Here is a 54409-nt window from a genome sequence, read left to right on the forward strand (position 1 = left end):
GGGGCTGACGGTGAAGATAGGCTGGGAGCAAGGCGGGCATTTCCTGCGCGACGCCGACGGCAATTTCGTCATGCGCAATGGCGACAAGGTGTTTATCGATGGGCGCTGGAAATTCCGCACCGTGCCGGTTCCGGAATACACCGCCAAGCAAAGGCAACACTTCGACATCCATTTTCTGCCGGGCGATCAGGTGATGGTGAAGCTGAGCGATATTTTTCCCGAACACAAGGACTACCGCCCTGCCTACCCGGAAGAGAAAAAGGAGGCAGCGCGATGAGCACGAACAATCCGGCACCCTACCCGACGGGACAACGCGCCCTGAGCGCCCGCGAACAACTGCAGCGGGCGCAGGCGCTGTCCTGCGTCAACGGCGCGCAGCAGGCCAAGTGCCAGGGGCAGGTCCACCTGGCGCTGTTCTTCGACGGCACCGGCAACAACATTAATCTGGATTATTACCAGGCGCCGGCGGGCAAGCAGAAGCCCAGCAATATCGCCCGTCTGTTTCTAGCGGCGCGAGACAAGCCGCAAGATGGTTATTTCGCCTCCTATATGCCTGGCGTCGGCACGCCTTTCCCGGAGATCGGCGATACCGGCGGTCTTGCCGGACTGGCTGGCGGCCAGGGGGGCGAGGCTCGCATCCTGTGGGCTTTGACCCGCCTGCTCAATGCCCCACATCGTTACGCCACCGGGGGCGCGCTACTGCTGGATGACGGCATGGCCAAAAATGTGTGCGACACCGCAAGCGGAGGGTTTGGCGGAGTGGTGCGCAAGCTGATCATGCGCAACTGGCAGCAAAAGCTGCAAGCGGCGCTGAAAGGCCGCAAGCCGGAAGTGACGCAGATCAATCTGTCCGTGTTTGGTTTCTCCCGAGGCGCAACCGAGGCGCGCGCCTTTGTCAACTGGCTGTATCAGTTATGCAAAGAGGAAAATGGCGGCTGGACATTCGCCGGCATTCCGCTGCGCACCCAGTTTCTGGGCATCTTCGATACCGTGGCGTCCGTCGGCAATGCGCAAGCCCTTCCTGGTCGCCTGCCATTCACCGGCCATATGGCTTGGGCGGACGGCAACCTGGCCATCCACCCGGCGGTGGAGCAATGTGTCCATTTTGTCGCCGGCCATGAGGTGCGCGCCTGCTTCCCGCTGGATTCTGTGCGCCACGGCAATGCCTACCCTGGCAATGCGCTGGAAGTGATGTATCCCGGTTCGCACTCGGACGTGGGCGGCGGCTACGCCGCGGGCGAGCTGGGCGTGTCCCTGGCGCAGGATAGCCAGATGTGCGTGATTCCAGGCCGGCGCATGTATGACGCGGCACGTCAGGCTGGCGTGCCTTTGAGAACCTGGGACCAATTGACGGACAACGTGCAAAAGTTGCTGACTCCGTCGCCGCAGGCGATCAAGGATTTCAACGCCTATCTGCGCGACGCCAAGGTAGCGCCCGGACCGGTGGAGAAAATGCATGAACAGCATATGGCGCTATATCTGAGCCATCGTTTCAAATATCGTCGCACTTTCTCGCAGCACCAACCTTACCGCACGGCCAACGCCACAGATAAGGCCGGCTTGAAAGCCACCCAGGATTCGCTGCTTAAGAGTTTAGGACGTTTATATGCTGGCGATCCAATGGCGGCTGATTTTGACCCCCAACGCGCTGCTGTCAGAAAAGATCAAAACTATGGCCGTGTGTTGTTGCCTGCCGAAGGCGGCACGAGGGAGACCACGCCAAGAATAGTGGCGGCACAATTGGACCTGCGCCGTTTGACGCCTGCCATAGAACATTTTCTGGAAAACTATATCCATGACTCAATGGCGGGGTTCATGGGGGGAGCGGAGGCCTATCTCAACTCGGGCCTGCTGAAGTTCCGCACCGTATTCAAAGGCGAGGAGTAAGCCTTATGAGGAACTGGACGAAATTGAACTCGCGCCCTTACAAACTTTTGCTTGCCTTGCCGCTATTTCTGGCTGCCTGCGGAGAAGAAAACACCGCCGTCAGCTACCTGGCGGTCAATCACACCGATAAACCCATAGATTCGATCACCATCAACGATCAGGGCGGCATTCTGAATGTGGATGCGATGGGAGGGGGAGGGGCGGACGTTTGCTGCGTCACCGTGCCAAAAACCTGGCGTCCGGGGCTGACGGTGAAGATAGGCTGGGAGCAAGGCGGGCATTTCCTGCGCGACGCCGGCGGCAATTTCGTCATGCGCAATGGCGACAAGGTGTTTATCGATGGGAGCTGGAAATTCAGCACCGTGCCGGTTCCAGAATACACCGCCAAGCAAAGGCAGCATTTCGACATCCATTTCCTGCCGGGCGATCAGGTGATGGTGAAGCTGAGCGATATTCTGCCTTGGCATCCTGACTACAGGCCGATCTACCCGATAGAAAAGAAAGCGGCTTCGCAGTGATGATTGCGCATCCACTCAAGCCGAAGCGCCATTAAGGAAGGTCTGAACAACCTGCCACGCAAACAGAAATGCAATTTCTCGCGGGGGCTTCGGTTGCATTAGACCTACGGAAGGTCTGAACAAGTCTCCAATCTTCCCGTAAACTGACTCCCCCTCAGTCAGATCCAGGACGCCAGCATGCGACAGCAGATGACCTTCACCGATCTCGAACTCGCCGCTAAGAAGAAGCGCACCCGCCGCGAAATCTTTCTGACAGAGATGGATCAGGTCATGCCTTGGGCGCAGCTCGAAGCCGTCATCGATCCAGTGTATCCCAAGCCTGGCAACGGTCGCCGCCCCTACCCGTTGTCCGCCATGCTGCGCGTCTACTGCCTGCAGCACTGGTACAGCCTGTCCGATCCCGCCATGGAAGAAAGCCTGTACGAGATCGCCTCCATGCGCCAGTTCGCCGGCCTCTCCCTGGACGCCGTCCCGGACGAAACCACCCTGCTGAACTTCCGCCATCTGCTGGAAAAGCACCAGCTGACCCACGCTCTGTTTACCGCCATCCACCAGCATCTCTGCGACAAAGGGCTGATGTTGAAGCAAGGCACCATCGTCGATGCCACCCTGATCCACGCGCCCAGCTCCACCAAAAACGCTCAGGGCGAGCGCGATCCGGACATGCATCAAACCAAGAAGGGCAATCAGTGGTACTTCGGCATGAAGGCCCATATCGGCGTCGACGCCCAGTCCGGCTTGGTGCATCACGTGGCCGGCACCCCCGCCAATGTGGCGGATGTCACGATGGTCGATCAGTTGTTGCACGGCGAGGAAATCGATGTGTTTGGCGACGCCGGCTTTGCTGGCGTGCACAAGCGAGCCGAACACCAATCGCGAGCGGTGCGTTGGTGGATTGCGATGAGGCCCGGCCAGCGCAAAGCGCTGACCGATTCAGCCGACGACCGGCAGATCCAGCTGGGCGAAATGGTCAAAGCCAAGATTCGGGCCAAAGTGGAGCATCCGTTTCGGGTCATCAAGCAGCAGTTTGGCTACCTGAAAACACGCTACCGCGGCTTGAAGAAGAATACCGCGCAACTGATGACGCTGTTTGGGCTGGCCAACATCTGGCTGGCGCGAAAGGCCTTGCTGGCGGCGAGTTGAAAGGGCGGATGGCCGGAAGCATCCGGTCATCCTCATGGCGCGCGATCTAGAATTGGTAGGTCTAATGCAACCGAAGCCCCCGCGAGAAATTGCATTTCTGTTTGCGTGGCAGGTTGTTCAGACCTTCCCTACCAATTCTAGATCGCGCGCCATGAGGATGACCGGATGCTTCCGGCCATCCGCCCTTTCAACTCGCCGCCAGCAAGGCCTTTCGCGCCAGCCAGATGTTGGCCAGCCCAAACAGCGTCATCAGTTGCGCGGTATTCTTCTTCAAGCCGCGGTAGCGTGTTTTCAGGTAGCCAAACTGCTGCTTGATGACCCGAAACGGATGCTCCACTTTGGCCCGAATCTTGGCTTTGACCATTTCGCCCAGCTGGATCTGCCGGTCGTCGGCTGAATCGGTCAGCGCTTTGCGCTGGCCGGGCCTCATCGCAATCCACCAACGCACCGCTCGCGATTGGTGTTCGGCTCGCTTGTGCACGCCAGCAAAGCCGGCGTCGCCAAACACATCGATTTCCTCGCCGTGCAACAACTGATCGACCATCGTGACATCCGCCACATTGGCGGGGGTGCCGGCCACGTGATGCACCAAGCCGGACTGGGCGTCGACGCCGATATGGGCCTTCATGCCGAAGTACCACTGATTGCCCTTCTTGGTTTGATGCATGTCCGGATCGCGCTCGCCCTGAGCGTTTTTGGTGGAGCTGGGCGCGTGGATCAGGGTGGCATCGACGATGGTGCCTTGCTTCAACATCAGCCCTTTGTCGCAGAGATGCTGGTGGATGGCGGTAAACAGAGCGTGGGTCAGCTGGTGCTTTTCCAGCAGATGGCGGAAGTTCAGCAGGGTGGTTTCGTCCGGGACGGCGTCCAGGGAGAGGCCGGCGAACTGGCGCATGGAGGCGATCTCGTACAGGCTTTCTTCCATGGCGGGATCGGACAGGCTGTACCAGTGCTGCAGGCAGTAGACGCGCAGCATGGCGGACAACGGGTAGGGGCGGCGACCGTTGCCAGGCTTGGGATACACTGGATCGATGACGGCTTCGAGCTGCGCCCAAGGCATGACCTGATCCATCTCTGTCAGAAAGATTTCGCGGCGGGTGCGCTTCTTCTTAGCGGCGAGTTCGAGATCGGTGAAGGTCATCTGCTGTCGCATGCTGGCGTCCTGGATCTGACTGAGGGGGAGTCAGTTTACGGGAAGATTGGAGACTTGTTCAGACCTTCCCTAGGTTTGCATGGTGGTGGAACCTGCTGATCTTTGGCTTGCTAATTGTGCCTGGCGATGGCGTGCCGCAAATTCCGCTGGCGGTATCCGGCCAATCGATCCATGGGGACGGACTTGATTGTAATCGTCCCGCCACGCGGAGATGATCTGCCTGGCCTCCGCCAGCGAATCAAAGACATGCTCGTTCAGGCATTCGTCGCGGAGTCTGGCATTGAAGCTTTCGATGTAACCATTCTGCATCGGCCGGCCTGGTTGAATCAGGATGTGGCGGATGCCGCGGCTTTGCGCCCAGCCCATGAATGCCCGACTGGTGAACTCCGGCCCATTGTCCGTCCGGATCGCTGACGGATAGCCGCGAAATTGCGCCGCCTGATCCAACATCCGCGTGACGTATTGACCGGACATCGAGAAATCCACCGCAATCTGCACCGCTTCGTGGCTGAAGTCATCGGCGACCGTCAGGCATTTCAAGCGCCGACCACTGGCTAACTGGTCGCTGACAAAATCCATGCTCCACACCTCATTCCACTGTGTAGCGGCTTGCAGCGGCGTGCGCACGCCGGTCAGCTTACGCCGACGGTTACGTCGTCTAACCGCCAGACCTTGTTCGCGATACAAGCGGTACACCCGCTTGTGGTTGATGCCCGGAAACTCTGCGCGCAACAGGTCATACACTCGCCGATAGCCAAAGCGGCGGCGCGTGTGGGCGATATCGATGATGCGGGCGGTCAGCCGATGCGTGAATGCATCGGTTTGCGGCGGATGTCGCCAGGCGTCTCGAGAAAGCCCCACAAGCCGGCAAGCGCGGCGTTCCGACAATGCCAGTCCGCTGCTTAGCATGATGCGGATGGCCTGCCGCTTGGCTTGCGGGGCTAGCGCTTTATCCCGAAGGCGACCTTGAGAGCTTCGATATCGAGGTGGGCTTCGGCCAGCAGCTTCTTGAGCCGGGCATTCTCGGCTTCCAGATCGCGAGCGCGCTGCAATTCCGCGACGTTCATGCCGCCGTATTTGCTTCGCCATTTGTAGAAGGTGGCTTCAGAGAAGCCTCCCTGGCGGCAGACCTCCTTGATGGCCATGCCGAGTTCGGCCTGCTTGAGAAAGCCGATGATCTGCTCTTCGGTGTATCTGCTCTTCTTCATATCCGTCATTTTCCTTCAAGTGACAGACTTCTCTCTACTTTTGATTGGTAGGAGCTGAGGGGAGCAGATCAGCAGACCTATAGCGATGCCGCCATTCAATTCTGCCTGACCATCAAAAACCTGTTTGGACTGGCGTTGCGGCAGACCATCGGTTTCATGCAAAGCCTGCTCAAGTTGGCGGGTCTGGACTGGAGCGTCCCAGATTACAGCACGCTATCCAGGCGGCAGCAGACGCTGCAGGTCAAAATTCCCTACCAGAAAAGTGCTGGCGCGCTGCATCTGCTGGTCGATAGCACAGGCATCAAAATGCTGGGCGAAGGTGAATGGAAAACCAAGAAACATGGCGCGGAATATCGCCGGCAATGGCGCAAGGTGCATCTGGGCATCGATGCGGAAACCCTGCAAATCCGCGCCATCGAGGTAACCGACAACCGCCAGAGCGATGCGCAAATGCTACCTTCGCTATTGACGCAAATCCCGGCTGATGAGCCGATAGGCTGCGTGAGCGGCGATGGGGCTTTTGATACCAAGGCGTGCCATGAGGCGATTGCCGCGCGGGGCGCGATCGGGTGCATTCCGAGCCGCAAGAATGCGAGACCGTGGAAAGGAAGTGTGCTGGGAGTGCTGGCGCGGAATGAGATTCTGCGGACCACCAAGCGACTAGGCCGGGCGATCTGGAAGCGTTGGAGCGGCTACCATCGCCGCAGCTTGGTGGAAACCAAGATGTATTGCTTTAAACGGCTTGGCGAGAGGGTGATGGCCCGGCGTTTCGATGGTCAAGTGGCAGAGCTGCAAGTACGTGCTGCCATCTTGAACCGCTTCAGCATGCTGGGCCGGCCGTGCACGGTGCCGGTGGCGTAAATCCGTTTGGGGAAAGGGGAAACTCGTCCTGTTCAGGATCTGTGCAACAGCGCCGTCTTAAGGTCAAGCGCCCAAGCGGCCCAGAAGCTGGCGCGAAACCCATCCTTCACAGCAGCAGACGCCCGGCCGTGCTTACCCGACACCCCAACCCAGGCCCGCTTCGGCGCATAAGCGCTTGATCAGACGAGGAGTTATCTTACTTACAGCAAGGCAAAATGTCTCCCGCCTTATTCGATCAAGCGCATGTGGGCGCGCACCCAGTTGCGATCTTCCGCCTCGAAATGCCACCACTCGGTGGCGATGGCGCGAAAACCCGCCGTCTCCATGCAGTTTCGCAGCAGCAGGCGGTTGGCCAGTTGCGCCGCGCTCAAGCTCCCGGCGGCGCGCATCGCGGCTTCGTGCCGCGGCTGCGCCAGCTCGGTGAAGTCGTCGAAGCCGGTGCCCATGTCGAGTTCGCGTCCGGCTTCGTCTTCCAGGGTCAGGTCCACCGCCATGCCGAAGCTGTGAATGGAGCCGCGCGCCGGATCGGCCACGTACACCCGCTGCGGCGTATCCTTGACGATGTCCCACAGCACGCGCTGCACCCGCCCGGGACGCAGCGCGTCGAAAATCCGCAGACGGTGTCCTGCCTGCCGCCGCGCCAGCTCCGCGGCGGCCTGCGCCAGCTTGGCAGCGGCATCGCGGTGCAGCCGCGCTGGCTGCGCCGCGCCATACAGATTGCGTCCGACGAAGTTGTCGGCGCTTGCATAGCGCAGATCGAGGCGGACGCCGGGCAGCCCGTCTATCGGGACGTATTCCGGGTAGCTATCCAGCGCTTCCAGCTTGGTGGTCGCCGACATGGCGTCTCCTCTCTCCGATGATCCATCGCAAACCTGCAGTTGGACGCGATATGCGATACTCGAATGACAATCCGATACCGGCTTGAACTGACATGATAGCCCGGACCGATAAAACCAGAACAGGAAAGCGGACATGCTTCTTCCCCGCCCTTTGCGCCCATTCTTGCTTGCCGCGCTGCTGGGCAGCGCCTTGCCTGGCTCCGCCCTGGCAGCCAAACCGCTGGTCTTCTGCGCCGAGGCCTCGCCCGAGGGGTTCGACCCCGCGCTATGGGACAGCGCCACCACCTACAACATCACCAAGCCGGTGTTCCAGGGGCTGGTGGAGTTCCAGCGCGGCGGCGTGACGCTGCGCCCCGGCCTCGCCGAACGCTGGGCCGTATCGGCCGACGGCCTGGAATACACCTTCAAGCTGCGCCGCGGCGTGCATTTCCACCAGACCGACTATTTCACGCCGCAGCGCGATTTCTCCGCCGATGACGTGGTGTTCACCGTCAACCGCTGGATTCGGCCGGAGCTGCCGTTCAACCAGGCTTTCAAAACGCCGCTGACCGGCCCGGATGGTTATGGGCTGGCCAAGATGATCGAATCGGTGCAAAAGCTGGACCAGCATACGGTGAAAATCCGGCTGAGGGAGCGCAACGCCACCTTCCTCACCTTCTTCGCCATGGGCTTCGCCGGCATGCAGTCGGCCGAATACGCTGAGCAATTGCTGCAAGGCGGCAAGCCGCAGCAGATCAACCAGCTGCCCATCGGCACCGGCCCTTACCGCTTCAAGAGCTATGCCAAAGATTCGACCATACGCTATGAGGCCCATCCGCAATACTGGGGCCATGCGCAGAAAACCCGCAGCCTGGTGTTCGCCATCGTCGCCGACCCGCAAGTGCGCCTGCAGAAGCTGAAGGCAGGCGAATGCCAGGTGGCGGCCGCGGTGCGCGAGTCGGACCTCGACACGCTGGCGGCGGACAAGCGCATCAAGATCGCCTCCACCGGCGCCAGCAATATTTCCTATCTCGCCTACAACCTGAAGCGGCCACAGTTCGCCAAACGCGAGGTGCGGGTGGCGCTGGACATGGCCATCAACCGCGACGCGCTGTTCAAGGCCATGTTCCCCAAGGGCGGAGCGATCCAGGCTATCAATCCGTATCCGCCATCGATCTGGAGCTGGAACCCGAAAACGCGCAACGAATACAACCCGGCCAAAGCCAAGGCCTTGCTGGCCCAGGCCGGCTATCCCAACGGCTTCACGGTGAATCTGTGGGCGCTGCCGGTGCAGCGTCCCACCAATCCCAACGGCAAGCTGATGGCGCAGATGATCCAGCAGGACTGGGCCAAGATAGGCGTCAAAGCCAATATCCAGAGCTACGAATGGGGCGAGTACCTGAAGCGCGCCGCCGCCGGCGAACACGATGTCTATATGTCCGGCCTGACCAGCAATTCCGGCGACCCGGACGACTTCCTGTGGAACAGCCTGTCCTGCAGCGTCAGCAAGGGCGGCCAGCGCTTTTGCGACGCCGAATTCGACAACTTGCTGCAGCTGGGCCGCCAGACCACCGATCAAAAGCAGCGCACGCGCTACTATCTGAAGGCGCAGGAAATCTTCAAGTACCAGCGGCCATGGATCACCATCGCCCATTCGCGCATCTATATTCCGCTGCGCAACAATGTGCAGGGCTTCATCATGAATCCGAATGGCTCTTTTGATTTCGAGGACGTATGGCTCAAATGAATCCCGCCTGGCCCTCCAGCTTCAGCAGCCATCGCTACCAGGCGCTGACGGACGGCCCGCGCTTGATCGTCACCGGCGCGGTGCACGGCAATGAAGTGTGCGGCGCCGTCGCCATCCGCCGCCTCATGGCGGAGCTGGAACAAGGCGCGCGATCACTCGTCCGCGGCATGCTGACTCTGGTGCCGGTGGCCAATCCGCTGGCCTACCAGCTGGGCCAACGCGGCGGCGAGCGCAATCTGAACCGCAACCTCGCGCCCCAGCCCAGCCCGCAAGACTACGAAGACCATGTCGCCAACTGGCTATGTCCGCTGCTGGCCGAACATGAAGCGCTGCTCGATCTGCATTCGTTCCAGTCGCCGGGCCAGCCCTTCGTTTTTCTGGGGCCGCAAGATAACGCAGGCACGCTGGAGCCGTTTTCGCATGCGGCAAAAGAGGAAGCGCTGGCGCGATGTTTGGGGGTGAGCCGCGCCATGGATGGCTGGCTCAGCACCTATGCCTTGGGTGTGGAGAGACGTCAATCGGCAGCGCTGGGCGACGCGCGGCAACGCGCGCTGAACAGCGACGTCCGCTACGGCGTGGGCACCACCGAATACATGCGCAGCCAAGGCGGCTGGGCGCTGACCCTGGAGTGCGGCCAGCACGACGATCCGGCCGCGCCGGAAGTGGCTTATCGCGCCGTCGTCAACACGCTGGCGCATCTGGGCATGATCCGCTCGCCGGCCCCGGCGCCGCAAACGCTGCAAGGATTGAGCCTGTATGAGGTAGTGGACAAACAGCACGACGCCGACCGTTTCGTGCGCGACTGGGCCAGCTTCGATCCCGTGCGGCGCGGCGAAACCATCGCCGTGCGCGCCGATGGCAAAACCTTGCTGGCGCCGGAAGACGGCTGCATCGTGTTTCCCAGCCCAGGCGCGCCGCCAGGGCAAGAGTGGTTCTACCTGGCTCGGCCTTCGGCCAGATGGTAAGCGCCAAGGGCGCGAGACTTACGCGACAAACAAGCTGCCTCGCTCCGCAACAATGGTGTGCACCTCTGCGCCGGCGCAGCGGAAGCGGACTCGAAAAGGCCGCATGCGGCCCAACAGCCCGCTTTTCCCAGTCGGCGCCAGCGTCAAGCAGCCGGCTTGCCAGTCCAGCGCCTGCACCTCGAATTCGGTGAAATCGACAAAACGGCCCAACAAGGGGTGAATCGCTTTATAGCCGGCTTCCTTCGCCGAGAAAATCAGCGTCTCCGCCAAGGTATCGTCGCGCTGTCCCAGCCAGGCCTGTATTTCTCGCTCCGTGCAGCAAAGCGACCTTATGCTCCGCGCCGCGCTAGGCCTGGCCAGTTGCTCGCTATCCATGCCCAAGGCCGCATAGTCGCTGGAAAATGCCGCCACCGCATAAGCCGCCTCGCCGTGATGGGTGATGGAGCCGACCAAGCCATCAGGCCACAGCGGCACGCCCGACTCCGCGCGCCCGACCGCGCCATTTGGATAGCCCAATTCCACCAAAGCCCGCTCTGCGCACAGCCGCCCGCCCAGGAAGGACAACTGCCGCTTGCGCACGGCGCGGGCCAGCGCGGCCGGCAAGATCGCCGCCAAATCCAGCTCCGCCAGCGCCCGATCCAGCGCGGCCAGCGAGATGCCGCAACCCGCGCTCCCGGCCAGCTCATGCGGCGCGTCCAGCCAGCAACCAGCCAGCTTGTGCTGGGCATCCGGCAGCCCGCGTTGCAAACTTTGCGTGATGCTAAAATCATGTCGATCCGTCAACGCAATACCCATTGGCTCCTTATCCTTGCAAAATCCGACAAGACCGCTGTCAACGTAAATTTGTCCCCATCATCGCTGCAGCGTACCACTGTCGCCAGCGATGGCGGCGCTTCACCCCCCTCGTCGCCATGACAAAACGGGGAGCCGCTTGCGCGACTCCCCGTTTGCGAAGATCAGACTCGAACCAGACTTAACGGTACGCGCTGGCATCCGCTGTCAGCATAGGCCGATGGCCATCGGCCGGCGTTTTGCCATCCACCGCCATCATCACCGACAAAGCGGTGATGGTGATGATAGAGAAGAAAAACACCTGGCGCGCCCAGGCCCGGTCGTCGGTTTCCCGCTTGTAGCCGGACAGCGCCATCTTCAGCCACCACAGGCTGGTGGCACAGGCCACCGCCAGATAGCCGTAGCCGGCGTAGCCGCCGAATACCAGCATCACGGTCGCCGCGGCGAAGGCCAGTATGTACAGGACAATCTGCTGCTTGGCGCTGGAAATGCCGCGCACCACCGGCAACACCGGAATGCCGGCCGCCTCGTAGTCCTTGAAGCGGAAGATGGCAATCGCGTAGGAGTGCGGCATCTGCCACAGGCTGAACATCAACAGCAGGATAGCCGCGCCCATGTCGAAGCGGCCGGTGACGGCGCAGTAGCCGGCCACCGGCGGCACCGCGCCGGACAGGCTGCCCACTACGGTGCCGTACACCGAGTTGCGCTTCATGTACAGGCTGTACACGCCGACATAGATCACGAAGCCGAACAGCACCCAGCCGAAGGCCAGCGGATTGGTCCAGCGCCACAAGATGGCGAAACCGGCCAGCCCCAGCACGATGCCGTGGGCCAGCGCCGCCTTGGTGCTCATCGCGCCGGTGACCAGCACCCGTTTCTGGGTGCGGGTCATCTTGGCGTCGATGTCCTGGTCGATGCAGTTGTTGATGGCGCAGCCGGAGGCCACGACCAGCACCAGACCGCTCACCGTGGCCAGCAGCAGCCACCAGTCAACCGGCCCCTGCGCCGCCAGCAGAAAACCGCCGACGGCCGAGATCAGGTTGCCGAAGATGATGCCCGGCTTGGTGACTTGGAGATAGCGTTTGAGCTTCAAATCGGCTTTCCTCAACCCCGCCTCAGCGCATCATCAGCGCGTCGGCGGAGTAGATGATCCAGATCGACAGGCCGACCAGCAGCACGATCACCATGCCGGTGAACAGGAAGGAGAAGGTATTGAGCTTGCCTTCCTTGCTGAAGTCCAGGTGCAGGAAATACTTCAGCTGCACCACGATCTGCACCACCGCCAGGGCGAAGATGCCGATCAGCGTGGCCTGCTTGGTGAAGGCGCCGCCCATCACCATCCAGAACGGGATGACGGTCAGGATCACGGACAGAACGAAGCCGACCAGATAGCCCTTTACGCTGATATGGCTAGCGTTGTCATGAGAATGGCTGTGGCTCATCACATGGCTCCTTTCAGGTAGACGACGGTGAACACGCAGATCCACACGATGTCGAGGAAGTGCCAGAACAGAGACAAGCAGTTCAGGCGGGTCATGGCGCGGCTGGTCAGGCCAGTCTTCACCACTTCCAGCATCATCACGCCCATCCAGATCAGGCCGGCGGTCACGTGCAGGCCGTGCAGGCCCACCAAGCCGAAGAAGGCCGACAGGAAGGCGCTCTTCTGCGGGCCGTGGCCCTCGGCGATCAGGTGATGGAACTCATTGATTTCCAGACCGATAAACGCCGCGCCGAACAGGAAGGTCACCGCCAGCCAGCCCAGCACCGCGGATTTGTTGCCCTTGTGGCCGGCGATCATGGCAAAGCCGTAGGTGATGGAGGACAGCAGCAGGGCCGCGGTTTCCACCAGCACGTATTGCAGATCGAAGATTTCCTTGCCGGTCACGCCTTCCGCCACATTGCGGAACAACACCGCATAGCCCGCGAACGCCGTCGCGAACAAGATGCAGTCGGTCATCAGGTAGAACCAGAAGCCCAGGACAGTCTGCTCGCTGCTGTCGTGGTGGCCGTGGTCCTCATGCGCGCCATGCGCTTGGTTTACATAAGTCGTCATGTCAGATCCAGCCTGTTACGCGATCGTGGTCGGACGGGCAGCCTTTTTCGGCTTGGCCTGATCACGCTCGGTATAGTTGTCCACATCGATGCCCAGCTGTTCGAAGCGGGCGCGCTCGATGGCTTCCACTTCGTCCGGCTGCACGTAGTAGTCCAGGTCGTTGTCGTAAGCGCGGGCCAGCATGCTGCCGAGGATGCCCACCAGGCCAACGATGGCCAGCCACCAGATGTGCCAGATCATCGCAAAACCGAACACGGTGGCGAAGGCGCCGATGAAAACGCCGACCGAGGTGTTCTTCGGCATGTGGATAGGCTCGTACGACTTCGGCACAGCGTAGGCCACGCCCTTTTCCTTCATGTCGGTGAAGGCGTCGATGTCATGCACCTGCGGCAGCTTGGCGAAGTTGTAGAACGGCGCCGGGGAGGAAGTGGACCACTCCAGGGTGTGGCCGTTCCATGGGTCGCCGGTTTCGTCCTTCAGTTCCTTGCGCTTGATGACGCTGACCACGATCTGCAGCAGCTGGCAGCCGATGCCGCAAGCGATCAGCAGCGCGCCGAACAGGGCGATGTTCAGCCACGGCTCAAACGCCGGGTTGGTGGTGTAGTTCAGGCGACGGGTCATGCCCATGAAGCCCAGCACGTACAGCGGCATGAAGGCGAAGAAGAAGCCGATCTGCCAGAACCAGAACGATGCCTTGCCCAGCTTAGGCTCCAACTTGAAGCCGAACACCTTGGGGAACCAGAAGGTCAGGCCGGCCAGGTAGCCGAACACGGCGCCGCCGATGATGGTGTTGTGGAAGTGGGCGATCAGGAACAGGCTGTTATGCAGCACGAAATCCGCGCCCGGCACCGCCAGCAGCACGCCGGTCATGCCGCCGATGGAGAAGGTCACCATGAAGCCCAGTGTCCACAGGATCGGGGTTTCAAAGCGCAGGCGGCCCTTGTAGATGGTGAACAGCCAGTTGAACAGCTTCACGCCGGTCGGGATCGAGATGATCATGGTCGCGATGCCGAAGAAGGCGTTCACGTTGGCGCCGGAGCCCATCGTGAAAAAGTGGTGCAGCCAGACCATGAAGCCCAGGATGGAGATCGCGCCGCTGGCGTAGATCATGGACTTGTGGCCGAACAGGCGCTTGCCGGCAAAGGTGGACACCACTTCGGAGAAGATGCCGAAGGCCGGCAGAACCAGAATGTAAACCTCGGGGTGGCCCCAGGCCCAGAACAGGTTCAGGTACATCATGGCGTTGCCGCCCGCTTCCGCGGTGAAGAAGTGGAAGTCCAGGTAGCGGTCCAGCGTCAGCATGGCCAGCGCGCCGGTCAGGATCGGGAAGGAGGTGGCGATCAGCACGTTGGCCCAGGTGCAGGTCCAGGTGAAGATCGGCATTTCCATCAGCTTCATGCCCGGAGCGCGCATCTTGATCACGGTCACCAGGAAGTTGATGGCCGTCAGCGTCGTCCCCAAGCCTGACAGCTGCAAGGCCCAGATGTAGTAATCCACCCCCACGTCAGGGCTGAATCCCAGCTCGGCCAGCGGAGGATAGGCCACCCAGCCGGTGCGGGCGAAGTTGCCCACGCCCAGCGACAGGTTGACCAGGATCACGGCGGACACCAGCAGCCAGAAGCTCAGCGAGTTCAGGAAGGGGAAGGCTACGTCGCGCGCGCCGATTTGCAGCGGTACCACGATGTTCATCAGGCCGGTCATGAACGGCATCGCCATGAAGATGATCATGATCACGCCGTGGGCGGTGAAGATCTGATCGTAGTGTTCCGGCGGGAAGATGCCGTGGCTGCCGCCGGTGGCGACGGCCAGCTGGGTACGCATCATCAGCGCGTCGGCGAAGCCGCGCAGCAGCATGATCATGGCGACGATGATGTACATCACGCCGATTTTCTTGTGATCGACCGAGGTCAGCCACTCATTCCAGAGATAGCCCCACTTGCCGAACTTGGTGATGAGCGCGAACAGCATCAGCCCGATCAGGCCGGCGCCGCCCAGCGCCCCCATGATGATGGGCTCATGGTACGGAATCGCGTCCAGAGTCAGTTTACCTAACCACATTAATCGTTACTCCTTGACGACCGGCGGGGTGATCGCGGCGCACAGTTCTTTGGTCATCCTGGCCAGCTTGATAGCGTCGTCGCTATCGGCCAGCGAGGGGCGTGCAGCCATGTACTTGTGCTGCACGGCTTCGAACAGATACGGCGTGCTGGACGAGTAGTAAGCCACCGGATTGTTCTCGCTCGGCTTCAACAGCTGCAGGTAGGCCTGGGGATCCAGCGCCTTGCCGGAAGCCTTGACCTTGGCGACCCAGGCGTCGAACTCGGCCGGCGTCTTGGTGGCGATCGCGTTGAACTTCATGCCGGTGAAGCCCGCCCCGCTGTAGTTGGCGGAGAAGCCCTTGTAGATGCCCGGCTCGTTCGCCAACAGATGCAGTTGGGTCTGCATGCCGGCCATGGCGTAGATCTGGCCGCCCAGCTGCGGGATGAAGAAGGAGTTCATCGTTGCGTCGGAAGTGATCCGGAAGCTCACCGGCACATTGGCCGGGAACGCCAGTTCATTGACGGTAGCGATTTGCTGCTCGGGATAGATGAACAACCACTTCCAGTTCAGCGCCACCACCTGCACCTGGATCGGCTTCTGGTCGGAATCCAGCGGACGGTAAGGGTCCAGCTTATGGGTGGTGTGCCAAGTCAGCGTCGCCAGGAAGGCGATGATGATGCAGGGGATCAGCCAGACTACCAGCTCGATCTTGGTCGAGTGCGACCACTTCGGCTCGTAAGCGGCGTCCTTATTGCTGGCGCGATATTTCCAGGCAAAAACCAGGGTCATCACGATCACCGGAATGACGACCAGCAGCATCAGCGCGGTTGCCGTGATGATCAGGGACTTCTGCTCGGCAGCGACCGGGCCCTTGGGGTCAAGGATACCGCCTTGACATCCCGAGAGCAGCAGAGCGACGAGCGGAGAAAGCCCCCACAACAGGCGGGAGGGTCTATGGTTTCTCATCTTACGACTTTACGGGTTAAAAATCCTTCAACGCGCCGATGCGCAACAGGCGTTGCGAGCCATGCTCCAACGCCAGCGAAATGTCCAGCAGGCGGGTTCCGCCCTCCTCTCGGGGATCGGCAACGCCGCCAAGCGAAACAACAGACTTTCAGGGCTCGCGGATTCCGCGAATCACCGGCGCGCATCCGTTTCCACGGCGGAAGCGGGCCGGAGGAAGCCGCTCAAGAAGCGCTTCCCGTGATGAGGTGACAGCTGAAAACCCACTGTCCGGGTGAACGCCGGGATACGGCGCGGGAAGACAGGCATTCGGCAAACACAAACATCGATTCCGACCCGGCCCTGCTGCGGCAAATCGTCGCAGGACACGCGTCGAGCGGCCGTATTAGAAACAGTTTTGCCTGATATTTCAAGGGGATTGACCCAGATCAATGACAGCTGCCGGCAAAATATGCAATTCGATTGATTACTATCAATGTCGCCCGTCGGCAAAATCTATAATGCAGACAATGATTTAGGACATCGTCCTTGACAAAGCCAGACGACGCTTGGCGTTGCAATCTGTTACAAAATTATTTTGCCGAATATAGCGCACTGCAGCTGCGCACAGGCTGTGCGCCTGCATGATGACGCCATGGGCCGTGAAAAATGCAAAAAGCCGAATCAAAATGATTCGGCTTTTCCGTATTTGGTTGCGGGGGCAGGATTCGAACCTACGACCTTCGGGTTATGAGCCCGACGAGCTACCAGACTGCTCCACCCCGCGTCAGGAGAGAACGCATCATAATCCGCCTGCAGATTGGCGTCAAGACATTTTTATCTCAATGTATAAAATCAGCGGCGGAGCTCAATGAAACAACAGGGCGGCAAAAGCCGCCCTGTCGAGCACCACCGCTGGCAAGCCCCTGTGCGCCTTGGATCAAGCTTTCGGCGGGGCTTTGTCGTCCGAATTACTTCTTCTCTGCGCGCGCCTTGGCGATCAGCTCATTCAACACCTGGGTCATGCGCTCGGGCGTGCTGGTCACCAGCACGTACTTGCCGTTGACGATGATCGTGGGCGTGCCCTGGATCTGGTAATCGCGGGTGATCTTGGCCGCGCGCGCCACTTGGGCGTTGATGCCGAAAGAGTTGTAGGTCTGCAGCAACTTGGCACTATCGATGCCCTTTTGCTGCTTGACCCACTTGGTGAACTCGGCCGGGTCGGCCAGATTGATGCGCTGCTTGATCTGCGCGTCGAAAGCCGGGCGATGCAGCTTGTCGAACGTACCGGTTGCCTTGAAGGTGGCGAACATGCGGGCGAAGCCTTCCATGGACTTCTGCCACACGATCTGCTCCTTGCGGAAACTCACATCGGCCGGCTGCGTCTTGGCCCAGGCGTTCATCGCTGGATCATCGTCGTAGCAATGGATGCAGTGATAGGAGAAGAACTCGATCACTTCGACTTTCTTCGGATCCGCCACCGGCTGAGGCGTGCTCAGCATGGTGTAGTCCTTCCCCAGTTCGATCGCCGCATTGGCCAAGCTGCTGGCCGCCAGCAGCATTAACAACAACCATTTCTTCATCTTGTTTTCCCGTGTATGGATTGTTCGACTACTCGGCCTTCACCACGCTGGCGGCGATGCCGTTTTGCTTCAATTGCGCGCGCAGGCGGTCCACCTCGTCCTGACGGCTCAGCGGCCCGACGCGCACTCGATGCACCATCCCCTTGTCCGGCACGCTGACCGACTGGATCTTGGCCTCTACGCCCAGCAGCGCCAGCTTGGCCTTCAAGTTGTCGGCCTCGTCCTGATTCTGGAAGGCGCCGAGCTGCAGATAGACCTTTTTGGCCTGCGCCGATGACGAAGGTTCCCCCGCCTTGGCGTCTGAGGTCACCGCATCCACCTGGCCTGGCAGAATCTTGTAGAAATCGAAGCGCTGGTCGTTGCCGTCATGCTTGGCCTGGGCCGGCGGCGCGGCAGGCTTGGGCTTGTTCTCATGCGTGGCCGCGCCCGGCGGCGGCAAGGGGACCGCTTCGGTCGAATCCAGCGTGGCCTGCGCGCTGGACTGCGCGGGATGCGGCGGCGGCGCGGACGCCGTGGCGGAAGCGGCCTCGGAGATGCGCGTGCCCGGCGCCAGTAGTTCGGTCGGCGGCTGGGAGGTTTCGGCCTTGGCCTGGTTCTTGGTCTGGAACGACGCCGGGGAGCGGTTGAGATACATCGCCAGACCCACGGCCACCGCCACGCCGATGATCAGGCCGATGATCATGCCCGCCATCATGCCGCCCCCGCCGCTGCGCGAAGAGGAAGACGAATTGCCGCGCCCGCGCGACGGACGAGGGGAATTTTTCAGATCTCGATTAGCCATTCACCACTACCGCTATTGTTGTCGAACGGATTGCCATCATGCCATCCGGTTGATTGATCAAATATCTTCACGCGCCAGGCGCCGCAGCTGAATCGCCTGCAAAACATGATTGCGGCTTATGCGCTCCGCGTCCTGCAAATCGGCGATGCTGCGCGAAACCCGCAGTATCCGATGATAAGCGCGTGCCGACAAGCCGAGCTGCTGCAGGGCCTTGGCCAGAATCGCCAGCGCGTCGGCATCCGCGCCGCAGTGCCGCTCCAATTGCTCGCCCTGCAGCGCCGCATTCAGCACGCCCTGCCGGCGCCACTGCCTCTCGCGGGCCTGCAGCACCCGTCGCCGCACCGACTCGCTGCTCTCGCCGGCCGATGCGCTCAACAACTCCTCAGCAGTCAGCGCCGGCACCTCCACATGCAGGTCGATGCGGTCCAGCAAAGGCCCGGAAATTTTACCGCGATATCGCGCAACCTGCTCCGGCGTGCAGTGGCAGCGTCCGGAGGGATGGCCGTGATAACCGCAAGGACAGGGATTCATCGCCGCCACCAGCTGAAAGCGCGCCGGGAAGCTCGCTTGTCGCGCCGCCCGCGAAATATGGATGACGCCGCTCTCCAATGGCTCGCGCAACACTTCCAGCACCTTGCGGTCGAATTCCGGCAACTCGTCCAGAAACAGCACGCCGTGATGCGCCAGGCTGATTTCGCCAGGCCTGGGGTCGCTGCCCCCGCCGACCAGCGCCACCGCGGAAGCCGTGTGATGCGGCGCGCGAAAAGGCCGGGCGCGCCAGCTGGCGGCGCGGAAGCCCTGCGACGCCAGCGACTGCACCGCGGCGCTTTCCAGCGCCTCCTCCGCCGACAAGGGCGGCAACAGGCCCGGCAGGCGCGACGCCAGCATGGACTTGCCGGTGCCGGGCGGCCCCATCAGCAACAGGCTGTGGCCGCCGGCCGCGGCGATTTCCAAAGCGCCGCGCGCAACGGACTGGCCTTTGACATCGGCCAGATCGGGATAGTTCGGCAACATGCCGAAGGCGGGAGCGGCAACCGGCTCCAAAGGCTGCAGGCCATTCAGATAGGCGCAGGCCTGCAGCAGCGACGCCACGCCGTAAATCCGCGCGCCCTCGGCCACTGCGGCTTCCGCTGCGCTGTCCGCCGGCAAAACGAAAGCGCGGCCCGCGGCGTGGCATTGGCAGGCCATGGCCAGCGCGCCGCGCACCGGCCGCAATTCGCCGCCCAGCGCCAGCTCGCCGGCGAACTCGTAGCGGGTGATGTCGTCGCACTTGATCTGCCCAGACGCCTGCAGGATGCCGATGGCGATGGGCAGATCGAACCGGCCGGAATCCTTGGGCAAGTCGGCCGGCGCCAGATTGACCGTGATGCGGCGCGCCGGAAATTCGAAGCCGGAAGTCTGGATGGCGGCGCGCACGCGCTCCCGGCTTTCCTTCACTTCCGCTTCCGGCAAACCAACGATGTTGAAGGCAGGCAAACCGTTGGCCAGATGCACTTCCACCGCCACCTCCGGCGCCTGCATGCCCTGCAAGGCTCTGCAATGCAACACGGCCAGCGTCATGTACAGGTTCCCCCTTGGCGGCGGGTATGGCATCCGCCGCGTTTGAAGCGCACATGCGGCAGCCTCCCGGCAAGCCGCCGTCCAATCCGGCCTTCACCGCGGAGGATGACAGCCGTGCCTATTCTGCCCCTCTCAGGAGTGGCCGAGTTCCGACTGCGCTTCGGCCTTGGCGGCTGACTCCTCCGGAAACACCTGGCTCTCCAGGCGGCCAAGACGGGACTCCAGCGCCGCCAGCTGCTCGCGGGTGCGGGCCAACACGGCCTGCTGCACATCGAACTCCTCGCGCGTCACCAGATCCATTTTGGAAAAAGTGGAGGCCATCATGGCGCGGATGTTTTTTTCCAAATCCTTGGCCGGGCTGGCGGCGATGGTTTCGCTGATCTTGGCGCTGATTTCGTCAAACAGTTTCTGGCTCAACATGCTCGCGGCTCCTGCGGTTGCTTGATATCAAGCGGAGTGTAGCAAAAAGCGCCGCGGCGCTCCCGCTTTCCTGTCCGCTCGGCCCATCTACGTCCCTTGCGGCTAGACGCGCACAGCCGCCAGACACCGCTTGCGATGCGACGCACCATAACGGTGCAGGCAAGTCCGCTGCAGCGCACAAATACAGTGCCATAATGCGAGCCTGCCTCCCCCGCCGCTACGCATTCTTGCGGCAAGCGCCCTCGCCTAAGGCTGGCACGATTCCTGCGTTAGCGTTGTCAGCAGAACCTGATCTGTCAATCGCCCGAGTAAGGAGCAGCCATGAAACTCGTCACTGCAGTAATCAAGCCGTTCAAGCTTGACGAAGTCCGCGAAGCCCTGTCCGCCATCGGCGTGCAAGGCGTGACCGTATCGGAGGTCAAGGGTTTCGGCCGCCAGAAAGGCCATACCGAACTGTACCGCGGCGCCGAATACGTCGTCGATTTTCTGCCCAAGGTGAAGCTGGAAATCGCCATCGACGACGCGCTGCTGGACCAGGTGGTGGAAGCCATCGAGAAGTCCGCCCGCACCGGCAAGATCGGCGACGGCAAGATCTTCGTCTACGACCTGGAGCAGGTGATCCGCATCCGCACCGGCGAAACCGGCGCCGACGCCGTCTGACGTATCCGCGAAACTGGGGAAACCATAATGAAAAAGATACTCGCTGCAATGGCTGCCGGCCTGTCCACCGTTGCCCTGCCCGCGCTGGCCGACGCGCCGGCCGGCCCCGCGGTGGCGGCCGCGAAGGTGATCAACTCCGGCGATACCGCCTGGATGCTGACCTCAACCGCTCTGGTGCTGTTCATGACCATTCCCGGCCTGGCGCTGTTTTACGGCGGCATGGTGCGCAAGAAAAACGTGCTGGCCACGCTGATGCAAAGCTTCGCCATCACCGCCCTGGTGACGGTGCTGTGGGCCGTCGTCGGCTACAGCCTGGCCTTCACCGTCGGCAACCCGTATATCGGCGATCTGTCGCGCTTCATGCTGGACGGCATGGTGTACATGAAGGATGCCGGCAAACTGGCGGTGCATCCGCTGGCCGGCACCATTCCGGAATCGGTGTTCATGACCTTCCAGATGACCTTCGCCATCATCACGCCGGCGCTGATCACCGGCGCCTTCGCCGAACGCATGAAGTTCTCGGCCATGCTGGTCTTCATGGCGCTGTGGTCGCTGCTGGTCTACGTGCCGGTGGCGCACTGGGTATGGGCGCCGGGCGGCTGGATGGGCGACAAGGGCGTTCTGGACTTCGCCGGCGGCACCGTAGTGCACATCAACGCCGGCGTGGCCGGCCTGGTGACGGCGCTGGTACTGGGCAAGCGCGTCGGCTACGGCAAGGAAGTCATGGCGCCGCATAACCTTATCCTGACGCTGGTGGGCGCCTCCATGCTGTGGGTGGGCTGGTTCGGCTTCAACGCCGGCTCGGCGGGCGCCGCCGACGGCCGCGCCGGCATGGCCATGGTCACCACCCAGGTCGCCACTGCGATGGCCGCCCTGGCCTGGATGTTCGCCGAATGGGCCACCAAGAAGAAGCCGTCGGTGCTGGGCATCGCCTCCGGCGCCGTCGCAGGGCTGGTCGCCATCACGCCGGCCGCGGGCTTCGTCGACGTCAAGGGCGCGCTGATCATCGGGCTGGCCGCCGGCGTGGTGTGCTTCTGGGGCGCCACCGGTCTGAAGCACATGATGGGCTACGACGATTCTCTGGACGCGTTTGGCGTGCACGGCGTCGGCGGCATCCTGGGTGCGCTGCTGACCGGCATCTTTGCAGTGAAGGACATCGGCGGCGCCGATGGCAGCCTGGCCACCCAAGCGCTGGGCGTGGGCGTCACCATCGTCTACTGCGGCATCGTCACCTTCATCCTGCTGAAGCTGGTGAATCTGGCGATCGGCCTGCGCGTGGCGGAAGACGAGGAACGCGAAGGACTGGACGTGGTGCTGCACGGCGAGCGCGTGGAATAAGGCCGGCAGAGCGAAGTTTGTTGTGTAAGGGACTTGGCGGGGCCTCTGGCCCCGTTTTTTTTCGCCCCGGATATGTAAAAAAACCGGCCAGAAGGCCGGTTTGCGATGCTGAACTATTTAACGATGCGCAGGCTGGGACGACCGCCGCTCGGCCGATTCGGCCCTGGGTCGTCGTCATCGCCCTTAGGCTGATCGACCGAAGGCGCAGGCTTGAGCGCGGCGTCTTCCGGCATCGGCTCCACCTCGAAACCCATGCCTTCGCCCGTCTCGCGGGCGAAGATGGACATCACATTCCCCACCGGCACCCAGATGTCGCGAGACATGCCGCCAAAGCGCGCCGAAAACGAGATCCAATCGTTGTCGATCTGCAGATTCTTGGTGGCGCTATACGAGACATTGAGCACGATTTCGTTGTTCTTCACGTATTCGCGCGGCACATCAGTACGGTCATTGACCCACACCACGATATAGGGGGTGTGGTCATTGTCGCAGCACCACTGGTGCAAGGCGCGAATCATGTAGGGCTTGGTGCTGGAGCTCATCGCTTTTCCTTACTTGCGCATCGCCTTTTCGGACGGCGTCAGCGAATCGATGAAGGACTGGCGCTGGAAAATGCGTTCGGCGTACTTCAGGATAGGCGCTGCGCTCTTGCCCAGATCGATGTTGTAGTGCTCCAAGCGCCACATCAGCGGCGCGATGGCCACGTCGATCATGGAGAAATCATCGCCAAGCATGAACTTCTGCTTGGAGAAAATCGGGGCGATAGTGGTCAGACCGTCGCGGATCGCTTCGCGCGCCTTGGCGGCTTCCTTGCCGGTGGCGCCGGCTTCCAGCGTCTTGACGTGGATGAACAGCTCGTTTTCAAAACGGTGCAGGAACAGGCGCGCGCGGGCGCGCATCACCGGATCGGCCGGCATCAGCTGCGGATGCGGGAAGCGCTCGTCGATGTATTCGTTGATGATGTTGGACTCGTGGAGGATCAGGTCGCGCTCCACCAGCACCGGCACTTCGTTGTACGGATTCATCACGGCCAGGTCTTCCGGCTTGTTATGGATGTCCACATCGATAATTTCGAAATCCATCCCCTTCTCGAAGAGCACGATACGGCAGCGCTGACTGAATGGGCAGGTGATTCCGGAGTAGAGGGTCATCATGGCGGAGAAAATCCTTGACTAACAATGAATTGGTGTAGCAGGCCATTCTAGCACCTTAACTGCACGCATTTCCAGCATTTCAATACAACATCATGATTTAAAAAGAAAAAAGGCGGAAATCATTCCGCCTTTTCCAGACTGCCCCCAGCGCGAAATCAGTGCACGTCGCGCCAGTATTCCTTCTTCAGCAAGTACACCAGCGGGAACAGCAACAAGCCCAAGAACATCAGCACCACGTAGCCGATCTGCTGGCGCTTCACCGCGGCCGGTTCGCCCATATAGACCAGGAAATTGGTCAGGTCCGCCATCCGGCGATCGTACTCGACGGTATTGGCCTTGCCGTTTTCCAGCTTGGTCAGGCTGCCTGCCTTAACGAGCTGCAGAGAGTGCTCCTCATGGCCCTCGGCATCCTTCTCGGTCTTCAGCACCTGCTCGCCCTGCCACTCCCAGAACACATGCGGCATGCCGACTTTGTCGAATACCAGGTTGTTCCAGCCGGTAGGACGCGTCGGGTCGCGATAGAAGCCGCGCAGATAGCCATACAGGTAATCCGCGCCCCGCGAGCGGGCAATCAGCGACAAGTCGGGCGGCACGGCACCGAACCAGGCCTTGGCATCCTTCTTGTCCATCGCGATATTCATCTGATCGCCGATCTTGGCGCCTTCCGGCAGCAGGTTGGCCTTGATCTGCTCTTCAGACAGGCCGATGTCTTCCAGCCGGTTGTAGCGCATCATGCTGGCCGAATGGCAGGACAGGCAGTAGTTGACGAAGATCTGCGCGCCGCGCTGCAGGCTTTCCGTGTCCTGGATGTCGATCGGCGCTTTCTCGAGCTTGGGACCGCCCTCGTTGGCCAGCGCCGGCGCGGAGAACGGCAGCAGCAGCGCCATGGCGGCGATCAGCTTGCGCATCTTGTTTTTCATTTTCCTTATCCCCTTGCTTACACGTTCATGGCGAACAGCGCGGCCAGGAACACGGTCAGAGCCACCATGACCAGGAACTGGATCTGGCGCTTGGCATTGGTGTCCGTCACCCGCTCCGGCACCGGCACGCTGCCGACATCGTTCTTGGTGTAGAACGGCATGCCCAGGAAGAAGGCGAAGTAGACCACCGAGAATATCTGCGACAACGCCGTGCGCAAGCCATCCGGCGGCAGCGCGCCCAAGATGCCCAGGCCGATGAAGGCGGCGATGAACAGCACCAGCGCGATCTTGAACTTGGGACCGCGGTAACGGATGGATTTGATCGGAGAGCGATCCAGCCACGGCAGGAAGGCGATCAGCACCACGGCGGCGCCCATGGCCAGCACGCCCCACACCTGGGTGCCGGCAAACGACGGCACGGCGCGCAGAATGGCGTAGAACGGCGTGAAGTACCAGACCGGCGCGATGTGCGGCGGCGTCTTCAGCGGATCCGCCTGATCGAAGTTCGGATGCTCGAGGAAGTAGCCGCCCATTTCCGGCAGGAAGAACACGATGGCCGAGAACACGATCATGAACACCACCACGCCGAGGATGTCCTTGATGGTGTAGTAAGGATGCGAATAGATGCCGTCGAGGTAGAGGCCGGTTGCCGGGTCCTTGGGCTGCTGTTTGATTTCCACGCCGTCCGGGTTGTTGGAGCCGACTTCGTGCAGCGCCATCAGGTGCGCCACCACCAGCGCCAGCAGCACCAGCGGCACGGCGATCACATGCAAGGCGAAGAAGCGGTTCAGCGTGGCGTCGGACACCACGTAGTCGCCGCGGATCCACACCGACAAGTCAGGGCCGATCACCGGGATGGAGCCGAACAGGTTGACGATCACCTGAGCGCCCCAGAACGACATCTGCCCCCACGGCAGCAGATAACCCATGAAGGCCTCGGCCATCAGACACAGGAAGATCAGCGTGCCGAACACCCACACCAGCTCGCGCGGCTGTTTGTACGAACCGTAGATCAGGCCGCGGAACATATGCAGATAGACCACCACGAAGAACATCGAGGCGCCGGTGGAGTGCATGTAGCGGATGATCCAGCCGCCCGCCACGTCGCGCATGATGTATTCGACCGAGGCGAAGGCCACCGGCACGCCGGCGGCGTTCAGGGTGCCATCCGGCTTGTAGTTCATGGTCAGGAAAATGCCGGTGACGATCTGCAGCACCAGCACCAGCATGGCCAGCGAGCCGAAGAAGTACCAGAAGTTGAAATTCTTGGGAGCGACATACTTCCCCCATTGGCTTTCCCACAGGGCGGTCAGCGGAAAACGTTCGTCCACCCAGTTCAGCAGCTTTTGCGCTTTGCTCATTTTTCGCCCTCAGCTTATTTGTCGTCGCCGATCAGCAGACGGGTGTCGGACAGATACTTGTGCGGGGGAATCTCCAGATTCTTCGGCGCCGGTACCCCCTTGAACACGCGGGCAGCCAGGTCGAACTTGGAGCCGTGGCATGGGCAGTAGAAGCCGCCCAGCCAGTCCGGCCCCAGGTCGGCGGGCGCCAGATCGGGCCGGAAGGTCGGCGAACAGCCCAAGTGGGTGCAAATCCCGACCGCCACCAGATACTGCGGCTTGATCGAGCGGTGCTCGTTCTTGCAATAAGCTGGCTGTTGTTCGGCATCGGATGTCGGATCGACCAGCTTGGGATCGTTCTTCGGCAGATTCTTCAGTTGCTCCGGCGTGCGGCTGAGAATCCATACCGGCTTGCCGCGCCATTCAACGTTGATTTTCTGCCCCAGTTCAATCTTGCCGATATCGACTTCAACCGGCGCCCCCGCTGCCTTCGCCCGTTCCGACGGGAAAAAGCTCATCAAAAACGGCGTGGCCGCGCCAACCACCGCAACCCCTCCAACAGCGCTGGAAGCGACCGTCAGAAAACGACGGCGCCCCGTATCGACTTGCTGTTCACTCATTACAGTCATCCTCAATCGTGGAAATCGAGCCCTAAACTGCCAGATTTTACCCGATTACTAGTAGGGACTTGAAGCATCCATGCAAATAAATTGTCATTTACGCGCCAAAGCATCTCAAACAGGGTTATTTATATCAATAAATTCCACTTTTATGCCTGTTGATTTCATTAAATGCTCACCGAGCGATTGAATGCCATAGCGCTCTGTTGCATGATGGCCTGCAGCGATGAATGCGACATCGCTTTCCATCGCCATGTGATAATTCTGTTCCGATGCCTCGCCGGTGATGAAAGCGTCCACGCCCAGCGAGATGGCGTCGGCGAAAAAACCCTGGGCGCCGCCGGTGCACCAGGCGACCCGCCGCACCGGCTTGTCGGCCCGCCCCAGCAACAGAGCGCTTCTGCCCAGAATAGACGAAATATGCGCATTCAGCGCAGCGGCATCGTCGCCTGCCGCCCAACAGCCGTGCCACAGCAGGTCTTGCTCGCCGGCCTGCCCTTGCGCCTCGAAGCCCAGCACGCTGCCCAGGCTGGCGTTATTACCCAACTGAGGGTGGCCATCCAGCGGCAGATGATAGGCAAGCAGGCTGATGTCATGCTGCAGCAAGCTGCGAATGCGCTGTCTTTTCATGCCGCAGATGCCGGCATCCTCGCCTTTCCAGAAATAGCCGTGATGCACCAGGATGGCACCGGCGCCGCGTTCGATCGCCGCCTCGATCAAGGCTTGCGAAGCCGTCACGCCGGTTACAATCTTGCCGACCTCGGCCCGGCCTTCCACTTGCAGGCCATTCGGCGCGTAGTCCTTGTAACGCCGGGGTTCCAGCAGCACATCCAGTGCGGACATCAATTCTTTTAATTGCATTGACTTCATTCCCGTAATATTGGCGATCGTAATGGATTTGTCAGCACTCCGTCGCAATATGCAAGCTTTGCCGAAGCATCGACAAAACCGCTAAAATTAACAGCAGTAGATGGTACTCTCAATTCAGCCCTGCCTTAGCGCCCCTGTCTTCAGATACCATGCGGCTGCAAAATTTTTGCTTACAAAATTTCTCTTCTCGACAGAATGCCCTTCTGCTCAGCCAAGGCCGCGGCCGCTCACAATGATGCACCGCCAGCCAGAGCAAGCGGATGAAGCATGCTTGACATTAGCAACCTAGAGATTAGGTATATTGCATGACTATTCTCGTAACCGGCGGCGCCGGCTTTATCGGCGGCAATTTCGTACTCGACTGGCTGGCCAGCCAGGACGAAACCGTGGTCAATATTGATGCGCTGACCTATGCCGGCAATCTCGATACGCTGGCTTCGCTGAAAGATAACGCCAAACATGTGTTTGTTCACGGCAGCATCGGCGACCGCGGGCTTGTCGAAAAACTGCTGGCGCAACACCAGCCGCGCGCCGTGATCAATTTCGCGGCGGAAAGCCATGTCGACCGCTCCATCCACGGACCCGGCGACTTCATCCAAACCAATATCGTCGGCACCTTCAATCTGCTGGAAAGCGTGCGCGGCTATTGGAATGGCTTAGACGCCGAGCGCCAGGCCGCCTTCCGTTTCCTGCACGTCTCCACCGACGAAGTCTACGGCGCATTGTCGCCGGAAGACCCGCCATTCGCAGAAACCAACCGATATGAGCCGAACAGTCCCTACTCTGCCTCCAAGGCGGCGTCGGACCATCTGGTGCGCGCCTGGCACCACACTTATGGCTTGCCGGTGCTCACCACCAACTGCAGCAATAACTATGGCCCCTACCATTTCCCGGAAAAACTGATCCCGCTGGTGATTCTCAACGCCCTGGCCGGCAAGCCGCTGCCGATTTACGGCGACGGCCAACAGGTGCGCGACTGGCTGTACGTGAAAGATCATTGCAGCGCCATCCGCCGCGTGCTGGAAGCCGGCACGCTTGGCGAAACCTATAATGTCGGCGGCTGGAACGAAAAGGCCAATCTGGAGGTGGTCAACACCATCTGCGCCATTCTGGACGAGCTGAAGCCGCGCGCCGATGGCGCCCGCTACGCTACGCAGATCACGTTCGTGCAAGACCGCCCCGGCCACGACCGCCGCTACGCCATCGATGCGCGCAAGCTGGAACGCGAGCTGGGCTGGAAACCGGCGGAGACCTTTGACAGCGGCATCCGCAAAACGGTGGAATGGTATCTGGCCAACGACCAATGGGTGGACAACGTCAGCAGCGGCCACTATCGCGACTGGATAGACCAACACTACGGCCAACCGGCATGACGCGCATCCTGATTACCGGCAAGAATGGGCAGGTCGGCCACGAGCTGATGCGCGCGCTGGCGCCGCTGGGCGAGCTGGTTGCATTGGACCGCGAAGGAATGGACCTGACGAAGGCCAACGCCGTCCCAGTACTTCTGGATGAACTGCGCCCCGACATCATCGTCAATCCTGCCGCCTATACCGCTGTCGACAAGGCCGAGTCCGAACCCGAACTGGCTCATGCCATCAACGCTGTTGCGCCGGGCATTCTCGCGCGATGGGCTGAGCAACACGGTGCCTTGCTGGTGCATTACTCCACCGACTACGTATTCAACGGCAGCGGCACGGCGCCTTGGCGCGAAGACGACGCCGCCGATCCGCAATCAGTATATGGCCTCAGCAAATGGCAAGGCGAACAGGCGGTGCGGGCGGCGACGCCGCGCCATCTGATCCTGCGCACCAGTTGGGTATTCGGCGCGCATGGCACCAACTTCCTCAAGACCATGCTGCGTTTGGCTGGCGAACGATCGGAATTGAAAATAGTCGCCGACCAGATCGGCGCGCCGACCTCGGCCGCTCTGATCGCCGACACCACCGCGCTGATGATCCAACGCTACCTCGCCGATGGTGAGCACAGCCCCTTCGGTACTTATCATCTGGCGGCGGCCGGCGAAACCAGCTGGCATGGCTATGCCCAATATCTGATCGGCCAAGCAGGCAAGCTCGGCTTTCCGCTAACGCTCACTGCAGACGCTGTATATGGCATCCCGACGGAAGCGTACCCGCTGCCGGCCAAGCGCCCGGCCAATTCGCGCCTTGATTGCGGCAAGCTGCAGCGCGGCTTCGGCATCAACTTGCAGACATGGCAATACGGCGTCGACATGGCGCTCGCCACCCTGTGGCAACAACGGCAGACACAACAGAATTAAAAGGATTCCAAGATGAGCAAGGCTCGCAAAGGCATCATCCTCGCCGGCGGCTCCGGCACCCGTCTGTACCCGGCCACCATTGCGGTCAGCAAACAGCTGCTGCCGATCTACGACAAGCCGATGATTTACTATCCGCTGACCACGCTAATGCTGGCCGGAATCCAGGACATCCTGATCATCTCCACGCCGCAAGACACCCCTCGCTTCCAACAGTTGCTGGGCGATGGCAATCAGTGGGGCATCAACCTAGGATATGCCGTGCAAGCGAGTCCGGATGGCTTGGCGCAAGCCTTTTTGATCGGCGAACGCTTCCTAGACGGAGCGCCCTCTACCCTAGTGTTGGGCGACAACATCTTTTATGGCCACGATTTCTCCGGTTTACTGCAAAAAGCCAACGAAAAGTGCAGCGGCGCCAGCGTGTTCGCTTACCGCGTAAACGATCCCGAGCGTTATGGCGTCGTCGAATTCGATGTCGATGGCAAAGCCCTGTCTATCGAAGAAAAACCCAAACAGCCCAAATCGCACTATGCGGTAACCGGCCTGTATTTCTACGATGAACAGGTCGTCGACATCGCCAAAACCATCCAGCCCTCGGCACGGGGCGAACTGGAAATCACCGACGTCAACAACGTTTATCTGCAACAAGGCTCGCTCGACGTGCAAACCATGGGCCGCGGCTATGCCTGGCTCGATACCGGCACCCATGAATCGATGCTGGAAGCCAGCCAATTCATCGCCACCATTGAAAGCCGCCAAGGGCTCAAAGTAGCTTGCCCGGAAGAAATCGCTTACCGCAGCGGCTGGATAAACGGCGAACAAGTCAAAAAACTGGCGCAGCCCTTGCAAAAAACCGGCTATGGCCGCTACCTGCTCGCCATGTTGGAACACACCACTTACTAACTCAAGCGCGCGCTGCGGCAAAAATAACCTGCAGCATCAGGACTGTTTTCCATGAATGTGATCGATACCGCCATCCCAGATGTCAAAATCATCGAGCCTGCCGTATTTGGCGACGCGCGCGGCTTCTTTTTTGAGAGCTTCAATCAAAAGAAATTTGAAGAGGCCGTCGGCTATTCCGTAGAGTTCGTGCAAGACAACCACAGCCGCTCAGCCAAGGGCGTGCTGCGCGGCTTGCACTACCAGCTGGATCCGCATGCCCAAGGCAAGCTGGTGCGCGTGGCAGCCGGCGCGGTGTTTGACGTCGCCGTTGACATCCGACTGCAATCGCCGACCTACGGCCGATGGGTTGGCGTCGAGCTTAGCGCTGACAATAAACGCCAATTATGGATTCCGCCTGGCTTTGCCCATGGCTTTGTCACTCTGCTCGATGACACCGAATTCTTGTACAAAACTACCGATTACTGGTTCAAGGATCTTGAACGCGCCATCGCCTGGAACGACCCAACGCTGGCGATAGACTGGCCGCTACAGCAACCACCTGTACTGTCAGCCAAAGATCAGGAGGCTCCATTGTTTACTTCGCTTGGCGCCTAAAATCGTTTGATAAAAGAAAACGGCCCGGACAGCAACGCTATCCAGGCCGTTTTCCTAATGATGCCAGCAGCACTAAGGCTGCCGGCTCATCAGCAGCTGATTACATCATGCCGCCCATGCCACCCATGCCGCCCATGTCCGGCATGCCGCCAGCAGCCGGCTTGTCTTCCGGCAGTTCAGCGATCATGCAGTCGGTGGTCAGCATCAGGCCAGCTACGGAAGCGGCGTGCTGCAGAGCGGAGCGGGTGACCTTGGCCGGATCCAGCACGCCCATTTCCAGCATGTCGCCGTATTCGCCGCTGGCGGCGTTGTAACCGAAGTTGCCCTTGCCTTCCAGCACCTTGTTCACCACAACGGACGGCTCGTCGCCAGCGTTCTTGACGATCTGGCGCAGCGGGGCTTCGATGGCGCGCAGCACGATCTTCACGCCCGCTTCTTGTTCGGCGTTGTCGGTCTTCAGGCTGTCCAGCGAAGCGCGGGCGCGCAGCAGGGCCACGCCGCCGCCGGCAACCACGCCTTCTTCAACCGCAGCGCGGGTAGCGTGCAGCGCATCTTCCACGCGAGCCTTCTTCTCTTTCATTTCCACTTCGGTAGCAGCGCCAACCTTGATCACGGCAACGCCGCCGGCCAGCTTGGCCACGCGCTCTTGCAGCTTCTCGCGGTCGTAGTCGGAGGTGGCTTCTTCGATCTGCTTGCGGATTTCACCCACGCGAGCCTGGATGGTGGCAGCTTCGCCGGCGCCATCGATGATGGTGGTGTTTTCCTTGCCCACTTCCACGCGCTTGGCTTGGCCCAGCATGTCCAGGGAAGCTTTTTCGAGGGTCAGGCCCACTTCTTCGGCGATCACGGTGCCGCCAGTCAGCACAGCGATGTCTTGCAGCATGGCCTTGCGACGGTCGCCAAAACCCGGGGCCTTGACGGCAACGACCTTCAGGATGCCGCGAATGGTGTTCACCACCAGGGTAGCCAGGGCCTCGCCTTCCACATCTTCCGCGATGATCAGCAGCGGACGGCCGGATTTGGCTACTTGCTCCAGTACCGGCAGCAGGTCGCGGATGTTGGAGATCTTCTTGTCGAACAGCAGGATGAACGGATTGTCCAGCGCAGCGATCTGCTTGTCTTGATTGTTGATGAAGTACGGGGACAGGTAGCCGCGATCGAACTGCATGCCTTCCACCACATCCAGCTCGTTGTTCAGGCTCTTGCCGTCTTCGACGGTGATTACGCCTTCCTTGCCCACTTTTTCCATGGCGCTGGCGATGATTTCACCGATGTCGGAATCGGAGTTGGCGGAGATGGAGCCAACTTGAGCGATTTCCTTGGTGGTGGCGCACGGCTTGGCGATCTTGGCGATCTCACCCACCAGGGAGATAACAGCCTTGTCGATGCCGCGCTTCAGGTCCATCGGGTTCATGCCGGCGGCGACATACTTCATGCCTTCCTGCACGATGGCTTGCGCCAGCACAGTGGCGGTGGTGGTGCCGTCGCCAGCCACGTCGGAAGTCTTGGAAGCCACTTCCTTCACCATCTGCGCGCCCATGTTCTCGAACTTGTCTTTCAGTTCGATTTCCTTGGCCACGGACACGCCATCCTTGGTGATGGTCGGCGCGCCGAAGGAGCGGTCCAGCACCACGTTGCGGCCTTTCGGACCCAGGGTAACCTTGACGGCATCAGCCAGGATGTTGACGCCGTTTACCATCTTGGTGCGAGCGGAGTCGCCAAACTTTACGTCTTTAGCAGCCATTCTTAATCTCCAGAATTCGGTGTTTGAAGTGCGGGATGGGTCGGAGACTTACTCAACGATGCCCATGATGTCTTCCTCGCGCATCACGAGGACTTCTTCGCCGTCTACCTTGACGGTCTGCCCGGAATACTTGCCGAAGATGACCTTGTCGCCCTTCTTCAGCTCCAGCGGGCGGCGCTCGCCATTTTCCAGGATCTTGCCGTTACCGACGGCCAGAACCTCGCCCATGTCCGGCTTCTCAGCCGCGGCACCCGGCAGAACGATGCCGGAAGCGGTCTTTTCTTCAGCCTCGAGGCGCTTGATAACAACACGGTCGTGCAAAGGACGAATTGCCATGGATCTCTCCTGTAACATTGGCTGTTGAGAGTTGAACATCAGGATGTGTTGGTTGTCAGCCGAGAGCTTAGCACTCGGCTGTTGCGAGTGCTAATAATAGGGACGCCCCCCGCCGTTTTCAAGAGGCAGAAATGCAAAGAGCGCTCAAGGCGCTCTTTGACAGATCAGCTTTCCCGGCGAACCCGCCGCAGCACCAACCAGCGTGGCGTACGGAAGCGGACGATCATGCGGTAAAGGTAGACATAGCACATTGCGAACAAGGCGCAAAAAGTCATCAGTACCCCGGTGTCCTGCCAGAACAACATCGCCGGTGCCACCGACACCGAAGACAGTGCCCATAGATAGGGGGAAGTCAGACTGTTGCGCATGGTCATGTGGCCAGAGTCCTTAGACCCTACCATCCAACGAACCAGCCGCTTGTAGATCAGCATGTGCAAATGCAGTCCATCCGGCATGCCGGGGGACATCCCACGCAGGAACTTCTTCCGATAAATCGAGTACAAAGTTTCAAACACAGGATAGATCACACACAGCAACGGAAACCAAGGTGAAACCTGCGGATGACGAGCCACCAACAGCACCGAAACCTCTGCAATCATGAAACCGACCAAGTAAGCGCCGCCGTCACCGGCGAAGATCAGACCGCGCGGGAAATTCCAGAACAAGAAACCGGCAATCGCCCCCACCATGGCAAAACAAACTCCCATCAAGGCCGCATCCTGTACCTTGAAAGCGACATACGCCATCGCCAGGAAGATGAAGATGGACACCACGCCAGACAAGCCGTTGTAGCCATCGATAATATTGACCGCATGCGCCACACCGCCCACCGCCACAACCGTCAGCAGCAGGGATAGCACCCAGAACTGTGACAACAAACCATCCAACAATGGGATATCCAAGCGCTGCAAGCTTGCGCCAAGAACAAAATAACCAAGTGCAGCCGCCACAAACGTGGCCAACAGACGGGGCAAGGGCCCCACCTTCTTGGTTACATCCTCGCATATCCCCGCACCAAAAGCCGGCAAGGCCACAACCAGCAACAGTAAGGTCCAAGCATCCTGCAGCAACCAAGCCAACAAACTACAACCCGCCACCAAACCCGCAGCCATCGGCACCCCACCGATGCGCGGCACGGGATGGGCATGGAACTTCTGCACCCCTCCCAGATCATGATCCGCCGAGAAGCGTTCATGCAGATGGGAGAAGTGGATCAGAAACACCCCCACGAGCAGAGATAGGAACGTGGCCAACAATAATATTTGTAACATACGATGCCTTTTTTATTTTCCACAGGCGGCAGAGATGCCCATGCCATCCAACAGCGTCCTAGATTGAGTTTCACATTGTAGGCGGTGCAGCATTTTCAAGCCATCGCTTTCATGTAACAATAACCAACCAACATGATCTTGAAATGCTGCCTAGCTTCACATGCAGCGCAGTTACTGCTTACCGATTTCGGACACTAAAGAATGACAATCCTAGTTACTGGCGGCGCCGGTTACATCGGCTCCCACACCTGCCTGGAGCTGCTTGAAGCGGGCTACGACGTGGTTGTGCTAGACAACCTCTGCAACAGCAAGGCAGAGTCGCTCAAGCGCGTGCAGGCGCTAACTGGCAGGCAACTGACCTTCATCCAAGGCGACATCCGCGACCACGCTGCGCTATCCGGTGCGTTCTCTCACCCGATCCAAGCTGTCATTCACTTCGCGGGGCTCAAAGCTGTCGGCGAATCGGTGGAAAAACCGCTGGAATACTACGACAACAATGTGAACGGCACCTTGCGCCTGCTTCAGGCTATGCGCAAGCACCATGTCAAGACCTTGGTATTCAGCTCATCTGCAACCGTTTACGGCAACCCCGCATCCGTCCCGATCCGCGAGGATTTCCCACTCTCCGCAACAAATCCCTACGGTCGCAGCAAGCTGATGGTAGAAGACATGCTGCGGGATTTCAGCAAATCGGAGCCTGATTGGAACATCGCCTTGCTACGCTATTTCAACCCAGTCGGCGCGCATGAAAGTGGCCAGATCGGCGAAGACCCCAATGGTATCCCCAATAATCTGATGCCGTTCATCAGCCAAGTGGCTATTGGCAAGCGCAAAGCACTGCAAATATTTGGCAACGATTACCCCACCCACGATGGCACAGGGGTGCGGGATTACATCCACGTCGTGGATCTGGCCAAGGGACATCTCAAAGCGCTTGATGCCCTGCAAACCAAGGGCAGCTTGCTCACTGTCAACCTGGGTACCGGTCAAGGCTATTCCGTACTCGATATGGTGCGCGCCTTCAAAACCCACAGCGGCCGCCCCATCCCCTACAATATCGCGCCGCGCCGCGCCGGCGACATCGCCGAATGCTGGGCCTCTCCTTGCGAGGCAGAGCGCCTACTCGGCTGGAAAGCAGAAAAAGGGCTGGATGCCATGTGCCGAGACAGCTGGCGCTGGCAAAGCCAAAACCCCAACGGCTATTGATTTGGAAATCACAATATGATTCTTGTAACCAGTGGTGCCGACTTCATCAGCGACAACTTCGTCCTCGACTGGTTGGAGGGTCGCGATGAAACCATCGTCAACCTGGACACGCTAACCTACGCCGGCAATCTCGAAACCTTGCGATCGGTGATGTACGACCCGCGCCACATTTTCGCACACGGCAGCATCGACAACCGGGCTCCAGTGGGCCGGCTACCTACCGAAGTAATATATAAAATAAACAATTATTACGCCCCCCCCTTAATTAACTCCGAGTTCTTGCAATAAAATGATTATTTTAACAGTTTTTGGCACACGCCCGGAAGCCATAAAAATGGCTCCCATTATTAAAGAATTAAAAAAGTACAATAATATCTCAACGAAAGTTTGTGTTACAGCACAGCACCGGGAGATGCTCGACCAGGTTTTAGATCTATTTAAAATCAAGCCAGACTATGATTTAAATCTGATGCAACCAGGTCAAGATTTAACTGACATTACCACTAGATGCCTGACCGGTCTAAAAGAAATTATTAAAAATTTAAAGCCTGATCTAATTTTAGTTCACGGAGACACAACAACAACCTTAGCAACCAGCTTAGCAGCCTATTATGCAAAAATTAGGGTTGCTCATATCGAAGCGGGTTTAAGAAGCCACAACATTTACTCTCCCTGGCCTGAAGAAATAAATAGAAAACTAACGAGCTCCCTCGCTCATTATCACTTCGCACCAACATTGACCGCAAAAAATAATTTACTTTCAGAAGGAGTCAATCCCAATCGCATTGAAGTTACTGGGAATACAGTAATTGATTCACTTAAAATGGCAATCGACATTATTGCTCAAAATGAATCTCTTACACATGCTCTTGACAAAACACTACCCACACTTGACCCCTTAAAGAAAATTGTTCTCGTGACAGGGCATCGCAGAGAAAATTTTGGGGAGGGCTTTGAAAATATTTGCCACTCACTAAAAATAATTAGCAAAAATAATAATGTGCAAATTGTCTACCCAGTCCATTTAAATCCAAATGTACAAGAGCCTGTCAATAGAATTATTGGGGATATTGAAAATATTTTCTTGACCCCCCCGCTGGACTATCTTCCATTCGTTCACCTAATGAACAAATCATATATAATTCTAACAGACTCAGGAGGAATACAAGAAGAAGCACCTACACTTGGGAAGCCAGTTTTAGTATTAAGAGACACGACTGAAAGGCCGGAAGCAATTGAAGCAGGCACGGTAAAACTAGTTGGGACCAGCGTTGATAGTATCGTGAGAAATACGATTGATCTTCTTGAGAATGAAAATTCGTATCTTCTGATGAGTCAGTCCCACAATCCATATGGAGATGGTTTTTCCGCAAGAAAAATTGTTAACTGGATTATTAGAGAGAAATGATGCAACGAATTATCTCTCAAGCACAAAAACTAGAAAAATTAATGCGAGCCCCACTTTTAAATAGCGCCTTTTGGTGTGGCGTCGGCTCAATAGCAACAAATGGCGTAAACATCCTATCCCAAATTATTGCTGCTCGAATAATTGGTAAAGAAGCGTACGGGCAACTTGTCTTACTTCAAAGCACAACTTCCACCATTGGTATTTTTGCAGGACTGGGTATTGGCATCACCGCCACAAGATATGTGGCCGCTCTCAAAGACAGTTCGCCCGAGCGATTAATTAATATTCTTACCCTAGCTGAAATAGCATTATTAGTGATTGGCGTGTTTTTATCCATGATAATAGGATTCCAACATGATTTTATTGCAGTTAATATTTTGAAATCCCCAGAAATTTCATCACCATTGTTCATTTCCGCATTTGCCATACCCATTATCTCTATTGACAACTACAAAAAAAGCATTTTAATTGGTTTGTCAAAATATAGAGACTTTGCTTATAGCTCATTATTGGGATGCATACCAAGCATCCCAATAATAGCCATCCTCGCCATTAAATTTGGAATTCTGGGCGTTGCCATATCAATGTTAGTCTCCGCAATCATTCAATTATCTATCAGTAGTTTATTTTGCAAGAAGAGCATTAAATATAGAGCACCGTTTAGATTTATAAAAAAATCCCTTCAAGAATGGAAAGTTTTACGCGATTTTGCATTACCAGCATTACTGTCCTCAGTACTTGTTACGCCTACGCACTGGGTTTGCCAAACACTGCTTGTACACTTTGACAGCAATAGTTATTCAGATGTTGCCACATTGGGAATTGCGATGCAATGGTTTAATATTGCCATATTTCTTCCCAATATTATAGGTAGAGCATTATTGCCAATTTTGGTTAAAGATAAAGCATCAAGAAATTTTAAAGCATCATTGCTAATAAATATACTATCTGCTCTCTCAGTTTCACTTCCGATAGCTACCTTAAGCTCAATAGTAATGAGTTGGTATGGCAGAGACTTTTCCAATTCTACACCATTAGAAATATCATCCTTTACAGCAGTTATTTACGCCATATCCATACCAGTAGCTCAAGCTTTAGCAGCCCAGGAAAAAATGTGGATCGGCTTTATAATGAATCTTGGTTGGGCTATTGCATACATTTCCCTTTCTTTCCTCATGGTTCATCATGGGGCGACTGGTATTATGTTTGCAATGGCCATTGCCTACATAATGCATGTTTTTTGGAGCCTTTTTGCTTACAATATGCTTAAAAAAAGAACAGCCAAGTTAGCCCACTATTATTAATTTTTGCATGGACAAACAATTATATTAAGATAAATGCTATGAACTGATTGTTTTGTGCATAGTAGCTTTGCACACGTTCAACGCTGCCGCATGTGTATTATTGATGATGGACATGAAGGCACTATTAACTTAAACACGTAAAATCTTACAAGAAGATATGGACAAATTTTACAGAAACAAAGCCGACATTAATCCAGCAACAAAAGAATATATAGAGGCCATATTGGAAGCTGGTAGAAATAATACCAACTCAATTCTTACAATAGAAGCCCTTGCATTTCTGTTTGCCAAGGTAAAGAACTTCAAAAAAAAGCACATTGTCTGGTTTCAAGGCATTCGACCTGAGGAAGCTAGAATGATTGGAAGTAATTTTGTAACATGCTTGATATGGAATATACTTGAATATTTTGCATTAAAAACAGCCGATATCAAGATATTTGTATCACAAAGCATGCTTGATCATTACAAAAAGAAGTATAACATTTCTCCTAATAACTATATTATTCAAGCCTGCTTCAATAAAAACATTTTAAATTTTGACAAATGGAACATTTCAAAGTATAGCACCCCTAGTTTTGTATATGCCGGTAGCATGTCAAAATGGCAATGCATTGATGATATGTTAGCATTATTCATACGGATCCAGAAAAATATGCCAAATGCATCATTGGCAATATTTACGGCTGATATTGCTACGGCTCATAAAAAGCTCGAAGCATATGGTGTGGAAAATGCTTTGGTTAGCTCGGTTCCATTAGAAGAGATTGATTACGAAATTTCAAAATACAAATATGGGTTTGTTGTAAGAGATGATTCCATCGTCAATATAGTATCAACTCCAACTAAAATTAACTCTTATTTGTCAGTAGGCACCATTCCTATCGTGAGTAAATCAATCGGCTTCACCAATGACATTCATACCGAATATTTCTTGAAAATATCCTCTGATTTAGACGAAGCAGCTTCTGAAGTTTTACTATTTAACGAAAAAATCCTTGATGCCAGAGATTTGTACAAAGCATACTCTGCTCTATTTTCAGAGCTGTATTCTATCGAAAATTTTAAAAAAAAGATAACCGATTTAATTAACTCTTAATAATTTTATTAAAAATCCAACCCGCCACTTGTAATGACCCACTAAAAGCCTGCTCAGATCATAATTCACACAGGAGCATGTGATGAGTATAACCATGTGAAGAAGAAATCAAACGTTGGACCGCCAAGCGCAAAGCCGCTCTGGTGATGGAAATCATTCAGGGCAAGACCACCGTGGCCGAGGCTTCTCGGTCCTTTGACCTGACGCCATCAGAAGTCGAAGAATGGGTCGATGAGGCCAAGCGCGGCATGGAGAATGCGCTGCGGGCCAAACCGATGGGGATCCGCGAGCAGTACGAGAAACAGATCAAGGACCTCCAAGAGGCGTATGGCGAAGTCATGCTGGAGTTACGTGCCAGAAAAAAATTACAGTCCCTGTTGGGCGAGGACGACAAGTAATCGAGTCCGTTCGGCAGGGACTGGCTGAAGATGGCATCCGGGTTCCGGTCAGCTCCTTGTGCCGTTGGTTTGGCATCCCGCGGCGCACGGTGTATTACCGTGAGCAGAAGGCTGAGCCCAAACTCCAGCAGCGCTTCGTCGCGCCGATCAAGGCGATGCTCGAGGAAAATCCTTCATTCGGCTATCGAACGGTCGCGGGCCTTCTGGGTTTGAACAAGAACACGGTGCGACGGCTCTTTCAGCTCAAGGGCTGGCAGGTGAAAAAACGCGCGGTGGGCTTCCGCCCGCGTGTGCAAGCATTGCCTTCGGTAGCGAAGCGGCCAAATGAGCGTTGGGCCACCGATCTGTGCCGTATCTGGTCGGGAAAGGATGGCTGGAGTCACCTGGCGCTGGTGATTGACTGTTGTACCCGGGAGTTGCTTGGCTGGCATTTGTCACGCAGCGGCAAGTCGAAGACAGCCGAATCGGCACTTGAGCATGCGCTCATCAGTCGATTTGGCTGCCTAGGGCGTGTGCCGGAGAAGTTCTTGCTGAGAAGCGATAACGGTTTGGTCTTTACCAGTCGGAACTACACGGCATTGGTGAGGAGCTACGGCTTGCAGCAAGAGTTCATCACGCCATATACGCCAGAACAGAACGGCATGGTAGAGCGGGTGATCCGGACGTTGAAAGAGCAATGCGTTCACCGTCATCGGTTTGAAAGCCTGACGCACGCTAGCCGTGTCATTGCAGACTGGATCGGGTTCTACAACCACCGGCGTCCCCACCAGACCTTAGGGATGAAAACGCCGGCGATGGCATATCAATTAGCAGCCTGGCCTGAGCAGAAAGTGCTGGGTCATTACACACTCACCAAATTTAAGAACCTATTTATGAGGCTTTGTTGCACAAATCCACCAAGGGCCAGACTGATAGAATGAATGTATGAGCAAGCCCGCCTCGCCAAAGTACAAGACCACGCACAGGAAACGCCTACGATGCAGCGATCAAGGCGCGCAGATCGCTGATGATCTGGCTAGGCCGCGACATTGAGTTGGAGCGCCACGCCATGTGGCAAGCTCGAGCGGCAGGACTTCCGCGATGCTCCATTCAGCTCTGCCTGATGATCAAATGCCTGTTCAACCTTGCGCTCCGCCAAACCGCTGGCATGGTGCAAAGCCTACTCAGCGTGGCAGGGCTGGTTTGGCCTACGCCGGATTACAGCACGGTCTGCCGGCGCCAGAAATCTCTACAGGTGGCGATTCCATACACTCCGGCCACAACAGGCTGCATCTGCTAATCGACAGCACCGGCATTAAGATACCGGGTGAGGGTGAGTGGAAAACAAAGAAGCATGTGCGGAATACCACCGCCAGTGGCACACTGGTACAATTGAGCATTGATGCTGAGACGCTGGAAATCTGGGCGATTGAAGTGATCGACAACTCGGTGGGCGACGCGCCGATGCTACCTGAGCTACTGGGCCAGATTCCAGTGGAAGAACCGATTGCCTCTGTCGGTGGTGATGGGGCCTACAACACCAAGAGTTGCCGCGATAGCTAAACGGCAAGCGGAAGCGGTGATCCCCACTCGCAAGAATGCCAAGCCTTGGAAAAAGAACCGCCTGGGCGCGCGGAATGAGATTCTACGTGCGACGCGCCATCTGGGCCGGGCTATCTGTAAAAAATGGAGCAGCTATCATCGGCGCAGCCTAGTGGCAACTAAGATGCGTTGCTTCAAATTGCTGGGCGAGCGCGTCATTGCAAGAGACTTTGACCGGCAAGTTGCCGAGTTGCTGATTCGGGCAGCAATGCTGAATCGCTTCAAAGGTCAGGGGACACCGGTGATGGTGCGCATGCATAAATCCGCTTGGGGAAAGGGACTTTGCCTGTTGAATCCTATTTATAGCCGCGCATAATACTCCTCCACGGTTAAACATCGGCCCTATTAGTGTCTAAATTATCTGAATTTTTTCTTTTATGGTGATAAATGATATGAACCACCAGGTTTAAAAATAGCTTTTATTAACAGCAAGATATTTATCCAGGTAAATAATGGCACTTACAATTATCGCACTAGGCATCACCATTTTAATAACTGCTATTTTTTGTAGTTACGCCAAAACGAACACACCCTCAAATCTTGTTATTAATTGGTTACTTTCTATTTCTTTAATAACATTATTATCACTAAGAGGAACAAGCTTTGATTTTGACTCAATGACTTATGAGAACATTTTCAATTCAATTCTTCAGGACGATTTTATTTTTGACCCCTCATCCTACATAACCTCCATTGAACCAGGATTTTTAGCTATTTCATACATTGTTATTGCATTGGGATTTGGATTTTCTACTGTTCAATTATTTTTTGCAGCCGCATCTATATTGATATATAAAAAAATACTATCAGAAACTTCAGTAAAATTATTTCCAATTGCTCTTTTTATATATTATTGCACCGGATTTCTTGTTCGGGAATTTACGCAAATTCGATTTGGCCTTTCAGTTGCCATTGGTTCATTATCAATGATTCTTTACTTTAAAGAACAAAAGACAAAATCTTTTATTGCCTTAATTATTAGTTCGTTATTTCATGCGTCCGCCCTATTAGTGCCATGCTTTATTATATCAATGAGACTCTCTAACACAATAAAATATTCAAAAATAAAATATACGTACGCCTTTATATTATTACTTTCCGTCCTCATCTCCGCCTCCTTGAACTACTGCACAGATTTTTTTTCGTTTTTCTCCATAGGGCGATTTGATAGATATACTGGAACTGATGAACTTGGAGATAGCCTCCCCTGGCTTATTCAATGCGTGATATTCTTAGCATCAACACTTATTATTAAACCATCCAGTATTAAACATCATCTACTCCTTCCTATTGCAGTAACAACACTAGCACTATGTATCGTGTTTTACAATTTTCAAATCCTACAACGCTTTTCCATATATGGATTTATATTTATATCCATCACTGCCACTCAACTCGTTAGTGAGTTGGGATGGAAGAGAAATTTTGTTGTTTTTTTCATGTTCCCTTTATTTTCTACGTCATTGATTTTTAAAATATCCTCTTTGATTGCAAATTAGAACATTTTTTTAAACTCCTTACATTGGTAAACTAGATGAAGACCTTGCTAATTATCACTGACGGCCTATGGCGTCCCGCAGGGACCGAAAGAGCCGTAGCAACATTAATTAATATGCTTGGCGGCGATTTTAAAATTATCGTTGCAGTTCCAAACTCTACTGAAATTTTCTTTGATATAAATGAACAATTTGAAATAAGAAGCTTAGAAATAGGTGATGTCCCGCCTGGGATGAAAAAAATCAACTGGTTAATCAATGCCATACAAAAGCTAAGCTATATGAATCAGACAATAAAACCCGATTTTGTATTAAGTACTGTTTATGTTTTCAACATAATAACATCTTTAATATTCAAGAATAGTAAAAACCTTCTGTGCGAACACATCAACTATCACTATCACGGAAAAATTAGAAGCATTATACGTAAGTTTTTTTACGCTAAAAATAATAATGCAGTTATTTGCCTGACCGAAAAGGATAAATTGCTTCATGAAAATAATGGCTGCCGTGCAATTGTTATCACAAATGCAGCGCCAATGATAACGGACGTACCTCCCTCAGAAAGCAGAGATAAGACTATCCTTGCAGTCGGGCGGTTTGAGTATCAAAAAGGATTTGATCGACTTATTGATGCTTTTCATCTATCAGGCGTCTACAATCATGGATGGCGGCTAAAAATTGTTGGTGAAGGCTCTTTGAAGGAAAACATAAAAACAAGAGCACAAGATATTGGAGTTAAAGATTTTATAGACTTTGTAGGCAATACAAAAGATATGGCTTCAATATACTCCAAGAGCTCGTTTTTCGTTATGAGCAGCCATTTTGAAGCTTTTCCAATGGTGCTCTTAGAAGCCGCTTCATATGCCTTGCCATTAATTTCATTTGATTGTGAGACTGGCCCCAAGGAAATAATTGGAGACAGCGGTGCCGGGATTTTAATACCTCAAAACGATATTAAAGGACTGGCTGAAGCCATTAAATTAACATCACTTGACAATGCATTTAGGGCTGAAATGTCTTTAAAATCTGAATTTATCGTAAACAGATACACCCCAGCAAGCATCAAGAAAAAATGGCTGAAAGTATTAAGATAAAATCATGAAAATAAGTATTTTAGTCACAAAAGGCAATACTGGTGGCGCTCAGCAATATGTTGCAATGCTTGCAAATGGATTAGCTAAGCACGTGGCATCAGTTGAAGTCATATCCGGGCATGGCATTGGCTTAGACGGATTATTAAAAAACAAATCAATAAAGTACAGCAAATTTGAAAAATTGACAAACAAGAGCTTTATTCAAGATGTCAAGCTATCTATTAATTTAATTTTAAAAATTCATCGCGGTGATACAGACATACTGCATTTCAATAGTTCAAAAATGCTATTCACCGCCTTTCTGGTATCATTTTTTGTGGCTCGAGAAAAAATTTACTTCACATGCCATGGGTTTCCTTGGATTCCAATAAATAACTCGGCATTCACAAGATTAAAGAAATTCATATTCAAAGCGGCCCTAAATAGATTTGGGGGTATTGCATGCGTGTCTTCATATGTATTGAACGAGGTGATAAATTCATGCCGCATTAATAAAAAAAAGGTAAGGCTTATTACCAATACACTCCCCCCTGATACATACCCTCCCATTCATAATAAAAATGCTATAATTTTAGGTAAGGGTGATTACAAAATTTCGGCTATATCTCTTTCAGAATTGGTTGAAAATAAAGGTATTGCGCCAATGTGCTTATCATTGGCAAAGGAAAAGCAACACCTGCAAGGTCGTTTTGAATGGCATGTTTTTGGTAATGGTGCCTTGCTAGAAAAATTGCAATGCCTTGTTAATAAATTAGGATTGGAAAAAATAGTAATTTTTAAAGGCTACTCAAAAGATATTAAACATAGCATACATAAATACGATCTCTTAATAATTCCTTCAATCAATGAGGCATTTGGACTTGTAGCACTTGAAGCCTCAGCACAAGGAACTTTTGTCATTGGAAATAATGTCGGTGGAATTCCAGATGCACTTATAAATCAAGAGTTCGGGACTGTCGTTGAGGGGCATGATAGAATAGTTCAGCAAATTTTAAATTTTATTGATCACACAGATTTACTTCCTGCCCCTCCCAGATTAGAACATGCATACTGGGAAGAAAAATATAATCTATGGGTAGATTCTCATTTATTATTTTTGAATGTGAAACATTAGATGCCAGGTCCCGACTGTTTGTATACCCGCTTAAGAAATAGCTCAGGTTTCTTTTGCTGCCATTCCTTGAGCGCCTCTACCGGCGATTTGTGCCCTAGCAGGCCGTTGAAAAACCAACGGCCACCCATTTGGTATAATCAAGCATCCAACGCAACACGGAAGCACCCGATGAGAGGCATCCGCAACAACAGTCAGACGAACCTGTTCTACTACGTCCAGCTGGAAGATCGCATCCCGGCCAATCACCCGCTACGCAAGATCCGCCAGATGGCCGACCTGGTGCTCGGCTCGATGAATGACGTATTCGACGGCTTATATTCCCGCGTCGGGCGGCCTTCGATTCCGCCCGAACATCTGCTGCGCGCCTCCCTGCTGCAAGTGCTCTATACCATCCGCTCCGAGCGGCTGCTGGTCGAGCAACTGGACTATAACCTGCTGTTTCGCTGGTTCGTCGGCCTTTCCGCCGATGCCCGCGTATGGGACCACTCGACCTTCTCGCAAAATCGCGACCGCTTGTTTACCGAAGACGTCGCCCGCGCCTTCTTCATTCGGGTACGCAGCCTGGCCGAGTGGGGCAAGCTGACCAGCGACGAACACTTCAGCGTCGACGGCACACTGATCGATGCCTGGGCGTCCCACAAAAGCTTTGTCCGCAAGGATGACGACACGTCCCCACCAGAAGGGCGCAATCCGGACGTCGATTTCCGGGGCGAGAAACGCAGCAACAAGACCCACCAATCCAGAACCGATCCGGAAGCGCGACTGGCCCGCAAGAGCGCCGGCGACGCCAGCCGCCTGTGCCATATGGCCCATATCCTGACCGAAAACCGCAACGGCCTGGTCGTGGACGTCTCGGTGTCCGAGTGATCTGCTCCCCTCAGCTCCTACCAATCAAAAGTAGAGAGAAGTCTGTCACTTGAAGGAAAATGACGGATATGAAGAAGAGCAGATACACCGAAGAGCAGATCATCGGCTTTCTCAAGCAGGCCGAACTCGGCATGGCCATCAAGGAGGTCTGCCGCCAGGGAGGCTTCTCTGAAGCCACCTTCTACAAATGGCGAAGCAAATACGGCGGCATGAACGTCGCGGAATTGCAGCGCGCTCGCGATCTGGAAGCCGAGAATGCCCGGCTCAAGAAGCTGCTGGCCGAAGCCCACCTCGATATCGAAGCTCTCAAGGTCGCCTTCGGGATAAAGCGCTAGCCCCGCAAGCCAAGCGGCAGGCCATCCGCATCATGCTAAGCAGCGGACTGGCATTGTCGGAACGCCGCGCTTGCCGGCTTGTGGGGCTTTCTCGAGACGCCTGGCGACATCCGCCGCAAACCGATGCATTCACGCATCGGCTGACCGCCCGCATCATCGATATCGCCCACACGCGCCGCCGCTTTGGCTATCGGCGAGTGTATGACCTGTTGCGCGCAGAGTTTCCGGGCATCAACCACAAGCGGGTGTACCGCTTGTATCGCGAACAAGGTCTGGCGGTTAGACGACGTAACCGTCGGCGTAAGCTGACCGGCGTGCGCACGCCGCTGCAAGCCGCTACACAGTGGAATGAGGTGTGGAGCATGGATTTTGTCAGCGACCAGTTAGCCAGTGGTCGGCGCTTGAAATGCCTGACGGTCGCCGATGACTTCAGCCACGAAGCGGTGCAGATTGCGGTGGATTTCTCGATGTCCGGTCAATACGTCACGCGGATGTTGGATCAGGCGGCGCAATTTCGCGGCTATCCGTCAGCGATCCGGACGGACAATGGGCCGGAGTTCACCAGTCGGGCATTCATGGGCTGGGCGCAAAGCCGCGGCATCCGCCACATCCTGATTCAACCAGGCCGGCCGATGCAGAATGGTTACATCGAAAGCTTCAATGCCAGACTCCGCGACGAATGCCTGAACGAGCATGTCTTTGATTCGCTGGCGGAGGCCAGGCAGATCATCTCCGCGTGGCGGGACGATTACAATCAAGTCCGTCCCCATGGATCGATTGGCCGGATACCGCCAGCGGAATTTGCGGCACGCCATCGCCAGGCACAATTAGCAAGCCAAAGATCAGCAGGTTCCACCACCATGCAAACCTAGGACTTCTCTCCTGATTGCTGGTATGGCTAGCGGGGGCAGATCACTTCTCCGGCACACGCCCCAGACAGCCAAATCGGCTGATGAGGGCATGTTCGAGCGCAGATTCAGCCGTCTTCGACTTGCCGCTGCGCGACAGGTGCCAGCCCAGCAACTCCCGGGTGCAGCAGTCAATCACCAAGGCCAGATGGCTCCAGCCATCCTTTCCCGTCCAGATACGGCACAGATCGGTGGCCCAGCGTTCATTCGGTCGCTGTGCCACCGAAGGCAATGCCTGGACACGTGGGCGGAAGCCAACCGGGCGTTTCTTCACCTGCCAGTCCTTGAGCTGGAAGATGCGTTGCACGGTATTCTTGTTAAAGCCCAGAAGGCTTGCGACTGTGCGATAGCCGAATGAGGGGTTCTCTTCGATCATCGCCTTGATCGGCTCCACCAAGTGCTGCTGGAGTTTGGGCTCCGCCTTCTGCGTGCGGTAATACACCGTGCGCCGGGGGATATCAAACCAGCGGCACAACTTGCTGACCGAGACCCGGATGCCGTCTTCAGCCAGTCCCTGCCGAACGAACTCGATTACTTGTCGTCCTCGCCCAACAGGGACTGTAATTTTTTTCTGGCGCGTAGCTCCAGCATGGCTTCGCCGTAGGCTTCCTGGAGATCCTTGATCTGTTTCTCGTACTGCTCGCGAATCTCCATCGGCTTGGCCCGCAGCGCATTTTCCATGCCGCGCTTGGCCTCATCGACCCACTCCTCGACTTCGGATGGTGACAGATCGAAGGCGCGAGAAGCCTCGGCGACCGTGGTCTTGCCTTGAATGATTTCCATCACCAGAGCGGCTTTGCGCTTGGCGGTCCAACGCTTGATTTCGTCTTCCATGGTCATACTCATCACATGCTCCTGTGTGAATTATGACCTGAGCAGAGAGTCAGTGGGTCATTACAGATGAAAGCTCTCACGACTTGAAGCGGCGGTCGAGCTCCGCCTGCGCGAAAAATGCGCTGGCCAGCCGCAGGATCTCGTTGGCTTTCTTCAGTTCGCGCACTTCGCGCTCGAGTGCTTTGACGCGGGCAGCTTCGGTGCCCGCCGGGCCATCGCCCTGGCCGGCATTGCGCTCTTGCTGGCGTATCCAGCGGCGCAGCGTTTCGGCGGTGCAGCCGATCTTGGCGGCAATAGAAACAATCGCGGCCCACTGCGATTCGTACTGATCCTTGGCGTCAAAGACCATGCGCACAGCGCGCTCGCGGACTTCTGGGGAAAACTTGGTGGATTTGCTCATGGCTCCATTCTCTCAAGTGAGGGAGCCTCCGCGAAACCCGGGGCGCTTCATTGCTTGGTTTGAGGGACACAGAAAGGCCATCTAGGCGCTATGCTGGTATCCGGAAATCGCGCCAAGCTCACTTTTTCAGTTATCTGAAACGACCACTCAACGGTGGTCGTTCCTTTATTAAATACTCAAATACCCCAACACCCCCTCCGCCGCTTGTCGCCCTTCAAACACCGCCCGTACCACCAGGTCCGCTCCCCGCACCATATCTCCGCCAGCGAAGACTTTGGGATTGCTGGTCTGGTATTTGTGCACGCCGTGCGCGGCGGCTAGGGTGCGGCCGTTGGCGGCGGTGGCGATGCCTTGTTTCTCCGCCCATAATGCCGCTTCCGCCTGAAACCCGAACGCCACAATCACATGCTCGCACTCTACGATTTCTTCGCTGCCCGGCACAATCTCCGCATTTCGCCGCCCCCTAGCATCCGGCTCGCCAAGTCGCGTTTCCGCAAGTTTAACCGCCAGCGTTCCGCCAATCATCGGTTCGACTGACACCGGCTGCCGGTTCCATTGGAATTCGACGCCTTCTTCGCGCGCATTGGCGACTTCACGCTTTGAACCGGGCATATTAGCCTCGTCGCGGCGGTAGGCGCAGATCACCCGCTTGGCCCCTTGCCGGATAGCGGTGCGATTGCAGTCCATCGCGGTGTCTCCGCCACCAAGCACAAGCACTCGCTTGCCCTTCATCGAGATCGGAACCTCGCCTTCGGGCAAGGTTCCCATAGACTGACGCACGTTGTTGATCAGATAGGGCAACGCCTGCAGCACGCCCTTGCTGTCTTCGCCCGGGAAGCCTCCCCACATGGCATTGTACGCGCCCATACCCATAAACACGGCATCGTGCTTACTCATAAGCTTGTCAAAGCTGATGTCCTTGCCGACCTCAGTATTCAGCACAAACTCCACACCCATGCCTTCCAGTATTTCTCTGCGACGGCGAACGATGTCTTTCTCCAGCTTGAACTCCGGAATGCCGAAGGTCAGCAGTCCACCGATTTCTTCGTAGCGGTCATACACTACAGCCTTGACCCCATTGCGCACCAGCACGTCCGCACAGGCTAGGCCTGCCGGACCCGCGCCGATGATCCCCACGGTCTTGTCCGTCCAAAGTACCTTTGACATATCCGGCCGCCAGCCGGCCTTGAAGGCCTCGTCGGTGATGTACTTCTCGATGCTGCCGATGGAAACGGCGCCAAAGCCGCCCTGGTTGAGGGTACAGGCGCCTTCGCAGAGCCGGTCTTGCGGACAGACGCGGCCGCAGATTTCCGGCAGGCTATTGGTTTGATGAGAAAGTTCAGCCGCTTCGAACAGACGGCCCTCCTCTACCAGCTTCAGCCAATCGGGGATGTAGTTATGCACCGGGCACTCCCACTCGCAGTACGGATTCCCGCAGGACAGGCAGCGGCCGGCTTGATCGACGGCGTCCACCGCATGCAAGGGCTGGTAGATTTCCTTGAATTCGATTTTGCGAACGCTGGCTTCAACTTTGTCGCCCGGGTTGCGCGACAGCTTCATGAACTGGAATACATCGGACATTGTTTCTCTCCCGCGAGGGAGGGCGACGCCTCGCGCCGCCCTAATAGATGGTTTGCAAGCAGCGCTTAGTCTTTGAGCAGGCTTTCCAGCTTGGCGGCCTTGGGCTTCACCAACCAGAAGTAGTCGACGTAGTCGTCGAAGTTCTGCAGCATGGCGCGGCCGGTTTCGGAGCCGGTCAACTCCACGTGCTTGGCGATTTTTTCCAATAGATAGGCGCGGTACATGCCCATCGCTTCGCCATTGATCAGGTGGATGTCGATCAGCTCGTTGTTATAGCGGTAGGCGAATTTCTCGATCGGGTCATAGACGAAGGCGAAGCCGCCAGTCATGCCCGCGCCGAAGTTATAGCCGGTTTCGCCGAGCACAATGACGGCACCGCCGGTCATGTATTCGCAGCAGTGGTCGCCCGCGCCCTCGATCACCGCCAGCGCGCCGGAGTTGCGCACGCCGAAGCGCTCGCCGGCGATGCCGGCGGCAAACAGCTGGCCGCCGGTCGCGCCGTACAGGCAGGTATTGCCGATGATGATGGACTCGCCCGCCGGGTAGCCGGCATCCTTGGGTGGATAGATGGTGACGCGGCCGCCAGCCATGCCCTTGCCGACGTAGTCGTTGGCGTCGCCTTCCAGTTCCAGATGCAGGCCGGCCGCGTTCCACACGCCGAAGCTCTGGCCGGCGCTGCCGGTGAACTTGACCTTCAGGCAGCCAAACGGCAAACCGGCCGCGCCATGGACGCGGGCGATCTCGCCGGACAGGCGCGCGCCGATGGAGCGATGGGTGTTTTCGATTGGATAAGCCAGCTCCAGCATCTGCTTGTTGTGGATGGCCGGCAGCGCGTCTTGCAGGATCTGCTCGGCCAGCTCGCCCTTGTCGAAAGACGGATTGCTTTCGGCTATGCAGTAACGCGGCTCGCTATCCGGCACCGTGCCCAGCGACAGCAGCGGGGACAGATCGAGACGCCCCTGGCGCTCGCTCTCGCCTTCCAGCACTTGCAGCAGGTCCATGCGGCCGATCAGCTCTTCCATGGAGCGCACGCCCAGCTTGGCCATCCACTCGCGGGTTTCGCGGGCGATGAACAGGAAGTAGTTGACCACCATGTCCGGCAGGCCGGTGAAGTACTTGGAACGCAGCTTGATTTCCTGCGTCGCCACGCCGGTGGCGCAGTTGTTCAAATGGCAGATGCGCAGGTATTTGCAGCCCAGCGCCACCATCGGTCCGGTGCCGAAGCCGAAGCTCTCCGCGCCCAAGATGGCCGCCTTGACTACGTCGAGGCCGGTTTTCAGGCCGCCGTCGGTCTGCACCCGCACCCGGCCGCGCAGGCCGTTGGCGCGCAGCACCTGTTGCGCCTCGGATAGGCCCAGCTCCCACGGCGAGCCGGCGTATTTGACCGAGGTCAGCGGCGAGGCGCCGGTGCCGCCGTCGTAGCCGAGATGGTGATCAAGTCGGCATAAGCCTTGGCCACGCCGGCGGCGACGGTGCCGACGCCCGGTTCGGCCACCAGCTTCACCGACACCAGCGCCGACGGGTTCACCTGCTTCAAATCGAAGATCAGCTGCGCCAGGTCTTCGATGGAGTAGATGTCATGGTGCGGCGGCGGCGAGATCAGGCTGACGCTTCCTTGGCGTGGCGCAGCCGCCGATCAGGCCGGACACCTTGTCGCCTGGCAGTTGGCCGCCTCGCCCGGCTTGGCGCCCTGGGCCACCTTGATCTGCAGCACTTCGGCGTTGACCAAGTAATGCGGCGTGACGCCGAAGCGGCCGGACGCCACCTGCTTGATCTTGGACATTTTTCGGTGCCGTAGCGCGCCGGATCCTCGCCGCCCTCGCCGGAATTGGAGCGGCCGCCCAGACGGTTCATGGCGATGGCCAGCGCCTCGTGCGCTTCCGGGCTCAACGCGCCCAACGACATGCCGGCCGAGTCGAAACGCTTGACGATGGCTTCCACCGGCTCCACCTCGTCCAGCGGAATCGGCTCGCCAGCCAGCCTCAGCTGCATCAGGTCGCGCAGCATCGCCACCGGGCGGGTATTCACCGTTTCGGCGTATCGCAGGTAAACCTCGTAATCTCCGTTCTGCACCGCCTTTTGCAACAGCTGCACCACGTCCGGGTTGTAGGCGTGGTACTCCTCGCCGTGCACATACTTGAGCAGGCCGCCATGATTGATCGGCCGCATCGGATTGAAGGCAGCTTGGCCAGCTGCTTCTGATCGGATTCGAAATCGTCGAAATTGGCGCCGGACACCGCGACACCGTGCCTTCAGCACAGATCCACCACTTCCTCATGGATGCCGACCGCCTCGAACAGCTGCGCGCCGCGATACGAAGCGATCGTGGAGATGCCATCTTGGACAGCACTTGAGCAGGCCTTGTTGATGCCTTTGCGTAATGCTGCAACGCTTCGTTGCCTTCAACGGCACGTCGCGTTGTTCACCAGTTCGATGATGGTCTGGTAGGCCAGGTATGGGTGACCGGGTGCGCCGTAGCCCAGCACGCCATCTGGTGGCGTCGCGCACCGCGGCGGTCTCCACCACGATATTGGTCTTGCAGCGCAGGCCGCGTCGATCAGCGCGTGGTGCACCGCGCCGGTGGCGAACAGCGGTGGATGGGCAGCGTTGGCCGTGGCGTGGCGGTCGGACAGCACACCACCACCGTGCTTCTTGCACCGCTCCACCACATGCCGGGTCAGACAGGAATGCTTCGCGCAGCTGGTTTCGGCCGGGTCGTAACACAGGTCGAAATTGGTGGCTTCAGATACGGCTCCGGCCGAGTGTGACCGGGTGAACTTCTCGTGACTCAGCACCGGGCTGCGCACTTCCAGCCGCTTGGCGTGTTCGCGCTCTCCTCAAACATATTGCGCTCGGGGCCGAACACGGTGTTCAAGGACATCACCACCGCTTCGCGGATCGGGTCGATAGGCGGGTTGGTCACCTGAGCGAACTGCTGGCGCAGGTAATCAAACGGCGAACGCACTTTTGACTCAGCACCGCATCGGCGTATCGTCGCCATCGAGCCGACGGCTTCCTGGCCATCGGCCGCAGCACGCGCAGGATTTGGTCGCGCTCCTCGCGGCTGAGATTGAACATCTTCTGCAGCCGCGTCAGTTCATCCTTGGACAGCGCTCCAGCGGCATCATCCTCGATCGACAGCTCCAGATACTTGGCGCTGTCCTTGTCCCTGCCGATACGGCTGGCGCTTTTCAACATCGGTCGATCTTCCGGCATCAGCAGCTCGCCGCTCATCAGGTCGGCCGAACAGCTGGCCCGGCTTGACACGGCCCTTCTTCACCACGTCCTGCGCGCGGTATCCAGACGCCGACTTCCGACGCGATGGTCAGGATGTTGTCGGGTCAGCACCCAGCCGCCGGCGCAGGCCGTTGCGGTCAGCATGCAGGCAGCGTAGCGGCCGTCGGTCAGCACGATGCCGGCCGGGCCATCCACGGCTCCATGTGCATGGAGTTGAATTCGTAGAAGGCGCGCAGGTCCTTGTCGGTGCTGTCCACGTTCTGCCAGGCCGGCGGCACCAAGAGACGCAGCGCGCGGAACAGCGGAATGCCGCCCATCAGCCCTTCCAGCATATTGTCCAGGCTCATCGAGTCCGAACCGTCGGTCTGGACGATGGGGCGGACCGCGTCCATATCCAGGTGCGGCGAGGCCATGATGCGCTCGCGCGCGCGCGCCCAGTTGCGGTTGCCTTGCACCGTGTTGATCTCACCGTTGTGGGCGAGGAAGCGGAAAGGCTGGGCCAGCTTCCATTGCGGCCAGGTATTGGTGGAGAAGCGCTGGTGGAATACCGCTAGGCTGGACTCGAAGCGCGGATCGGCCAGGTCCAGGAAAAAGCGCGGCAGGTTCTCGGGCGTCACCAGGCCTTTATAGGAGATGGTGCGGCGACAGCGTGGGCAGATAGAAACAGGAGTCGTCCTCGCGGTTGGCTTTTTCCGCCAAGCGGCGCCCCATGTAAAGCCGGCTGGAAGGCCAGCTCGTCCATGCCGAACGGACAGTTCACGAAACCTGCGAGATGGCAGGCAAGGAAGCCAAGGCGGTTTCGCCGCAAGCCGCCGTATCGACCGGCACGGCGGAAACCGGCGACTTCCAGCTGCTGCGCCTCAGATGTTCGCGCAGGCGCGCGAGGCTGCGCGCGCCTATCGCCCGATCAGAGTGGTGAACACCAGACCGGCGGCGTACACTGACTTCAGCGCGATGCCGGCCTCCGCCGCCACCTCGCGCAGAAAACCGTCCGGTTTCTTGAACAAAAGGCCGCAGCCGTCGCCTGACTTGCCGTCCGCCGCCACCG

At 57.1% G+C, this 54409-nt stretch carries 52 protein-coding genes, 1 tRNA gene and 7 pseudogenes; 26 read left to right on the forward strand and 34 right to left on the reverse strand.

Annotated features, from left to right (window positions below; genetic code table 11):
* The 4 genes from BI343_RS05350 to BI343_RS05365 form a co-directional block, all read left to right on the forward strand.
* A partial coding sequence (locus BI343_RS05350) for a DUF3304 domain-containing protein (RefSeq protein WP_139165654.1) occupies window positions 1-277 on the forward strand: 277 nt, incomplete at its 5' end.
* Entirely contained in the window at window positions 274-1887 is a 1614-nt protein-coding gene (locus BI343_RS05355; RefSeq protein ID WP_083340823.1) for a T6SS phospholipase effector Tle1-like catalytic domain-containing protein, read from the forward strand. The genes BI343_RS05350 and BI343_RS05355, both read left to right, overlap by 4 nt.
* A gap of 5 nt (window positions 1888-1892) precedes the next feature.
* Window positions 1893-2405 carry a DUF3304 domain-containing protein gene (locus BI343_RS05360; RefSeq protein WP_071108956.1) on the forward strand — a complete coding sequence of 171 codons (513 nt, stop codon included), beginning with the start codon at window positions 1893-1895 and terminating at the stop codon, window positions 2403-2405.
* 177 nt (window positions 2406-2582) lie between these two features.
* Window positions 2583-3548 carry an IS5 family transposase gene (locus BI343_RS05365; protein ID WP_083340712.1) on the forward strand — a complete coding sequence of 322 codons (966 nt, stop codon included), beginning with the start codon at window positions 2583-2585 and terminating at the stop codon, window positions 3546-3548.
* 187 nt (window positions 3549-3735) lie between these two features.
* On the opposite strand, the gene BI343_RS05370 is transcribed toward BI343_RS05365, so the two are convergent.
* Complete coding sequence (locus tag BI343_RS05370) at window positions 3736-4701, reverse strand: IS5 family transposase (RefSeq protein ID WP_083340712.1); 966 nt, start codon at window positions 4699-4701, stop codon at window positions 3736-3738.
* Window positions 4702-4770: 69 nt separating this feature from the next.
* Window positions 4771-5909, reverse strand: a protein-coding gene (locus BI343_RS05375; protein ID WP_422614097.1) for an IS3 family transposase whose coding sequence is annotated in 2 segments (ribosomal slippage) — window positions 4771-5654 and window positions 5654-5909 — 1140 coding nt in all. Because the reading frame shifts where the segments join, the coding sequence is not laid out codon by codon here.
* 72 nt (window positions 5910-5981) lie between these two features.
* On the opposite strand from BI343_RS05375, the pseudogene BI343_RS05385 reads away from it, so the two are divergent.
* Window positions 5982-6770: pseudogene (locus BI343_RS05385) on the forward strand (IS5 family transposase); the annotation flags it as partial.
* A 227-nt stretch (window positions 6771-6997) separates the two neighbouring features.
* Here BI343_RS05385 and BI343_RS05390 read toward each other — a convergent pair.
* Window positions 6998-7609, reverse strand: coding sequence for a M15 family metallopeptidase (locus BI343_RS05390; protein WP_071108958.1), 612 nt, complete (start codon window positions 7607-7609; stop codon window positions 6998-7000).
* Window positions 7610-7742: 133 nt separating this feature from the next.
* Here BI343_RS05390 and BI343_RS05395 point away from each other — a divergent pair, with 133 nt between their 5' ends.
* Window positions 7743-9335 carry an ABC transporter substrate-binding protein gene (locus BI343_RS05395; protein ID WP_071108959.1) on the forward strand — a complete coding sequence of 531 codons (1593 nt, stop codon included), beginning with the start codon at window positions 7743-7745 and terminating at the stop codon, window positions 9333-9335.
* On the forward strand, window positions 9332-10300 hold the full coding sequence (locus BI343_RS05400; RefSeq protein ID WP_071108960.1) for a M14 family metallopeptidase: 969 nt from the start codon (window positions 9332-9334) through the stop codon (window positions 10298-10300). The genes BI343_RS05395 and BI343_RS05400 overlap by 4 nt, the downstream gene beginning before the upstream one ends.
* Window positions 10301-10318: 18 nt before the next feature.
* Here the strand turns inward: BI343_RS05400 and BI343_RS05405 are convergent, their stop codons facing one another.
* From BI343_RS05405 to BI343_RS05455, 11 genes are all read right to left on the reverse strand, one after another.
* Complete coding sequence (locus tag BI343_RS05405) at window positions 10319-11095, reverse strand: 4'-phosphopantetheinyl transferase family protein (protein WP_071108961.1); 777 nt, start codon at window positions 11093-11095, stop codon at window positions 10319-10321.
* Window positions 11096-11273: 178 nt separating this feature from the next.
* The gene (gene cyoE, locus BI343_RS05410; RefSeq protein ID WP_071108962.1) at window positions 11274-12185 is read right to left on the reverse strand and encodes a heme o synthase; all 912 of its coding nucleotides are present in this window, start codon (window positions 12183-12185) and stop codon (window positions 11274-11276) included.
* 22 nt (window positions 12186-12207) lie between these two features.
* On the reverse strand, window positions 12208-12534 hold the full coding sequence (gene cyoD / locus BI343_RS05415) for a cytochrome o ubiquinol oxidase subunit IV (protein WP_071108963.1): 327 nt from the start codon (window positions 12532-12534) through the stop codon (window positions 12208-12210).
* Complete coding sequence (cyoC, locus tag BI343_RS05420) at window positions 12534-13145, reverse strand: cytochrome o ubiquinol oxidase subunit III (RefSeq protein ID WP_043620263.1); 612 nt, start codon at window positions 13143-13145, stop codon at window positions 12534-12536. The genes cyoD and cyoC overlap by 1 nt, the downstream gene beginning before the upstream one ends.
* Window positions 13146-13160: 15 nt before the next feature.
* Window positions 13161-15203 carry a cytochrome o ubiquinol oxidase subunit I gene (gene cyoB / locus BI343_RS05425; RefSeq protein ID WP_043620261.1) on the reverse strand — a complete coding sequence of 681 codons (2043 nt, stop codon included), beginning with the start codon at window positions 15201-15203 and terminating at the stop codon, window positions 13161-13163.
* Between the two features lie 6 nt (window positions 15204-15209).
* Window positions 15210-16151, reverse strand: a complete 942-nt coding sequence (gene cyoA, locus BI343_RS05430; RefSeq protein WP_043620258.1) for a ubiquinol oxidase subunit II — start codon at window positions 16149-16151, stop codon at window positions 15210-15212.
* 686 nt (window positions 16152-16837) lie between these two features.
* Window positions 16838-16914: transfer RNA gene (locus BI343_RS05435), tRNA-Met, on the reverse strand.
* 184 nt (window positions 16915-17098) lie between these two features.
* Window positions 17099-17710, reverse strand: a complete 612-nt coding sequence (locus BI343_RS05440) for a thiol:disulfide interchange protein DsbA/DsbL (RefSeq protein ID WP_071108964.1) — start codon at window positions 17708-17710, stop codon at window positions 17099-17101.
* A 28-nt stretch (window positions 17711-17738) separates the two neighbouring features.
* Entirely contained in the window at window positions 17739-18491 is a 753-nt protein-coding gene (locus tag BI343_RS05445) for an SPOR domain-containing protein (protein WP_071108965.1), read from the reverse strand.
* A 57-nt stretch (window positions 18492-18548) separates the two neighbouring features.
* The gene (locus BI343_RS05450) at window positions 18549-20051 is read right to left on the reverse strand and encodes a YifB family Mg chelatase-like AAA ATPase (protein WP_071108966.1); all 1503 of its coding nucleotides are present in this window, start codon (window positions 20049-20051) and stop codon (window positions 18549-18551) included.
* 132 nt (window positions 20052-20183) lie between these two features.
* A complete protein-coding gene (locus tag BI343_RS05455; RefSeq protein WP_043620243.1) occupies window positions 20184-20471 on the reverse strand; it encodes an accessory factor UbiK family protein in 288 nt (95 codons plus the stop codon).
* Between the two features lie 321 nt (window positions 20472-20792).
* On the opposite strand from BI343_RS05455, the gene glnK reads away from it, so the two are divergent.
* The gene (gene glnK, locus BI343_RS05460; protein ID WP_021478498.1) at window positions 20793-21131 is read left to right on the forward strand and encodes a P-II family nitrogen regulator; all 339 of its coding nucleotides are present in this window, start codon (window positions 20793-20795) and stop codon (window positions 21129-21131) included.
* A gap of 27 nt (window positions 21132-21158) precedes the next feature.
* The gene (locus tag BI343_RS05465) at window positions 21159-22469 is read left to right on the forward strand and encodes an ammonium transporter (protein ID WP_043620240.1); all 1311 of its coding nucleotides are present in this window, start codon (window positions 21159-21161) and stop codon (window positions 22467-22469) included.
* A gap of 113 nt (window positions 22470-22582) precedes the next feature.
* Here BI343_RS05465 and BI343_RS05470 read toward each other — a convergent pair whose 3' ends face one another.
* The 6 genes from BI343_RS05470 to BI343_RS05495 form a co-directional block, all read right to left on the reverse strand.
* Window positions 22583-23011, reverse strand: coding sequence for a ClpXP protease specificity-enhancing factor (locus tag BI343_RS05470; protein WP_071108967.1), 429 nt, complete (start codon window positions 23009-23011; stop codon window positions 22583-22585).
* A gap of 9 nt (window positions 23012-23020) precedes the next feature.
* A complete protein-coding gene (locus BI343_RS05475; protein ID WP_071108968.1) occupies window positions 23021-23623 on the reverse strand; it encodes a glutathione S-transferase N-terminal domain-containing protein in 603 nt (200 codons plus the stop codon).
* 155 nt (window positions 23624-23778) lie between these two features.
* Window positions 23779-24543 carry a cytochrome c1 gene (locus tag BI343_RS05480; RefSeq protein ID WP_071108969.1) on the reverse strand — a complete coding sequence of 255 codons (765 nt, stop codon included), beginning with the start codon at window positions 24541-24543 and terminating at the stop codon, window positions 23779-23781.
* Window positions 24544-24560: 17 nt separating this feature from the next.
* Entirely contained in the window at window positions 24561-25904 is a 1344-nt protein-coding gene (locus BI343_RS05485) for a cytochrome b (RefSeq protein ID WP_071108970.1), read from the reverse strand.
* Between the two features lie 14 nt (window positions 25905-25918).
* Window positions 25919-26503, reverse strand: coding sequence for a ubiquinol-cytochrome c reductase iron-sulfur subunit (petA, locus tag BI343_RS05490; protein ID WP_043620226.1), 585 nt, complete (start codon window positions 26501-26503; stop codon window positions 25919-25921).
* A gap of 114 nt (window positions 26504-26617) precedes the next feature.
* The gene (locus BI343_RS05495; RefSeq protein WP_071108971.1) at window positions 26618-27364 is read right to left on the reverse strand and encodes a Nif3-like dinuclear metal center hexameric protein; all 747 of its coding nucleotides are present in this window, start codon (window positions 27362-27364) and stop codon (window positions 26618-26620) included.
* A gap of 314 nt (window positions 27365-27678) precedes the next feature.
* Here BI343_RS05495 and rfbB point away from each other — a divergent pair, with 314 nt between their 5' ends.
* The 4 genes from rfbB to rfbC are packed head-to-tail and all read left to right on the forward strand — an operon-like array spanning window position 27679 to window position 31148.
* Window positions 27679-28746: a dTDP-glucose 4,6-dehydratase gene (gene rfbB / locus BI343_RS05500; RefSeq protein ID WP_071108972.1), complete on the forward strand. Its 1068-nt coding sequence runs from the start codon at window positions 27679-27681 to the stop codon at window positions 28744-28746.
* Entirely contained in the window at window positions 28743-29654 is a 912-nt protein-coding gene (gene rfbD / locus BI343_RS05505; protein ID WP_071108973.1) for a dTDP-4-dehydrorhamnose reductase, read from the forward strand. The genes rfbB and rfbD overlap by 4 nt, the downstream gene beginning before the upstream one ends.
* 12 nt (window positions 29655-29666) lie before the next feature.
* On the forward strand, window positions 29667-30554 hold the full coding sequence (gene rfbA / locus BI343_RS05510; RefSeq protein WP_071108974.1) for a glucose-1-phosphate thymidylyltransferase RfbA: 888 nt from the start codon (window positions 29667-29669) through the stop codon (window positions 30552-30554).
* Window positions 30555-30605: 51 nt separating this feature from the next.
* A complete protein-coding gene (rfbC, locus tag BI343_RS05515; RefSeq protein ID WP_071108975.1) occupies window positions 30606-31148 on the forward strand; it encodes a dTDP-4-dehydrorhamnose 3,5-epimerase in 543 nt (180 codons plus the stop codon).
* Window positions 31149-31248: 100 nt separating this feature from the next.
* Here rfbC and groL read toward each other — a convergent pair whose 3' ends face one another.
* The 3 genes from groL to BI343_RS05530 form a co-directional block, all read right to left on the reverse strand.
* On the reverse strand, window positions 31249-32892 hold the full coding sequence (groL, locus tag BI343_RS05520; RefSeq protein ID WP_071108976.1) for a chaperonin GroEL: 1644 nt from the start codon (window positions 32890-32892) through the stop codon (window positions 31249-31251).
* Between the two features lie 48 nt (window positions 32893-32940).
* A complete protein-coding gene (gene groES / locus BI343_RS05525; protein WP_043620205.1) occupies window positions 32941-33228 on the reverse strand; it encodes a co-chaperone GroES in 288 nt (95 codons plus the stop codon).
* 164 nt (window positions 33229-33392) lie between these two features.
* Complete coding sequence (locus BI343_RS05530; RefSeq protein ID WP_083340824.1) at window positions 33393-34499, reverse strand: MraY family glycosyltransferase; 1107 nt, start codon at window positions 34497-34499, stop codon at window positions 33393-33395.
* Between the two features lie 201 nt (window positions 34500-34700).
* On the opposite strand from BI343_RS05530, the gene galE reads away from it, so the two are divergent.
* From galE to BI343_RS19255, 11 genes and pseudogenes are all read left to right on the forward strand, one after another.
* Window positions 34701-35705: a UDP-glucose 4-epimerase GalE gene (gene galE / locus BI343_RS05535; protein ID WP_071108977.1), complete on the forward strand. Its 1005-nt coding sequence runs from the start codon at window positions 34701-34703 to the stop codon at window positions 35703-35705.
* 15 nt (window positions 35706-35720) lie between these two features.
* A complete protein-coding gene (locus tag BI343_RS05540) occupies window positions 35721-35993 on the forward strand; it encodes a hypothetical protein (protein ID WP_071108978.1) in 273 nt (90 codons plus the stop codon).
* 1 nt (window position 35994) lies between these two features.
* The gene (wecB, locus tag BI343_RS19230; protein ID WP_083340825.1) at window positions 35995-37113 is read left to right on the forward strand and encodes a non-hydrolyzing UDP-N-acetylglucosamine 2-epimerase; all 1119 of its coding nucleotides are present in this window, start codon (window positions 35995-35997) and stop codon (window positions 37111-37113) included.
* Window positions 37113-38417 carry an oligosaccharide flippase family protein gene (locus tag BI343_RS19235; RefSeq protein WP_169828986.1) on the forward strand — a complete coding sequence of 435 codons (1305 nt, stop codon included), beginning with the start codon at window positions 37113-37115 and terminating at the stop codon, window positions 38415-38417. The genes wecB and BI343_RS19235 overlap by 1 nt, the downstream gene beginning before the upstream one ends.
* 157 nt (window positions 38418-38574) lie before the next feature.
* A complete protein-coding gene (locus BI343_RS19560; protein ID WP_139165655.1) occupies window positions 38575-39513 on the forward strand; it encodes a glycosyltransferase family protein in 939 nt (312 codons plus the stop codon).
* 107 nt (window positions 39514-39620) lie between these two features.
* Complete coding sequence (locus BI343_RS05550; RefSeq protein WP_071108980.1) at window positions 39621-39911, forward strand: DUF1153 domain-containing protein; 291 nt, start codon at window positions 39621-39623, stop codon at window positions 39909-39911.
* Window positions 39912-39946: 35 nt separating this feature from the next.
* The gene (locus BI343_RS05555) at window positions 39947-40831 is read left to right on the forward strand and encodes an IS3 family transposase (protein ID WP_280513317.1); all 885 of its coding nucleotides are present in this window, start codon (window positions 39947-39949) and stop codon (window positions 40829-40831) included.
* A gap of 4 nt (window positions 40832-40835) precedes the next feature.
* Window positions 40836-41808 (forward strand): annotated as a pseudogene (locus BI343_RS19240) (IS5 family transposase).
* 136 nt (window positions 41809-41944) lie between these two features.
* Complete coding sequence (locus tag BI343_RS19245) at window positions 41945-42991, forward strand: EpsG family protein (RefSeq protein ID WP_083340827.1); 1047 nt, start codon at window positions 41945-41947, stop codon at window positions 42989-42991.
* A gap of 35 nt (window positions 42992-43026) precedes the next feature.
* The gene (locus BI343_RS19250; RefSeq protein ID WP_083340828.1) at window positions 43027-44085 is read left to right on the forward strand and encodes a glycosyltransferase; all 1059 of its coding nucleotides are present in this window, start codon (window positions 43027-43029) and stop codon (window positions 44083-44085) included.
* Between the two features lie 4 nt (window positions 44086-44089).
* Window positions 44090-45199, forward strand: a complete 1110-nt coding sequence (locus BI343_RS19255; protein ID WP_083340829.1) for a glycosyltransferase — start codon at window positions 44090-44092, stop codon at window positions 45197-45199.
* Here the strand turns inward: BI343_RS19255 and BI343_RS20270 are convergent.
* Window positions 45196-45297: pseudogene (locus BI343_RS20270) on the reverse strand (IS481 family transposase); the annotation flags it as partial. The gene BI343_RS19255 and the pseudogene BI343_RS20270 sit on opposite strands and share 4 nt — an antisense overlap.
* Window positions 45298-45367: 70 nt before the next feature.
* Here BI343_RS20270 and BI343_RS05570 point away from each other — a divergent pair.
* Window positions 45368-46060 (forward strand): annotated as a pseudogene (locus BI343_RS05570) (IS5 family transposase); the annotation flags it as partial.
* Between the two features lie 74 nt (window positions 46061-46134).
* Window positions 46135-47273, forward strand: a protein-coding gene (locus BI343_RS05580) for an IS3 family transposase (RefSeq protein WP_422614097.1) whose coding sequence is annotated in 2 segments (ribosomal slippage) — window positions 46135-46390 and window positions 46390-47273 — 1140 coding nt in all. Because the reading frame shifts where the segments join, the coding sequence is not laid out codon by codon here.
* A 40-nt stretch (window positions 47274-47313) separates the two neighbouring features.
* Here the strand turns inward: BI343_RS05580 and BI343_RS05585 are convergent.
* The 10 genes and pseudogenes from BI343_RS05585 to BI343_RS20310 all read right to left on the reverse strand — a co-directional run bounded on the left by BI343_RS05585 (window position 47314) and on the right by BI343_RS20310 (window position 54407).
* Window positions 47314-47784, reverse strand: coding sequence for a DDE-type integrase/transposase/recombinase (locus BI343_RS05585; protein ID WP_211269389.1), 471 nt, complete (start codon window positions 47782-47784; stop codon window positions 47314-47316).
* Between the two features lie 56 nt (window positions 47785-47840).
* Complete coding sequence (locus tag BI343_RS05590; protein ID WP_071108984.1) at window positions 47841-48155, reverse strand: DUF1153 domain-containing protein; 315 nt, start codon at window positions 48153-48155, stop codon at window positions 47841-47843.
* A gap of 53 nt (window positions 48156-48208) precedes the next feature.
* Window positions 48209-48543 (reverse strand): annotated as a pseudogene (locus BI343_RS05595) (transposase); the annotation flags it as partial.
* 168 nt (window positions 48544-48711) lie between these two features.
* The gene (locus BI343_RS05600) at window positions 48712-50124 is read right to left on the reverse strand and encodes an FAD-dependent oxidoreductase (RefSeq protein ID WP_071108986.1); all 1413 of its coding nucleotides are present in this window, start codon (window positions 50122-50124) and stop codon (window positions 48712-48714) included.
* 65 nt (window positions 50125-50189) lie between these two features.
* Window positions 50190-51218 (reverse strand): GltB/FmdC/FwdC-like GXGXG domain-containing protein, encoded by a 1029-nt coding sequence (locus BI343_RS20275; protein WP_422614101.1) that lies wholly within the window; start codon window positions 51216-51218, stop codon window positions 50190-50192.
* Window positions 51213-52293: pseudogene (locus BI343_RS20715) on the reverse strand (glutamate synthase-related protein); the annotation flags it as partial. The pseudogene BI343_RS20715 and the gene BI343_RS20275, both read right to left, overlap by 6 nt.
* A gap of 83 nt (window positions 52294-52376) precedes the next feature.
* Window positions 52377-53125, reverse strand: a pseudogene (locus BI343_RS20290) (glutamate synthase central domain-containing protein).
* Window positions 53044-53358, reverse strand: a complete 315-nt coding sequence (locus BI343_RS20300; protein ID WP_244886583.1) for a hypothetical protein — start codon at window positions 53356-53358, stop codon at window positions 53044-53046. Before BI343_RS20300 ends, BI343_RS20290 begins: the two are co-directional and overlap by 82 nt.
* 170 nt (window positions 53359-53528) lie before the next feature.
* Complete coding sequence (locus BI343_RS20305; RefSeq protein WP_244886578.1) at window positions 53529-53978, reverse strand: hypothetical protein; 450 nt, start codon at window positions 53976-53978, stop codon at window positions 53529-53531.
* 279 nt (window positions 53979-54257) lie between these two features.
* Window positions 54258-54407: a hypothetical protein gene (locus BI343_RS20310; RefSeq protein ID WP_244886582.1), complete on the reverse strand. Its 150-nt coding sequence runs from the start codon at window positions 54405-54407 to the stop codon at window positions 54258-54260.
* Window positions 54408-54409: the final 2 nt, after the last annotated feature.

The sequence above is a fragment of the Chromobacterium amazonense genome, assembly GCF_001855565.1.
Classification (GTDB): domain Bacteria; phylum Pseudomonadota; class Gammaproteobacteria; order Burkholderiales; family Chromobacteriaceae; genus Chromobacterium; species Chromobacterium amazonense.

Bases quoted from the DNA above. Each gene is read 5' to 3' on its own strand.
- rfbC (WP_071108975.1), top strand. From the start codon at position 30,606: ATGAATGTGATCGATACCGCCATCCCAGATGTCAAAATCATCGAGCCT.
- BI343_RS05355 (WP_083340823.1), top strand. From the start codon at position 274: ATGAGCACGAACAATCCGGCACCCTACCCGACGGGACAACGCGCCCTG.
- BI343_RS05480 (WP_071108969.1), bottom strand. From the start codon at position 24,543: ATGAAAAACAAGATGCGCAAGCTGATCGCCGCCATGGCGCTGCTGCTG.
- BI343_RS05495 (WP_071108971.1), bottom strand. From the start codon at position 27,364: ATGCAATTAAAAGAATTGATGTCCGCACTGGATGTGCTGCTGGAACCC.
- galE (WP_071108977.1), top strand. From the start codon at position 34,701: ATGACAATCCTAGTTACTGGCGGCGCCGGTTACATCGGCTCCCACACC.
- BI343_RS05465 (WP_043620240.1), top strand. From the start codon at position 21,159: ATGAAAAAGATACTCGCTGCAATGGCTGCCGGCCTGTCCACCGTTGCC.
- petA (WP_043620226.1), bottom strand. From the start codon at position 26,503: ATGAGTGAACAGCAAGTCGATACGGGGCGCCGTCGTTTTCTGACGGTC.
- BI343_RS05370 (WP_083340712.1), bottom strand. From the start codon at position 4,701: ATGCGACAGCAGATGACCTTCACCGATCTCGAACTCGCCGCTAAGAAG.
- BI343_RS05475 (WP_071108968.1), bottom strand. From the start codon at position 23,623: ATGATGACCCTCTACTCCGGAATCACCTGCCCATTCAGTCAGCGCTGC.
- BI343_RS05365 (WP_083340712.1), top strand. From the start codon at position 2,583: ATGCGACAGCAGATGACCTTCACCGATCTCGAACTCGCCGCTAAGAAG.
- BI343_RS05590 (WP_071108984.1), bottom strand. From the start codon at position 48,155: ATGAGTATGACCATGGAAGACGAAATCAAGCGTTGGACCGCCAAGCGC.
- cyoC (WP_043620263.1), bottom strand. From the start codon at position 13,145: ATGACGACTTATGTAAACCAAGCGCATGGCGCGCATGAGGACCACGGC.
- glnK (WP_021478498.1), top strand. From the start codon at position 20,793: ATGAAACTCGTCACTGCAGTAATCAAGCCGTTCAAGCTTGACGAAGTC.
- cyoA (WP_043620258.1), bottom strand. From the start codon at position 16,151: ATGAGAAACCATAGACCCTCCCGCCTGTTGTGGGGGCTTTCTCCGCTC.
- BI343_RS19250 (WP_083340828.1), top strand. From the start codon at position 43,027: ATGAAGACCTTGCTAATTATCACTGACGGCCTATGGCGTCCCGCAGGG.
- wecB (WP_083340825.1), top strand. From the start codon at position 35,995: ATGATTATTTTAACAGTTTTTGGCACACGCCCGGAAGCCATAAAAATG.
- BI343_RS05540 (WP_071108978.1), top strand. From the start codon at position 35,721: ATGATTCTTGTAACCAGTGGTGCCGACTTCATCAGCGACAACTTCGTC.
- BI343_RS20275 (WP_422614101.1), bottom strand. From the start codon at position 51,218: ATGGTGGTCAACTACTTCCTGTTCATCGCCCGCGAAACCCGCGAGTGG.
- rfbD (WP_071108973.1), top strand. From the start codon at position 28,743: ATGACGCGCATCCTGATTACCGGCAAGAATGGGCAGGTCGGCCACGAG.
- BI343_RS19255 (WP_083340829.1), top strand. From the start codon at position 44,090: ATGAAAATAAGTATTTTAGTCACAAAAGGCAATACTGGTGGCGCTCAG.
- BI343_RS05470 (WP_071108967.1), bottom strand. From the start codon at position 23,011: ATGAGCTCCAGCACCAAGCCCTACATGATTCGCGCCTTGCACCAGTGG.
- cyoB (WP_043620261.1), bottom strand. From the start codon at position 15,203: ATGTGGTTAGGTAAACTGACTCTGGACGCGATTCCGTACCATGAGCCC.
- BI343_RS05530 (WP_083340824.1), bottom strand. From the start codon at position 34,499: ATGTTACAAATATTATTGTTGGCCACGTTCCTATCTCTGCTCGTGGGG.
- BI343_RS19560 (WP_139165655.1), top strand. From the start codon at position 38,575: ATGGACAAATTTTACAGAAACAAAGCCGACATTAATCCAGCAACAAAA.
- BI343_RS05600 (WP_071108986.1), bottom strand. From the start codon at position 50,124: ATGTCCGATGTATTCCAGTTCATGAAGCTGTCGCGCAACCCGGGCGAC.
- rfbB (WP_071108972.1), top strand. From the start codon at position 27,679: ATGACTATTCTCGTAACCGGCGGCGCCGGCTTTATCGGCGGCAATTTC.
- groL (WP_071108976.1), bottom strand. From the start codon at position 32,892: ATGGCTGCTAAAGACGTAAAGTTTGGCGACTCCGCTCGCACCAAGATG.
- BI343_RS05395 (WP_071108959.1), top strand. From the start codon at position 7,743: ATGCTTCTTCCCCGCCCTTTGCGCCCATTCTTGCTTGCCGCGCTGCTG.
- BI343_RS05485 (WP_071108970.1), bottom strand. From the start codon at position 25,904: ATGAGCAAAGCGCAAAAGCTGCTGAACTGGGTGGACGAACGTTTTCCG.
- BI343_RS05455 (WP_043620243.1), bottom strand. From the start codon at position 20,471: ATGTTGAGCCAGAAACTGTTTGACGAAATCAGCGCCAAGATCAGCGAA.
- BI343_RS05440 (WP_071108964.1), bottom strand. From the start codon at position 17,710: ATGAAGAAATGGTTGTTGTTAATGCTGCTGGCGGCCAGCAGCTTGGCC.
- BI343_RS05445 (WP_071108965.1), bottom strand. From the start codon at position 18,491: ATGGCTAATCGAGATCTGAAAAATTCCCCTCGTCCGTCGCGCGGGCGC.
- BI343_RS05450 (WP_071108966.1), bottom strand. From the start codon at position 20,051: ATGACGCTGGCCGTGTTGCATTGCAGAGCCTTGCAGGGCATGCAGGCG.
- BI343_RS20300 (WP_244886583.1), bottom strand. From the start codon at position 53,358: ATGAGCGGCGAGCTGCTGATGCCGGAAGATCGACCGATGTTGAAAAGC.
- BI343_RS05405 (WP_071108961.1), bottom strand. From the start codon at position 11,095: ATGGGTATTGCGTTGACGGATCGACATGATTTTAGCATCACGCAAAGT.
- BI343_RS19235 (WP_169828986.1), top strand. From the start codon at position 37,113: ATGCAACGAATTATCTCTCAAGCACAAAAACTAGAAAAATTAATGCGA.
- BI343_RS05390 (WP_071108958.1), bottom strand. From the start codon at position 7,609: ATGTCGGCGACCACCAAGCTGGAAGCGCTGGATAGCTACCCGGAATAC.
- groES (WP_043620205.1), bottom strand. From the start codon at position 33,228: ATGGCAATTCGTCCTTTGCACGACCGTGTTGTTATCAAGCGCCTCGAG.
- rfbA (WP_071108974.1), top strand. From the start codon at position 29,667: ATGAGCAAGGCTCGCAAAGGCATCATCCTCGCCGGCGGCTCCGGCACC.
- BI343_RS05400 (WP_071108960.1), top strand. From the start codon at position 9,332: ATGAATCCCGCCTGGCCCTCCAGCTTCAGCAGCCATCGCTACCAGGCG.
- BI343_RS19245 (WP_083340827.1), top strand. From the start codon at position 41,945: ATGGCACTTACAATTATCGCACTAGGCATCACCATTTTAATAACTGCT.
- cyoD (WP_071108963.1), bottom strand. From the start codon at position 12,534: ATGAGCCACAGCCATTCTCATGACAACGCTAGCCATATCAGCGTAAAG.
- BI343_RS05360 (WP_071108956.1), top strand. From the start codon at position 1,893: ATGAGGAACTGGACGAAATTGAACTCGCGCCCTTACAAACTTTTGCTT.